Annotated in this window: 62 protein-coding genes (1 of these 62 cut by a window edge); 32 read left to right on the top strand and 30 right to left on the bottom strand. The window is 71.4% G+C overall.

The window, feature by feature from the left end; translation table 11 throughout:
• Window positions 1-646, bottom strand: partial view of a hypothetical protein gene (locus AB0C69_RS01830; RefSeq protein WP_360348461.1) — the 5' portion only. 389 nt of this gene lie to the left of the window's left edge; only the first 646 of its 1,035 coding nucleotides appear in the window; its start codon is at window positions 644-646; the stop codon falls past the left edge of the window.
• Between the two features lie 199 nt (window positions 647-845).
• Here AB0C69_RS01830 and AB0C69_RS01825 point away from each other — a divergent pair, with 199 nt between their 5' ends.
• The 3 genes from AB0C69_RS01825 to AB0C69_RS01815 all read left to right on the top strand — a co-directional run bounded on the left by AB0C69_RS01825 (window position 846) and on the right by AB0C69_RS01815 (window position 2,864).
• Complete coding sequence (locus tag AB0C69_RS01825; RefSeq protein WP_353832396.1) at window positions 846-1,193, top strand: hypothetical protein; 348 nt, start codon at window positions 846-848, stop codon at window positions 1,191-1,193.
• A 76-nt stretch (window positions 1,194-1,269) separates the two neighbouring features.
• Complete coding sequence (locus AB0C69_RS01820) at window positions 1,270-1,905, top strand: RNA polymerase sigma factor (RefSeq protein WP_360348458.1); 636 nt, start codon at window positions 1,270-1,272, stop codon at window positions 1,903-1,905.
• Entirely contained in the window at window positions 1,902-2,864 is a 963-nt protein-coding gene (locus tag AB0C69_RS01815) for a CU044_5270 family protein (RefSeq protein ID WP_360348455.1), read from the top strand. Before AB0C69_RS01820 ends, AB0C69_RS01815 begins: the two co-directional genes overlap by 4 nt.
• 71 nt (window positions 2,865-2,935) lie before the next feature.
• Here AB0C69_RS01815 and AB0C69_RS01810 read toward each other — a convergent pair whose 3' ends face one another.
• Entirely contained in the window at window positions 2,936-3,736 is an 801-nt protein-coding gene (locus AB0C69_RS01810; RefSeq protein WP_353832398.1) for a TIGR00730 family Rossman fold protein, read from the bottom strand.
• Complete coding sequence (gene dapE, locus AB0C69_RS01805) at window positions 3,733-4,809, bottom strand: succinyl-diaminopimelate desuccinylase (protein WP_345179979.1); 1,077 nt, start codon at window positions 4,807-4,809, stop codon at window positions 3,733-3,735. The genes AB0C69_RS01810 and dapE overlap by 4 nt, the downstream gene beginning before the upstream one ends.
• Before the next feature lie 33 nt (window positions 4,810-4,842).
• On the opposite strand from dapE, the gene AB0C69_RS01800 reads away from it, so the two are divergent.
• Window positions 4,843-5,526: a 4'-phosphopantetheinyl transferase superfamily protein gene (locus tag AB0C69_RS01800; RefSeq protein WP_360348485.1), complete on the top strand. Its 684-nt coding sequence runs from the start codon at window positions 4,843-4,845 to the stop codon at window positions 5,524-5,526.
• Here the strand turns inward: AB0C69_RS01800 and AB0C69_RS01795 are convergent.
• A complete protein-coding gene (locus AB0C69_RS01795; protein ID WP_345179977.1) occupies window positions 5,516-6,352 on the bottom strand; it encodes a 2,3,4,5-tetrahydropyridine-2,6-dicarboxylate N-succinyltransferase in 837 nt (278 codons plus the stop codon). The genes AB0C69_RS01800 and AB0C69_RS01795 overlap by 11 nt on opposite strands.
• Before the next feature lie 44 nt (window positions 6,353-6,396).
• Between AB0C69_RS01795 and AB0C69_RS01790 the strand changes: the two genes are divergently transcribed.
• Window positions 6,397-7,314: a hypothetical protein gene (locus tag AB0C69_RS01790; RefSeq protein ID WP_360348451.1), complete on the top strand. Its 918-nt coding sequence runs from the start codon at window positions 6,397-6,399 to the stop codon at window positions 7,312-7,314.
• Between the two features lie 11 nt (window positions 7,315-7,325).
• Here the strand turns inward: AB0C69_RS01790 and AB0C69_RS01785 are convergent, their stop codons facing one another.
• The gene (locus AB0C69_RS01785) at window positions 7,326-7,787 is read right to left on the bottom strand and encodes a pyridoxamine 5'-phosphate oxidase family protein (protein ID WP_360348448.1); all 462 of its coding nucleotides are present in this window, start codon (window positions 7,785-7,787) and stop codon (window positions 7,326-7,328) included.
• Window positions 7,788-8,016: 229 nt separating this feature from the next.
• Here AB0C69_RS01785 and AB0C69_RS01780 point away from each other — a divergent pair, with 229 nt between their 5' ends.
• The 3 genes from AB0C69_RS01780 to AB0C69_RS01770 all read left to right on the top strand — a co-directional run bounded on the left by AB0C69_RS01780 (window position 8,017) and on the right by AB0C69_RS01770 (window position 10,342).
• Window positions 8,017-9,180, top strand: coding sequence for a serine hydrolase domain-containing protein (locus tag AB0C69_RS01780; protein WP_360348445.1), 1,164 nt, complete (start codon window positions 8,017-8,019; stop codon window positions 9,178-9,180).
• A 7-nt stretch (window positions 9,181-9,187) separates the two neighbouring features.
• Window positions 9,188-9,847, top strand: coding sequence for a DUF3841 domain-containing protein (locus AB0C69_RS01775; RefSeq protein ID WP_360348442.1), 660 nt, complete (start codon window positions 9,188-9,190; stop codon window positions 9,845-9,847).
• A 99-nt stretch (window positions 9,848-9,946) separates the two neighbouring features.
• Window positions 9,947-10,342, top strand: a complete 396-nt coding sequence (locus AB0C69_RS01770; RefSeq protein WP_360348439.1) for a DUF3224 domain-containing protein — start codon at window positions 9,947-9,949, stop codon at window positions 10,340-10,342.
• 26 nt (window positions 10,343-10,368) lie between these two features.
• Here the strand turns inward: AB0C69_RS01770 and AB0C69_RS01765 are convergent, their stop codons facing one another.
• Window positions 10,369-10,719, bottom strand: coding sequence for a hypothetical protein (locus tag AB0C69_RS01765; protein ID WP_360348436.1), 351 nt, complete (start codon window positions 10,717-10,719; stop codon window positions 10,369-10,371).
• 47 nt (window positions 10,720-10,766) lie between these two features.
• Window positions 10,767-11,189 (bottom strand): helix-turn-helix domain-containing protein, encoded by a 423-nt coding sequence (locus AB0C69_RS01760; RefSeq protein ID WP_360348433.1) that lies wholly within the window; start codon window positions 11,187-11,189, stop codon window positions 10,767-10,769.
• An 87-nt stretch (window positions 11,190-11,276) separates the two neighbouring features.
• Between AB0C69_RS01760 and AB0C69_RS01755 the strand changes: the two genes are divergently transcribed.
• Window positions 11,277-12,098, top strand: a complete 822-nt coding sequence (locus tag AB0C69_RS01755; protein WP_360348430.1) for an NAD(P)H-binding protein — start codon at window positions 11,277-11,279, stop codon at window positions 12,096-12,098.
• A gap of 179 nt (window positions 12,099-12,277) precedes the next feature.
• Here AB0C69_RS01755 and AB0C69_RS01750 read toward each other — a convergent pair whose 3' ends face one another.
• Entirely contained in the window at window positions 12,278-12,535 is a 258-nt protein-coding gene (locus AB0C69_RS01750; RefSeq protein WP_360348427.1) for a DUF6406 domain-containing protein, read from the bottom strand.
• Between the two features lie 5 nt (window positions 12,536-12,540).
• Window positions 12,541-14,658, bottom strand: coding sequence for a C2 family cysteine protease (locus AB0C69_RS01745; RefSeq protein WP_360348424.1), 2,118 nt, complete (start codon window positions 14,656-14,658; stop codon window positions 12,541-12,543).
• 515 nt (window positions 14,659-15,173) lie between these two features.
• Here AB0C69_RS01745 and AB0C69_RS01740 point away from each other — a divergent pair.
• Window positions 15,174-16,349 carry a glycosyltransferase family 4 protein gene (locus tag AB0C69_RS01740; RefSeq protein ID WP_360348421.1) on the top strand — a complete coding sequence of 392 codons (1,176 nt, stop codon included), beginning with the start codon at window positions 15,174-15,176 and terminating at the stop codon, window positions 16,347-16,349.
• On the top strand, window positions 16,328-17,602 hold the full coding sequence (locus AB0C69_RS01735; protein ID WP_360348418.1) for an MFS transporter: 1,275 nt from the start codon (window positions 16,328-16,330) through the stop codon (window positions 17,600-17,602). The genes AB0C69_RS01740 and AB0C69_RS01735 overlap by 22 nt, the downstream gene beginning before the upstream one ends.
• On the opposite strand, the gene AB0C69_RS01730 is transcribed toward AB0C69_RS01735, so the two are convergent.
• Window positions 17,595-19,061: an MFS transporter gene (locus AB0C69_RS01730; RefSeq protein WP_360348415.1), complete on the bottom strand. Its 1,467-nt coding sequence runs from the start codon at window positions 19,059-19,061 to the stop codon at window positions 17,595-17,597. The genes AB0C69_RS01735 and AB0C69_RS01730 overlap by 8 nt on opposite strands.
• A 204-nt stretch (window positions 19,062-19,265) precedes the next feature.
• Here AB0C69_RS01730 and sigJ point away from each other — a divergent pair, with 204 nt between their 5' ends.
• Window positions 19,266-20,186, top strand: a complete 921-nt coding sequence (gene sigJ / locus AB0C69_RS01725) for an RNA polymerase sigma factor SigJ (protein ID WP_360348412.1) — start codon at window positions 19,266-19,268, stop codon at window positions 20,184-20,186.
• A gap of 173 nt (window positions 20,187-20,359) precedes the next feature.
• On the opposite strand, the gene AB0C69_RS01720 is transcribed toward sigJ, so the two are convergent.
• Together AB0C69_RS01720 and AB0C69_RS01715 are read right to left on the bottom strand one after the other, a co-directional pair.
• Window positions 20,360-20,839, bottom strand: a complete 480-nt coding sequence (locus AB0C69_RS01720; protein WP_360348409.1) for a carboxymuconolactone decarboxylase family protein — start codon at window positions 20,837-20,839, stop codon at window positions 20,360-20,362.
• A 25-nt stretch (window positions 20,840-20,864) separates the two neighbouring features.
• The gene (locus AB0C69_RS01715) at window positions 20,865-21,944 is read right to left on the bottom strand and encodes a dihydrodipicolinate reductase (RefSeq protein WP_345179946.1); all 1,080 of its coding nucleotides are present in this window, start codon (window positions 21,942-21,944) and stop codon (window positions 20,865-20,867) included.
• 211 nt (window positions 21,945-22,155) lie between these two features.
• Between AB0C69_RS01715 and AB0C69_RS01710 the strand changes: the two genes are divergently transcribed.
• Window positions 22,156-23,697 (top strand): GMC oxidoreductase, encoded by a 1,542-nt coding sequence (locus tag AB0C69_RS01710; protein ID WP_360348406.1) that lies wholly within the window; start codon window positions 22,156-22,158, stop codon window positions 23,695-23,697.
• A gap of 45 nt (window positions 23,698-23,742) precedes the next feature.
• Here AB0C69_RS01710 and AB0C69_RS01705 read toward each other — a convergent pair whose 3' ends face one another.
• Together AB0C69_RS01705 and AB0C69_RS01700 are read right to left on the bottom strand one after the other, a co-directional pair.
• Window positions 23,743-25,086, bottom strand: a complete 1,344-nt coding sequence (locus tag AB0C69_RS01705) for a hypothetical protein (protein ID WP_360348403.1) — start codon at window positions 25,084-25,086, stop codon at window positions 23,743-23,745.
• Window positions 25,087-25,223: 137 nt separating this feature from the next.
• Complete coding sequence (locus AB0C69_RS01700; RefSeq protein WP_360348400.1) at window positions 25,224-25,763, bottom strand: hypothetical protein; 540 nt, start codon at window positions 25,761-25,763, stop codon at window positions 25,224-25,226.
• 288 nt (window positions 25,764-26,051) lie between these two features.
• On the opposite strand from AB0C69_RS01700, the gene AB0C69_RS01695 reads away from it, so the two are divergent.
• The 3 genes from AB0C69_RS01695 (at window position 26,052) to AB0C69_RS01685 (ending at window position 27,740) form a co-directional block, all read left to right on the top strand.
• Window positions 26,052-26,324 carry a hypothetical protein gene (locus AB0C69_RS01695; protein WP_360348397.1) on the top strand — a complete coding sequence of 91 codons (273 nt, stop codon included), beginning with the start codon at window positions 26,052-26,054 and terminating at the stop codon, window positions 26,322-26,324.
• Between the two features lie 205 nt (window positions 26,325-26,529).
• Window positions 26,530-26,766, top strand: coding sequence for a hypothetical protein (locus tag AB0C69_RS01690; RefSeq protein WP_360348394.1), 237 nt, complete (start codon window positions 26,530-26,532; stop codon window positions 26,764-26,766).
• A 221-nt stretch (window positions 26,767-26,987) separates the two neighbouring features.
• Window positions 26,988-27,740: a hypothetical protein gene (locus AB0C69_RS01685; protein ID WP_360348391.1), complete on the top strand. Its 753-nt coding sequence runs from the start codon at window positions 26,988-26,990 to the stop codon at window positions 27,738-27,740.
• A gap of 98 nt (window positions 27,741-27,838) precedes the next feature.
• Here the strand turns inward: AB0C69_RS01685 and AB0C69_RS01680 are convergent, their stop codons facing one another.
• Window positions 27,839-28,033 carry a DUF397 domain-containing protein gene (locus tag AB0C69_RS01680; RefSeq protein WP_353832419.1) on the bottom strand — a complete coding sequence of 65 codons (195 nt, stop codon included), beginning with the start codon at window positions 28,031-28,033 and terminating at the stop codon, window positions 27,839-27,841.
• A complete protein-coding gene (locus AB0C69_RS01675; RefSeq protein WP_360348387.1) occupies window positions 28,030-28,842 on the bottom strand; it encodes a helix-turn-helix transcriptional regulator in 813 nt (270 codons plus the stop codon). Before AB0C69_RS01675 ends, AB0C69_RS01680 begins: the two co-directional genes overlap by 4 nt.
• Before the next feature lie 99 nt (window positions 28,843-28,941).
• On the opposite strand from AB0C69_RS01675, the gene AB0C69_RS01670 reads away from it, so the two are divergent.
• On the top strand, window positions 28,942-29,358 hold the full coding sequence (locus AB0C69_RS01670; protein ID WP_360348385.1) for an ATP-binding protein: 417 nt from the start codon (window positions 28,942-28,944) through the stop codon (window positions 29,356-29,358).
• 49 nt (window positions 29,359-29,407) lie between these two features.
• Here the strand turns inward: AB0C69_RS01670 and AB0C69_RS01665 are convergent, their stop codons facing one another.
• Complete coding sequence (locus AB0C69_RS01665; RefSeq protein WP_360348382.1) at window positions 29,408-30,274, bottom strand: NmrA/HSCARG family protein; 867 nt, start codon at window positions 30,272-30,274, stop codon at window positions 29,408-29,410.
• Between the two features lie 83 nt (window positions 30,275-30,357).
• Between AB0C69_RS01665 and AB0C69_RS01660 the strand changes: the two genes are divergently transcribed.
• On the top strand, window positions 30,358-30,996 hold the full coding sequence (locus tag AB0C69_RS01660) for a helix-turn-helix domain-containing protein (RefSeq protein ID WP_360348379.1): 639 nt from the start codon (window positions 30,358-30,360) through the stop codon (window positions 30,994-30,996).
• Window positions 30,997-31,245: 249 nt separating this feature from the next.
• Window positions 31,246-32,883 carry an ABC-F family ATP-binding cassette domain-containing protein gene (locus AB0C69_RS01655; RefSeq protein ID WP_360348482.1) on the top strand — a complete coding sequence of 546 codons (1,638 nt, stop codon included), beginning with the start codon at window positions 31,246-31,248 and terminating at the stop codon, window positions 32,881-32,883.
• A gap of 4 nt (window positions 32,884-32,887) precedes the next feature.
• Here the strand turns inward: AB0C69_RS01655 and AB0C69_RS01650 are convergent, their stop codons facing one another.
• The 5 genes from AB0C69_RS01650 to AB0C69_RS01630 form a co-directional block, all read right to left on the bottom strand.
• Window positions 32,888-34,222, bottom strand: a complete 1,335-nt coding sequence (locus AB0C69_RS01650; protein ID WP_360348376.1) for an FAD-dependent monooxygenase — start codon at window positions 34,220-34,222, stop codon at window positions 32,888-32,890.
• Window positions 34,219-34,893 (bottom strand): VC0807 family protein, encoded by a 675-nt coding sequence (locus AB0C69_RS01645; protein WP_345179924.1) that lies wholly within the window; start codon window positions 34,891-34,893, stop codon window positions 34,219-34,221. Before AB0C69_RS01645 ends, AB0C69_RS01650 begins: the two co-directional genes overlap by 4 nt.
• Window positions 34,890-35,480 carry a TetR family transcriptional regulator gene (locus tag AB0C69_RS01640; RefSeq protein WP_353832426.1) on the bottom strand — a complete coding sequence of 197 codons (591 nt, stop codon included), beginning with the start codon at window positions 35,478-35,480 and terminating at the stop codon, window positions 34,890-34,892. Before AB0C69_RS01640 ends, AB0C69_RS01645 begins: the two co-directional genes overlap by 4 nt.
• Before the next feature lie 83 nt (window positions 35,481-35,563).
• Complete coding sequence (locus tag AB0C69_RS01635; RefSeq protein WP_353832427.1) at window positions 35,564-36,382, bottom strand: TipAS antibiotic-recognition domain-containing protein; 819 nt, start codon at window positions 36,380-36,382, stop codon at window positions 35,564-35,566.
• Window positions 36,383-36,407: 25 nt separating this feature from the next.
• Entirely contained in the window at window positions 36,408-36,914 is a 507-nt protein-coding gene (locus AB0C69_RS01630; protein WP_360348371.1) for a VOC family protein, read from the bottom strand.
• Between the two features lie 91 nt (window positions 36,915-37,005).
• Between AB0C69_RS01630 and AB0C69_RS01625 the strand changes: the two genes are divergently transcribed.
• The 9 genes from AB0C69_RS01625 (at window position 37,006) to AB0C69_RS01585 (ending at window position 42,463) form a co-directional block, all read left to right on the top strand.
• Window positions 37,006-37,137, top strand: a complete 132-nt coding sequence (locus tag AB0C69_RS01625; protein WP_360348368.1) for a hypothetical protein — start codon at window positions 37,006-37,008, stop codon at window positions 37,135-37,137.
• 2 nt (window positions 37,138-37,139) lie between these two features.
• Window positions 37,140-37,796: a GNAT family N-acetyltransferase gene (locus AB0C69_RS01620; RefSeq protein ID WP_360348365.1), complete on the top strand. Its 657-nt coding sequence runs from the start codon at window positions 37,140-37,142 to the stop codon at window positions 37,794-37,796.
• Window positions 37,797-37,870: 74 nt separating this feature from the next.
• Complete coding sequence (locus AB0C69_RS01615; RefSeq protein ID WP_360348362.1) at window positions 37,871-38,236, top strand: VOC family protein; 366 nt, start codon at window positions 37,871-37,873, stop codon at window positions 38,234-38,236.
• Window positions 38,237-38,252: 16 nt separating this feature from the next.
• Window positions 38,253-38,522, top strand: a complete 270-nt coding sequence (locus tag AB0C69_RS01610) for a DUF1905 domain-containing protein (RefSeq protein ID WP_345179913.1) — start codon at window positions 38,253-38,255, stop codon at window positions 38,520-38,522.
• A gap of 76 nt (window positions 38,523-38,598) precedes the next feature.
• Complete coding sequence (locus AB0C69_RS01605) at window positions 38,599-38,898, top strand: VOC family protein (RefSeq protein ID WP_360348359.1); 300 nt, start codon at window positions 38,599-38,601, stop codon at window positions 38,896-38,898.
• Window positions 38,899-39,043: 145 nt separating this feature from the next.
• The gene (locus AB0C69_RS01600; RefSeq protein WP_360348356.1) at window positions 39,044-39,553 is read left to right on the top strand and encodes a GNAT family N-acetyltransferase; all 510 of its coding nucleotides are present in this window, start codon (window positions 39,044-39,046) and stop codon (window positions 39,551-39,553) included.
• Between the two features lie 46 nt (window positions 39,554-39,599).
• Window positions 39,600-40,604, top strand: a complete 1,005-nt coding sequence (locus AB0C69_RS01595; protein WP_360348353.1) for a metallophosphoesterase family protein — start codon at window positions 39,600-39,602, stop codon at window positions 40,602-40,604.
• Window positions 40,605-40,841: 237 nt separating this feature from the next.
• Window positions 40,842-41,930, top strand: coding sequence for a ribosome small subunit-dependent GTPase A (gene rsgA / locus AB0C69_RS01590; RefSeq protein WP_360348350.1), 1,089 nt, complete (start codon window positions 40,842-40,844; stop codon window positions 41,928-41,930).
• Between the two features lie 23 nt (window positions 41,931-41,953).
• Window positions 41,954-42,463 (top strand): N-acetyltransferase, encoded by a 510-nt coding sequence (locus AB0C69_RS01585; RefSeq protein ID WP_360348479.1) that lies wholly within the window; start codon window positions 41,954-41,956, stop codon window positions 42,461-42,463.
• A 69-nt stretch (window positions 42,464-42,532) separates the two neighbouring features.
• Here the strand turns inward: AB0C69_RS01585 and AB0C69_RS01580 are convergent, their stop codons facing one another.
• Complete coding sequence (locus AB0C69_RS01580; RefSeq protein ID WP_353832438.1) at window positions 42,533-43,675, bottom strand: acyl-CoA dehydrogenase family protein; 1,143 nt, start codon at window positions 43,673-43,675, stop codon at window positions 42,533-42,535.
• Between the two features lie 94 nt (window positions 43,676-43,769).
• Between AB0C69_RS01580 and AB0C69_RS01575 the strand changes: the two genes are divergently transcribed.
• A complete protein-coding gene (locus tag AB0C69_RS01575) occupies window positions 43,770-44,480 on the top strand; it encodes a MerR family transcriptional regulator (protein ID WP_360348347.1) in 711 nt (236 codons plus the stop codon).
• Window positions 44,481-44,496: 16 nt separating this feature from the next.
• On the opposite strand, the gene AB0C69_RS01570 is transcribed toward AB0C69_RS01575, so the two are convergent.
• From AB0C69_RS01570 to fdxA, 7 genes are all read right to left on the bottom strand, one after another.
• Complete coding sequence (locus AB0C69_RS01570; RefSeq protein WP_360348476.1) at window positions 44,497-46,038, bottom strand: polyamine aminopropyltransferase; 1,542 nt, start codon at window positions 46,036-46,038, stop codon at window positions 44,497-44,499.
• A gap of 86 nt (window positions 46,039-46,124) precedes the next feature.
• The gene (locus AB0C69_RS01565) at window positions 46,125-46,565 is read right to left on the bottom strand and encodes a DUF350 domain-containing protein (protein WP_345179896.1); all 441 of its coding nucleotides are present in this window, start codon (window positions 46,563-46,565) and stop codon (window positions 46,125-46,127) included.
• Between the two features lie 27 nt (window positions 46,566-46,592).
• Complete coding sequence (locus AB0C69_RS01560) at window positions 46,593-47,027, bottom strand: DUF4247 domain-containing protein (protein ID WP_345179895.1); 435 nt, start codon at window positions 47,025-47,027, stop codon at window positions 46,593-46,595.
• Window positions 47,024-47,530, bottom strand: coding sequence for a DUF2617 family protein (locus AB0C69_RS01555; RefSeq protein ID WP_345179892.1), 507 nt, complete (start codon window positions 47,528-47,530; stop codon window positions 47,024-47,026). Before AB0C69_RS01555 ends, AB0C69_RS01560 begins: the two co-directional genes overlap by 4 nt.
• A gap of 2 nt (window positions 47,531-47,532) precedes the next feature.
• Window positions 47,533-48,150, bottom strand: a complete 618-nt coding sequence (locus AB0C69_RS01550; protein WP_360348343.1) for a DUF4178 domain-containing protein — start codon at window positions 48,148-48,150, stop codon at window positions 47,533-47,535.
• 184 nt (window positions 48,151-48,334) lie between these two features.
• Window positions 48,335-49,420, bottom strand: a complete 1,086-nt coding sequence (gene dapC / locus AB0C69_RS01545) for a succinyldiaminopimelate transaminase (protein ID WP_360348340.1) — start codon at window positions 49,418-49,420, stop codon at window positions 48,335-48,337.
• Window positions 49,421-49,538: 118 nt separating this feature from the next.
• Complete coding sequence (fdxA, locus tag AB0C69_RS01540; RefSeq protein WP_131759039.1) at window positions 49,539-49,865, bottom strand: ferredoxin; 327 nt, start codon at window positions 49,863-49,865, stop codon at window positions 49,539-49,541.
• Window positions 49,866-49,977: 112 nt separating this feature from the next.
• On the opposite strand from fdxA, the gene AB0C69_RS01535 reads away from it, so the two are divergent.
• From AB0C69_RS01535 to AB0C69_RS01525, 3 genes are all read left to right on the top strand, one after another.
• Window positions 49,978-50,247 (top strand): hypothetical protein, encoded by a 270-nt coding sequence (locus AB0C69_RS01535; RefSeq protein WP_360348336.1) that lies wholly within the window; start codon window positions 49,978-49,980, stop codon window positions 50,245-50,247.
• Window positions 50,248-50,388: 141 nt separating this feature from the next.
• Complete coding sequence (locus tag AB0C69_RS01530) at window positions 50,389-51,216, top strand: ABC transporter ATP-binding protein (RefSeq protein WP_360348333.1); 828 nt, start codon at window positions 50,389-50,391, stop codon at window positions 51,214-51,216.
• On the top strand, window positions 51,213-53,818 hold a 2,606-nt coding region (locus tag AB0C69_RS01525; protein WP_360348330.1), incomplete at its 3' end, for an FtsX-like permease family protein. The genes AB0C69_RS01530 and AB0C69_RS01525, both read left to right, overlap by 4 nt.

The following is a 53,818-nucleotide window of genomic DNA, read 5'->3' as shown; positions in this document are numbered from 1 at the left end:
CGGCGGTGGCGACCGGGATGCCCGCGCAGGTGCCGCCGGCGTTCTCGGGGGCCGTCTCCCCGGTCGGCCTCGGCACGGGCGGCACCGGGCCGCCGGGTCTGGCGTCGCAGCCGTAGTGGCGGGCGGCCCGCACCGCGGTGGCGGTGACGAGCCGGGCGACTCGATGCGCCTTCGCGGGATCCGCGAGCGTCTCCTTTGAGGCCGCGGACACCAGGACGGACGCGGGCCGGTTGGCACAGGGCAGCACCACGGCGGTGTTGCGCAGATCGGTGTAGCCCTCCCAGCCGCCGCCCAGCGCCACCGGCAGTTCGCCGGAGCCGCGGTGCAGCCGGGTGAAGAACGCTCCGGGAGCGCCGGTGTTGTCCAGCGTGTCGGCGACGTCGCCGATGGTGAGGCTGAGGTCGGCGACCGTGCACCGCTCCCACCGCAGGGCGTCGTCCGCGATGTGCTCGTCGCGTCCGAGACCGCTCGCCTCGTGGCCGGTGAGGACGGCGGACTCGGCCTCGGGGACGAGCCCCTGGCAGAAGCCGGCGAGCGCGTCCCGGTAGCGCCAGTCCCTGCCGGTGTCGCTGAGCCGGTACCAGGCGAACACGGCGACGGCGATCGCCACCAGCGGCACCACTCCGAACAGTCCCGCTCGCCGCAACCCCGGCATCCCGCTCCGCGCCCCACTTCCGGTCGGCCGCAACACCCTCCGGCGCACGACACAAAGCCCTCTTCCTATCGGCGCCGCCACCCGCCGTCAACAGTCCGCTGAGCGCGGCGACCCCGCTGAGTACCCCACCGGACGGACCTGAGTAGCCGCACGGATCGATCAAGCGTCCGGGGGGCTGTTCACTGAAGTCGTGACCACAGAGAACACCGCTGCCGTCTCCCGGAAGCGCTCGGGCTGGCGCGTGGCCGCGGCGATCGCGCTCGCCCTGCTGCTCCCCGCCACCGCGCTCGCCTGGATCTGCGTGCTCGCGACCCCCGAGTACGGCCGGTGCCTCACCTACGGGGAGCAGTGCGATCCGGCCTCCGGCATCCTCATGCCCATCGCGTGGTGGTCCTTCTGGGCCAGCGCCGCCGCCGGCGTCACCGCCCTGATCCTCCGCTCCTCCTGGACGGCGACCCGGCGAATCCACCCGATCCTGGTCACGGGGCAGGTCGTGCTCGCGATCGTGACCCCGGCAGCCGTGATCGCCAGTGGATGAAGCCCGGACCGGCCGTGTCGTGTGACGCAGGTCACGGGAACCTGAACGTTCCGGTGAACAGTCCCCGCATGTGGAGATGAGTTTGCGTACCCGGGTTCACGCCGGGGATCCGGATGCGTTCAGAGAACTGTTCGACGAACAGGTGCGCTCGGTCTACAACCACGCCTTCCGCCTGACGGGGAACTGGGCGACGGCGGAGGACGTGGTGTCCCTGACCTTCCTGGAGTCATGGCGCCTTCGCGAGAGGGTCGACGTCGAGGCGGAGGGGTCGCTGCGTCCCTGGCTGCTGGGCATCGCCACCAACGTCGCCCGCAACGTGCGCCGCGCGGCCAGGCGGCACGACGGCGCGCTGGCGCGGCTTCCGAGGAGCGACACGGTCCCGGACTTCACCGACGAGGCCGCGGGCCGCATCGACGATCGCGAGCGGCTCGCCTTGATGCGCGCGGCGCTGGCGACGCTGCGCGAGCCCGAGCGCGAGGTGCTGGCGCTGTGCGTCTGGTCGGGGCTCGGCTACGCCGAGGCCGCCGAAGCGCTCGGCGTGCCGGTCGGCACGGTGCGCTCCCGGCTGTCGCGCGCCCGCAGGAAGCTCGACGGCCTCACCACCGGAGGCGCCCGGCCGCCCGCAGAAGACCGGGAACCGCCTTCCGGCCACGGACAGCAAGAGGGTGACCGCGAGATCGCGGTCCGGTCCGCTCAGGAGAAGACCCGATGAATTCCACACCGATCCAGCCGAACCCGGACGAGCGTGAGGAGCTGGCCCGGCTGCTGCCGGTGCCGGCGGAGCGGGATCTGCCGGGCGACCGCCGCCAACGACTCCAGGAGTTCGTGATGAGCGAGATCCAGCAGGACCTTCGATCGGCCGAGCAGGCTCCGCGCCGCCCCTCCAGGCGGCGCCCCCTCCTCCTCGCCGCGGCGGGCACCGCGATCGCCGCGGCGGCCGCCGCGGTGGCGATCGGCGCCGTCGGCGCCGGAGGGGCCCGGAAGCCGGACGAGGGCCCGGGGGCGTCGGCCCCGTCCGGCCGGCAGGTCCTGCTCGTGGCCGCCACCACCGCGGCGAAGACGCCGGCGGGAGGCGGCGCGTACTGGTACGTCCGGACGGTGTCCACCGCTCGCGAGGGCGGCGCCCGCACCTCGCTGGAGAGCTGGACCGGGCGCGACGGCCGGGTCTGGTGGAAGGGAGAGAAGACGGGCGGCAAGGTGGTCCCGCTGACCCGTCCCGCCCCGTTCCGGCTCGGCGGCCCCGGCGTCACCCTCGCCCAGCTCCAGAGCCTTCCGAGCTCTCCCGGCGCACTGAAGGCGCGGATCGCCGCCGGCGTGGAGCGCGGCGGCATCGAGACCAGTGCCGGCCGCCCCGACGCCGCCGCGCGGGAGCGCTCCGTCTTCGACGGGCTCCTCTCCCTCGTCTCCCAGCTCCCGGCCCCGCCGAAGGTCCGCGCCGCCGCCTTCCGCGCGATCGCCGCCTATCCGAACGTCCAGGACCTCGGTGCGGTCAAGGGCGGGCAGGGCCTGTCGATCTCCTTCGGCGGAGGAGGGGACGCGCACCTGGTCGTCGATCCGAAGACGTCCCGCATCACCGACACCGACTTCTTCGTCTCGGCGGACGGCGCGCGGGTCACCGTCCCCGGCGGCGCCGCGATCACGGCCGAGTGGACGGACCGGGCGCCCAGGTAGCGCCCCCCGCACGCGGAGACCGTCTGGACCTGCATGATCGGGGGATCATGCAGGTCCCACGGGACGGGGGGCTACTCCCCGGCGGTCTCCGCGGCCTCGGCGGCGGCGCGGGACTCGATGATCTCCTGCTCGGCCCGGGTGTGGCCCTCGATGATGATCCGGACGACCTCCTCGGGGTCGTCGGTGAGGTGGATCAGGTCGATGTCCTGCGGCGAGATCTTGCCGGAGGTCAGCATCGACTCCTTGACCCAGTCGAGCAGGCCGCCCCAGAACCTCGTGCCGACCAGCACGATCGGGAACCGGGTGATCTTCTTGGTCTGGACGAGGGTGATCGCCTCGAACAGCTCGTCCAGCGTCCCGAAGCCGCCCGGCAGGACGACGAAGGCCTGCGAGTACTTCACGAACATCGTCTTGCGGACGAAGAAGTACCGGAACTCCAGGCCGATGTCGAGGTGGTCGTTCAGCTTCTGCTCGAACGGCAGCTCGATGCCGAGGCCGACCGACAGGCCCCCGTTCTCGTCGCAGCCCTTGTTGGCCGCCTCCATGATCCCCGGCCCGCCGCCGGTGATCACGGCGTAGCCGGCCTCGTGCAGGCGGGCGCCGATGTCGACCGCGAGCTCGTACTCGGGCGAGTCCGGCTTGGTGCGGGCGCTGCCGAAGACGCTGACGGCCTTCGGCAGCTCGGCGAGGAGGCCGAAGCCCTCGACGAACTCCGCCTGGATCCGCAGCACCCGCCACGGGTCGGCGTGCACCCAGTCGACCGGGCCGCGGCCGTCCAGGAGCCGCTGGTCGGTCGTGGTCGGGGGGACGGCCTTCCCCCGCAGCATGGCCGGCCCCTGCCGGCGCGAGCGGGAATTCACTTCCGATGTCATGAGGCCACGGTAATGGGACCCTCCAGCCACGTGCGCATTCGTTGCTCGCACTCGGCGATGAGAGGGATCTCGACGTACTCGTCCCGCGTGTGCGCGAGGGTCGGCTCGCCGGGGCCGTAGTTGACGGCCGGGACGCCGAGCTCGGCGAAGCGGGCGACGTCCGTCCAGCCGAGCTTCGCGCGGACCTCCGCGCCGCTCGCCGCGGCGAACGCGGCGGCGGCCGGGTGGTGCAGGCCCGGGCGGGCGGCCGACGCGCCGTCGGTGACCGTCACCTGGAAGCCGGCGAAGGTTTCCCGCAGGTACGCCTCCGCGTCGGCGAGGGACTTGTCAGGCGCGAACCGATAATTCACGGTGACGACGCATTCGTCCGGGATGACGTTCCCGGCGACGCCTCCCGAGATGAACACCGCGTTCAGGCCCTCGTGGTACTCCAGCCCGTCCACGACCGGGCGGGACGGCTCGTAGGCGCGCAGGACGTCCAGGATCGCCCCCGCCGAGTGGATCGCGTTCGACCCCATCCAGGCGCGCGCGCTGTGCGCCCGCTCCCCCGTCGCGGTGACCTCGACGCGCATCGTGCCCTGGCAGCCGCCCTCGATCAGCCCGCCGGTCGGCTCCATCAGCACCGCGAAGTCGCCCGCGAGCAGCTCCGGCCGTGCCTGCGCGAGGTGCCGCAGCCCGTTGCGCGCGGCCTCGACCTCCTCGCAGTCGTAGAAGACGTAGGTGACGTCGCGGCTGGGCCGGGCGACGGTCGCGGCGAGCCGCAGCGCGACCGCGACGCCGCTCTTCATGTCGGTGGTGCCGCAGCCGTAGAGCCGGTCGCCCTCCACGCGGGACGGGAGGTTGCCGTTCAGCGGGACGGTGTCGAGGTGCCCGGCCAGCACGACCCGTTCGGCCCGTCCGAGATCGGTGCGCGCGACGACGTTGTTGCCGACGCGCTCCACCGCCAGGTGCGGCAGCGCGCGCAGCGCCTCCTCGACGGCCCCGGCCAGGGGTTCCTCCCCGCCGCTCACCGACTCGATGTCGACGACCGCCGCCGTCAGGTCCGCGACGTCCGAGTACAGATCAAGCCCCATGGTCGAAGGTTATCTATCATCGCGTCCGTGGAGATGCCCGTACTGGAGTGCGCCGTCCATTGGGCGCGTCCCGCCGACGACCCCCGGATGCGCGACCTCCTCGACGACGGGGAGCGCGCCCGCTACGACCGGTTCATGCGCGCCGAGGACAAGGCCCGGTTCGTCACCGGGCGGTTCCTCGCGCGCACGGTCCTCGCCGAGGCCACCGGCCGGGCCCCGCGCGACCTGCGCTTCACCACCGACTGCCGCCTGTGCGGCGACGCGCACGGCAAGCCGCGCCTGCCCGGCAGCGGCCTGGACTTCTCGCTCTCCCACTCGGGGGACCGCGTCCTGCTCGTCGTCGTCGAGGGCGCCGAGGTCGGGGCGGACGTGGAGCAGGAGAGCGACCGCGACATCGACGGCCTCTCCCGGATGGTCCTCACCACCGCCGAATCGGAGGCACTGAAGGCCATGACCGACCGGAAGCGCGGTTTTCACGTCTACTGGAGTCGGAAGGAGGCCCTTCTGAAGGCCACCGGCCACGGCCTGGCCGCGCCGATGACCGCCATTCACGTGTCCGGCCCGGACGAGCCCCCCGAGGTGCTGGGCTGGGAGGGCGAGGCGGCCGTCTCGCCCGTCCGCCTCGCCGACCTGGACGCGGGCCCCGGCTACGCCGCCTCGGCCGCCGTCCTCACCGACCGCCCCCTCGACGTCGCCGAGTTCCCGCTCAGGTGTTGATGCCGTGGTCGCGGAGGATGTCGTTGAGGGACGCCTTGTCGTGGCGCTGCCCCTCCTCCAGCCGCTTGAGGATCAGCACCGCCGGGAGCCCGAACGTGCCGCCCTTGAACTCCTTGTAGCGGGTGCCGCCGACCGCGACGCACCAGTCGGGGATGCGCCCGCGGCTGATCTCCTCGCCCGTCTCCACGTCGATGACCGGCATGGACGCCGACAGGTTCGTCCCCGACCCGACGACGGCGCCGCGCCCCACCCGCGCGCCCTCGACGATCATGGACCGGCTGCCGATCATCGCCTCGTCCTCGATGACCACCGGCTTGGCGTTCGGGGGCTCCAGCACGCCGCCGATGCCGACGCCGCCCGACAGGTGGACGTTCTTGCCGACCTGCGCGCACGACCCCACGGTGGCCCACGTGTCGACCATCGTCCCGGAGTCGACGTAGGCGCCGATGTTGGTGAACGACGGCATCAGCACCACGCCCGGCGCCAGGTGGGCCCCCCACCGCGCGATGGCGCCCGGCACGACGCGCACGCCGTCCAGCCGCGTCTTCAGCGGGATGCGGTCGTGGTACCGGAAGTCGCCCACCTGCGAGCGCGCCATGCCGAGGACCTTGAAGCTCAGCAGGATCGCCCGCTTGGCCCGCTCGTCGACGACGACCTCGTCGGTCGCGGGATCGATCCGGGCGACGCGGGCCTCCCCCGCGTCGAGCTGGTCGACGGCGGCCACGATGGCCGCTCGGGCCTCGGCGTCGTCCGGCGTCAGCTCGGCGCGCCGCTCCCACAACTCGTCGATGCCGCCGGAGATCGGGCTGGTGAACGTTTCGGTCATGCCTCCTGAGCTTACTGGTGGCCATCTCCCAGTACTGTCTTCGCGTGGCTGTTTGGGCGAGGTTGAAGGCGCGCCCCGATGAGGGGGCGAGCGGCGGGCGCCGCCGGCGCGGCGTCCGCTGGGCCGCGGTCCTGTGCGTCGTCGTGCTGCTGGCGGGCGTGGGCGGCTACGTGGCGTTCCAGCGGATGCGCCCGTACCTGCACGGGTCCGGCTGCGAGGTGCGCACGAGCCTCGGCAAGATGCCGCTCGACCTGGAGCAGGGCGCGAACGCCGCCACCATCGCCGCCGTCGCGTTCCGCAAGCAGCTCCCCGAACGCGCCGTGGTGATCGCCTACGCGACCGCGATCCAGGAGTCGCACATCCACAACCTGCCGAACGGCGACCGCGACTCGGTGGGCATGTTCCAGCAGCGCCCGTCCCAGGGCTGGGGCACGCCGGACAAGCTCCGCGACCCCGTCCAGGCCACCAGCAAGTTCTTCGACGCCCTCGTCAAGGTCAAGGACTACCTCGACCGCGACCTGCACGACGCGGCGCAGAAGGTGCAGCGCAGCGCCGACGGCCGCGCCTACGCCCAGCACGAGCCCGACGGCAAGCTCCTCGCGACCGCCTTCACCGGCCGCGAGCCCGCCACGGCCCGCTGCTGGTACCCGCCCGACAAGAAGGCGACGTCCCGCCGCCCCGAGGCGCTCCTGGAGATGCGCCGCGCCTTCGGCAGCCGCCTGAAGGTCGGCGGCCCCGGCCCCCTCAAGGCGGGCTCCCCGTCCGACCCGAAGTCGTGGAACTCGATCCAGGTCACGAACCCCCGCTCGGGCTGGGCCGTCGCGAGCTGGGCCGTCACCCACGCCCAGGCCTACGGCCTGACCGAGGTCCGCTACGCGGGCAAGCACTGGCAGTCCAAGGCCGGCCACGACGGCTGGACGGACGACAAGCAGGCCGCCCAGACCACCGTCATCGTCCAGTAGCTCGGGGGCCGCTATTCCAGCCAGGCCCCGTCGCGCATGATGACTCGGCCGCGCAGCTCCGGCTCGCCGCGCCAGGCGCGCACGACCTTCGGCACTACGCGCACATACAGATAGGGGTCCTTCTCCGCGCGCGGGTCCCATCCGAATTTGGCGGCGAAGGCCTCCGCCGCGTCTTCGGGCACGTCCCGGTCCGGGAAGCACTCTGCCTCGCCTTGGAGAAGCACCACGTCGAAGGTGTCCGGCAGCCCTAGCCGCACGCGGGGCTCCTCGCGGACGTTCCGAGCAGTCGCGGAACCGGCACCGGTGCACATCCACACCGCTTCGCCGTCCCACATGAACCACAGCGGCACCTGGTGCGGGCCATGATCAGGGTGTGCCGTCGAGACCCACACATCCCGCTCGCCGACGAGCCGCTCCAGGGTGTCGCGCCTACGTTCCGCCACCTGGCGGCCGACTATGCCCGTGGTCCGCATGAGCGCCGACCTTAGCCAGCAGACTCAAGGCGCGCATGAGGCGAGAGACCTACTCCCAGCGACCGAGAAACCCTCAGCCTCAGTCTTGTCGGCCTATCGCGGGCGTATCGAAAAGCGCATACGCCGCCGCAACAGTCCTTCGTCTTCGGTGGGGGCACGGACCACAGCGGTTCGTGCCGGGGGCCGTTCTCCCCGGCTTCGGAAGGCGAACACGAAAAGGAAACGCGTGGTGTCGCACAAGAACGTCCGCCCGCTGCTGAAGGCCGGTCTCGCCGCCGGTCTCGCCATGACGATGGCGGCACAGGCCGCGCCCGCCACCGCCGCCCCGGCGCAGGCCGGGAACGTGCAGAAGGCGATGGAGGAACTGGCCGGGACTCCCGGGGTCGTGGGGGCCGTCGGCGGGGCCTACCTCGACGGGAAGGCCGTCGGGCAGGGCAGCGGGGGCTCGCGCCTGCTGGACGGAGAGGGCGGACAGATTCCGGCGAACGCCCGCTTCCGGATCTGGTCGCAGACCAAGCAGATGGTGGCCACCGTAGTGCTGCAACTGGTCGAGGAGGGCCGGCTGGGCGTGGACGACAAGCTCGGCGACCTGCTGCCGGAGGTGGCGGAGAAGGATCTGGTGGAGCGGGCCGACGAGATCACGGTCCGGCAGATGATCCGGCACACCTCCGGCATCCCCGACTGGTACGCCGGAAAGCCGAAGCCGGACGGGAGCGAGGGCGACGACCCCGCGTTCGACGTGTTCGACTTCACGACCCCCTACCAGCCGCTCGATCTGGTGAGGTGGAGCCGCGCCCGGCCCCGGACCGGGGAACCGGGCGAGAAGTGGACCTACTCCAACACCAACTACACCGTCCTCGGCATGATCATCGAAAGGGCGACCGGCCACGACCTGGGCGCCGAGCTGCACGATCACCTGTTCGGCCCGCTCGGGATGACCAAGACCTACCTCATGGTCGCGCCGCCGGACGGCGTCGTGGGGCCGCACGGCCACGGCTACTACCCCGACGCCGAGGGGAGGTTGCGCGACGTGGACCGGTTCAACGCCGGCTACACCGGCGGGGCCGGAGGGGTGGTCTCCACCGCGCACGACGTCAGCGTCTTCCAACGGGCGTTCAACCAGGGCAGGCTGCTGCCGCCGGAACTCCAGCGAGTCCTGACCGACCGGCTGCCCGGCGACTCGCGCCTCCAGGGCAAGAGCCGCAGCAGTTGCGCCGACGATTTCTACATCGTGGGCGGGCTGGCCCCCGGCTCCATCGCCTTGACCTTCTACTCAGAAGACGGCCGCCGCCAGTTCGCGATGTCCCTCACCCTGAGCGCCAAGCCCAGCGCCGTGGAGTTCGACGCGGGCAAGGCCGTGGAGGCCGCCTTCTGCCCGTCGAAGCCGTCATGATGACCGCGTGGCCCCCTTCCCAGTTCGGAACGCCAAGCCTGAACAGGCCGTGCCAGCCGGTCGGATGGGCTACGACCTCGACGCGGAGCGGCTGCTGCTTCACACCGTCCAACCGGTCGAGGCGTTGGAGACCCTGCTCACAACGGGCACACTGAGGCCGGACCCGAAACTGGCTGAGGAAGCGTTCGCGGACGCCTACGCCTGGATCTACCGCATGATGGCGGCCCGCCTACCGACCAGCGGAGACGGCGCACTGTGGTTCTGGGCACGCACCCATCGCAAGCATCTGGTCGAAGCCTGTCGCCACTCGCGCGGCCAGGTGCTGCTCACCTGCCGGGTCCCGCGCGACCGGGTGCTCCTCTCCCACTTCGACGAGTGGCATCTGGTCCTGAACAAGGGCCTGGGGATGCCGAGGCGCCCTGGCGAGTCCGAGGACGACGCGTTCGCCCGCTGGGAGGAGACGTACGACGAGTTCGACGCCCGCCTCCGCGCGACAGGTATGCGCGACACCCCGATCCGGGAGTGGCCCACCGACCTGCGGAACGAGATCGAGAAGTCCTGGGAATGCATCCTCGACCGAGGCAACTACGGCCCGTTCGAATGCTGGCAGGGCACCGTCCACGCCCTGAACGCCGACGAAGTGCTGGAAGCCGTCCGAATCACCTGACCGCCCGAATCCGCCGAGCGGCAGCGAGACGACCCACGGGGCACACAAGGTCTCGGGGGTTGAAGGCGCTTCGAGAGGCGCAGGCTAGTCTTCGGCGCCATGACCGAGCAGCAGGAACAGCGCACCGTCGAGGCCAAGTTCGAGATCACCGACTTCGACGAGAGCGTGTACGAGAAGCCTTCCGAGGGGCCCAAGATGACCCGGGTCACGATCCGCAAGCGGTACCAGGGCGTGATCGACGGTACGGGCGTCGCGGAGGTGTTGACCGCCCAGGGAGAGGCGGGCGGCGGTTACGTGGCGTCCGAGCGGATCGAGGGGACGCTCGACGGGCGACAGGGCACGTTCGTCATCCAGCATTTCGGGCTCGCCGACGGGGACGAGCAAAGCAGCCACGGCAGCATCGTCCCCAACTCCGGAACCGGAGGCCTGGCCGGCATCTCTGGCCAGGCGATGGAACGTGAATTCCAGGTGCTCACCCTCGCTTACACCCTGTAATTTCGCGGCGCACTCCAACTGGCGTACTAGGTTCGCCGGGCGTGGTCGGGGCAGAGCGTCTTGATCCACGCCTGGCCCGTCTCGCTACCGGGCTCGCCGCAGACCTCGCAGGTGCGTCGGGACTCGTCCCGTGCGGCACTGAGGATCGCACTGACCCGAGTACCGAGTTCCCGGCTGATGCCGAACTCGCCGGTGACAGGGTCGACGTACCCGCCCAGGTTGACGTCCAGCATCCCGTACTTCTCCTTGACCTGGGCCACCTGGTAGTTCGGCAGCACAGCGAGGAGTTCGGCGTGGGTCCGCAACAGGATGTCGCGCCACCCGGGCCCGACAAAGTCGAGGTACTCGGGAATCTGCCGGTCGGCCACGTTCGTCATGGATCCGATTCTGCCCCTAGTGCACCGCCCGGCATCTGGGCTCCCCATTAACGGATGTCGTGGCCTGGGTTGGTCTCGTCGTACCGGTGCCGTGCCTCAGCGATGACGTCGCGATGAGTGAGGGACCAGTCGGCGAGTGCTTTGACCAGGTGGGTCAGGCTGGTCCCGGTCTCCGTCAGACGGTAGTCGACCTGGGCCGGGACGGTCGGGTACACGGTGCGGAGGACGAGTCCGTCGCGCTCCAGCCTGCGCACCGTGAGGGTGAGCATGCGCTGGGAGATGCCGTCGATCGCGCGCTGGAGTTCCCGGAAGCGCCGCGGCCCGCCCGCGAGTTCAACGACCACGAGTACCGACCACTTGTCCCCGATGCGGTCCAGGACTTCGCGGATCCCGCAGTCCGGGTGGTCCGCCCGCCCGCAGGGATCGAGGGCCGCCGATGGGGCGGTTACCCCGGTGTGCGTGGGTGACATGAGACTGCCTCCTTGTGGCCGACGCGCGAGCAAATCAAGATCAAGCGTAGTTACCGAAGAGAACCACTACGGAAGTCGGGGACTGACATGATCTTGGTGACCGGAGCGAGCGGGAACCTCGGCTCGGCGACGCTCGCGGCGCTGAACGCCCGCGGCGCGAGCGCGACAGGCGGCAGCCGCACGCCCAAAGACGGGATGCGGCGCCTCGATTTCGACGACCCCACCGGCTTGGACCTGGCGGGCGTATCGACCCTGGTGCTGATCTCCGCCGGCTATGCCGAGGACGACCAGGTCATCGGACGCCACAAGGCCGTCCTCGACGCCGCCGTCCGTGACGGCGTCCGGCACGTCATCTACACGAGCCTGACCGGCGCCGGCGACCACCTCGCCTTCGCACTGGCGCACCGCGCGACCGAAAGGCTCGTGCGCGCCTGCGGCCTGCCGTGGACGATCCTGCGCAACGGCCTGTATGCCGAACTCTTCGGCGGTCTGCTGATGTGGGCCGACGACGGGGTGGAGTCCGCGTTCGGCGACGGCGCTCTGGCCGCGGTCTCCCGCGCGGACCTCGCCGAGGCCGCGGCGATCGTCGCTGAGGATCCGGCACCGCACAGCGGGCGCACCTACGACCTGACCGGCACGCCGATCACGACAGCGCAGGTGGCCGAACAACTCGGAGTCCCCTACCGCGCCGTCGGCCTGGACGATTACCGGCGCCTACTCCTGAACGAGATGCTGGGCTTGCTGCCGTTCCAGCCGCCCATGATCGTCTCGATCGCGACAAGCATCCGGCACGGCTTCCTGGACGGCACCAGCCCCGACCTCGCCCACGTCCTCGGCCGCCCCATCCGAGACCCACTGGCCACAGCCGTCGCAGCCGCCTCCGCCACAAAACCGGCAGCACCCCAATAACACCCACCAGCACGGCAACGAGATGAGTCCTCCCAGCAATCACCCTGGGAGGACTCACACGCGTCATCCCCGCAGACCTCCACCAGAAGGCCACCCGGCCTGCCGTCCACCGATCGCTTTCGAGAAAAGATGACCACGGTGTGGCCGTCCGACCCGTGATGCGTCCCCACCTAGGGAATCTAGTCGATTCTCGAGAAAACGGCACCCAATCGATTATTTCCCACCTCTTCGATGCGATCAACCTTCCATGTCTGTTCACCGACCGGGAAGGTGTCATCGAGGCGTAGCGTGAACTCGTTCTCACCGCCATTTTTGACAAAAAGGATTACCTCTGACTGATCATCCCCCTCCCCCATGTTCACCTCGACGAGGCCCATTTTCACCCCATCCTCCAGATGAGCCTGGGTTCCCTCTCGAAGGGCGACATTCCTTCGCATCAAAGCTACTCCAAAGTTGTATAACGTGGCCGTATTTCGCGCTTGAATTCCTTGATTGTCAGCGGTTCAGGATGTTTTTCGCCCCACGGATTTCGCAGATGAACCCTTCGTTGTTCATCTACTCGAGTGACCTCGTAGACGTGATTGGCGCGAAGTTCTTTGGGGAGTCTTGATTCACCCTTGCGCTTATCGCGGGTTCCCACCAGCACGGGCTTGCCGCTGGAGAGCTGGTGGACGATTTCGTCATGCAGTTGGCGATCAGCACTGCGACCCTGGCCATCATAGCCACTCGGGAATTGGACCGCCTTTGCCGGAAGTCCCGTGAGCTGTGTGAGCAGTTCGGCCCGCTCTCCCGGAGAACTGCCCTGGTCCAGTCGTTCGTAGCCTCTTGGCGATTGCCCCGGGTTACCCCGCGCCTCCCAAAGTCGATTAGTCTTGTCCCAGCGTTTGGCGGTCCATATCCGATCCGATCCAGCGATCGCCTTCTCCAGTACCGGAGCCCAGGCTGTGTTCGCCGAGAACTGGGCGAACACGGGAACGCTGGGGTCAACGTCCTTTACTGGCAAATCGGGCGTGACTGTGAGCGTAATTGAATCGCCGGTCGGCTCGTAGCGCTGCTTGGCAGCCGAATATTTTGTCTCATGCAGGCGCACCAGATAGTTGCCGTCGTCGGTTTCGGATACACAAGCAGTAAGGGCTTCTGGGTGGTGCGCGGCGACCGCCCCCAAGGTGGCGATAATACCGCAATCACCGAGTTCACCCTGTTCCGCTTGCTCACGCTTGGGCATGCCATCGAAAAGCGGTACCCGTGTACCGTCGGCACGATCGAGTGGCGTCCCATACCGATCTGCACCGTAATCGAAATCTCCTTCGGAGGCCTGGAAGTCCGGTTGGTCGACCAACCCTTCCAACTCCCTGGGAGCCTCCCTTCGATCCAATTTGGCGGCCCACTGCTTCAAACGATCCGAAACCCCGCGTTCGAGAGCATCCTCATCGTAGGCCGCGATGCCCCCGCCATCGACAGGCGGACCGTCGAAGGGTGTTCCACTATCCAGATCGTCCGCCACGCCGTCTGAGGTACCGGAGGTTGCCGGACCGTCCGATTCACTAGTCGGCCCCTCACTGAGGCCGTTACCTGGCAGATCCCCCGGTTGACTCGGCAGCTTTTGAGCGACACCTTCCGCTATTACGTATGCGTTCTCGGCCCCCGGGTCCGTGGGGGGCGGGGCGTCATCGGTGCCCGGCTTCTGGTCTTGCTTATGGCTTGAGGTCTGCTCTTGCGCACGCTCGGTCTTAGCGGCGTCGTTCTCCGGTGGGGGCCAGGGAGGCTCGACGGCGGGCTCTGCAGGCGGCGGGCTGCTGGCGTCCGTGATCTGGCTCTTCTCGGACCTGCCCTCCTCCGGGACGGCTTCGCGGGCGCGGGCGAGGCTTTCTCGGCGGGACGGCTGGTCTGGGGAGCCCGGGTTGTCGGCTGGCAGGGTGTACGGCCGATTTGAGGCAGCGGGTTCGTCGTGCGTCTCGGCCTTCTCGCCAACTCTCTCGGTTTGCGCGTCAGTGGGCTTGCCGTCGCGCTCGCCCTGCGAGTCGTCGCTGCCCAGCCCCGCGTCAGGCTGCTCGCTTTCGGCGCCTTCCCCACCCCCGGTGCGCTCGTCGTCCCCTCTGCCCTCGTCCCGCTCGGCCTGCTCGTCTCGCTCGTCTCGCTCGTCTCGCTCGGGTTGCTCGGGTTGCTCGGGTTGCTCGGGTTGCTCGGGTTGCTCGGCCTGCTCGTCGTGCTCGGGTTGCTCGGGTTGTTCGGCGGGCTTGGAGCTGTCTGCTTCTACGTCCTGTTCGGCTGCATCGTCTTCCCGGTCAGGGGTCTCGGGGCCGGTCGGCTTGTCCTTCTCGTCACCGGTGGGGGCGAGCTTGTCGCGTGTTTCCGTCCCCCTGGCACCGCTGTCTTTGGCCGTTGCCCTCTCGCCCTCCTGCGGTGCGGGTTCGCGGGCGCGGGCGAGGCTTTCTCGGCGGGACGGGTAGCCGGGAGCGCCAGGGTTGTCCGGTGGGGGCCCGGGAGGCTTGTCGGACGGCTTGGGCCGGTCGGTGTCCTCGACCTTGGCATCTGTCCTGGTGGGATGCTCCAAGCCCACGCTGCGCCCCTTCCACAAGACGAACCCACACCGGCCCGCGTCGACCCCATGCGAGCCTGGGTGGCCGATGCCGAGCGGGGCCTTCGGCCGGTCACACCGTCGTCTATGAAAGCGTGAATGCTCAGGGATTGCACGCTTCGTTGATCAGTGAGTTGTTCTCCTGTTTCGATGCCGCGGTTCGGACACCCTCACCACCGCCTCATCGTCGACCTCGCGAGATCAACGCCGCCGGATGGACTCAGCGCACACCCGACAGCTCGCGGGCACGTGTCCAGCGAGGAGGGCGGTCTCGGGAGGCGCGGGCAAGCTGCTCCGGGTCTCCCCTGTGCGGGGCCGGCCGCTCTTCGTCGGCTTGTCATTCGTTTACCGTTGCATTTGTTCCATGTTCCTTGCACCATCCTTTCTTTTTGCTTTTGATGGGTCTGCCCTACTTGTGCTGGTGCTTTGGGAGGGACATATCGGCTCGTGGCCTGGTGGATTGGTTGGGGGGCGTCTGGGCGGGAAATCGTGGACGCATGGAGATACCGCGGACGTTGGTGCTGACCGGGCACTTTCCACCGGAGCCCGGCGGTGTGCAGACGTTCACGTGGGAGTTGGCTCGCCGGCTGCCCGAAGACCGGCTGCTCGTCGTGGCGCCCGCCTGGCCCGGGGCCGCGGAGTTCGACGCCGAGCTCGGGTTCCCCGTCGTCCGGCGGCGCGGGTACCTGCTGTTCCGGGGGCTGCGGCGGCTCGTGGTGCGGCACCGGGTCGAGGCGGGGTGGATCACGGCGGCGGCGCCGTTCGGGATGTACGCGCCGCTGGTGCGGGCGGCCGGGGTGCGGTGGCTGGTCGGGTCCGCGCACGGGCAGGAGCTGGGGTGGTTCCGGGCGCCGCCGACGCGGGCGGCGCTGCGGGCGGCGGCGCGGTCGTTCGACGTCCTCACCCATCTCAGCACGACGACGCTGCCGGAGCTGCGGGACGCCGTCGGCGACCGGACGCGGCTGGCGCGGCTCGCCGGGGCCGTGGACACCGTGCGGTTCCGGCCGGGGCTGGACGGGACGGCGGTCCGCCGCCGGCACGGCCTCGGCGGCGGGCCGGTGGTGCTCAGCGTCGCGCGGCTCGTCCGGCGCAAGGGGCACGACATGCTGGTCCGCGCGTGGGGGGACGTGGTGCGCCGGTGCCCCGACGCGCGGCTGGTGATCGTCGGGGACGGTCCGATGCGGCGCAGGCTCACCGAGATGGCGGACAGGGAGGCGCCCGGGACGGTCACGGTGGCCGGGCCCGTTCCCGCGGCGGAACTGCCGCGCTACTACGCGGCCGCCGACGTGTTCGCGCTGCCGTGCCGCGACGACCGGGCGGGGCTTCAGACCGAGGGGCTGGGCCTGTCGGTGCTGGAGGCGTCCGCGTCGGGGCTGCCCGTGGTGGTGGGCCGGTCGGGCGGCAGCCCCGAGTCCCTGATCGACGGCCGGACGGGGGTCTTGGTCGACGCCACCGGGCCGGACGAGATCGCCCTGGCCCTGCACCGCATGCTCGGCTCCCCCGCGCGCGCCGCCGCGATGGGGGCGGCCGGACGGCGGTGGACGTGCGAGCGGTGGAGCTGGGACGCCGCCGCGGGGCGGCTCGCCGCCCTGCTGAAGGGCTCCGTCCTCGACGCGCCGCCGAAGCACGACACACCGGGGATGGAGCCCGCATGGGACTCAGGGAGCAGCTGAACAAGCGCGACTTCCGGCGGCTCATCATCGGCCAGACGGTGTCCTCGTTCGGCGACTGGATGGGCACGCTGGCGCTGATGTACTTCGTGCTGGAGCTCAGCGACTCCACGACGGCGGTCGGCGGCGTCCTGGTGCTGCGGCTGCTCCCGTCCGCGCTGGGCGCGCCGGTGGCGGCGCGGGTGGTGACGCGCTGGCGGCGGCGGAGCGTGCTGATGTGGTCGACCCTGGTCCAGACGGGCATGGCGCTGGCGCTGCCGATCGTGCCGTGGCTGGCGTGGGTGTACTTCTGGGCCTTCATGATCGAGGTGGCGGGCCTGATCTTCCTGCCGGCCCGGGACGCGTCCATCCCGTTCCTCATCGAGGACGAGGAGAACCGGCACGACACCGGCACGCTGGAGATCGCCAACGGGATCACGATGGCGACCTCGTACGGGATGATCCCGGTGGGCGCGGGGGCGTTCGGGCTGATCCTCTACTTCTCGCAGCACATCGGCCTCGGCACCCATCTGCGCTACCTGGTGGTGTTCTGGCTGGACGCCCTGACGTACCTCGCCTGCTACCTCGCCATCCGCTCGATCCCCGATCTCGGTCCGGGGCCGGCCGAACGGCTGGAGGTGGAGCGGAGCGAGCAGGAGGCGTCGCCCCGCGGACTCCTCGCGGCCCTGCGGCTGCCCGTGGTGCGCGGCGTCCTGCCGGGGGTGGCGGTGGTGTCGCTCGGGCTGGGCGCGCTGTTCTCGCTGGGCGTGGTGTTCGTGCGGAACGTCCTGACCGCGGGGCCGCTGGAGTTCGGGACGCTGGTGGTGCTGTTCGGGGTGGGCGCGCTCGTCGGGCTGCTGATCATTCACCGCAAGGTGCGGAACCTGGAGGTGCAGATCCGGGTCGGCACGGCCGTGCAGGGCGTGGTGATCTTCATGATGGCGCTGCTGGGGACGGTGACGTGGGCGTTCATCGGGGCCGTGCTGTTCGGCGCGGCGGCGACCAGCGCCCTGGTCGGCGGGATCACCTACCTGCAGGAGGCGCTGAGCGGCGTCAACCGGAACCTCGCCCTCACCGCCTTCCACGCCGTCCTGCGGTTCGGCCTGGCGCTGGCCGCGCTGCTCGCCGGGGCCGCGTCCGACCTTCTGCGGAAGGCCGGCGTGTCGCCGCTCGGTCTGTCGCCGTCCCAGTTCGCCCTGGCCATGTCCGGCCTCATCGTCCTGTTCGGGGCGACACTGATCCGCGTCCCCGGCGCGAAGGACATCGCCTCTAGGTGACGGGGACGGGGCCGGCCTTCTTCTCCGGCTCCGCCGCGGACGCCTCCCCTCGGCTGTTGGCGGCGCGGAGGGCGACGACGGCCGCGGCGGCCAGGAAGAGGGAGCCGGCCAGCAGCGCCCGGGAGAACCCGCCGGTGAGCGCCTCGGGCACGGGCCTGCGGTCGGCCAGCAGGTCGTCGGTGCGGGCGGTGGCGACCGCGGAGAAGATCGCCAGGCCGAGGGCGCCGCCGATCTGCTGGGAGGCGTTGAGCAGCGCCGCCGCGAGCCCGGCCCGGTCCGGCGGGACGTTGGCGTTGGCCGCGGTGGTGACGGCCACGAACGTGAAGCCGAGCCCGAACGAGGTGACCATCAGGCCGGGCAGCAGGTCGGCGAGGTAGTGGCCGTCCACCGGGATGCGCGACAGCAGGTAGGTGCCGGCGGCCGCGAGCAGCAGCCCGGCGATCATCACCGGGCGGGTCCCGGCGCGTCCGATGAGCGGGGCGGACGCTCCCGCGGCGACCGCCACGCCCGCGCAGAGCGGCAGGTAGGCCGAGCCGGTCTCCAGCGGCGAGTAGCCGAGGACGTTCACCATGTACAGGCTGAGGAAGAAGAACATCGACAGGAACCCGGCGACCGCGACGAGCTGGGTGACGTCCGCGGCGGCCAGCCCCCGGATCCGGAAGATCGACAGTGGCAGCAGGGGGTCGCGGCTGCGCTGCTCGTTGAGCAGGAACGCCGCCAGGAGCGCGGCGGCTCCGGCGAGACCGCCGATCGTGCGGCCCGCGTCCCAGCCGACCTCCGGGGCCTTGACCAGGGTGAACACCAGAAGCAGCATGCCGCCGGTGACGAGGACGGTGCCGAGCGCGTCGAAGCCGGCGAGCCGGGCGGTGCGCCGGTCGCCCTCGACGAGCAGGAACAGCCCGGCGATGACGATCGCGCAGACCGGGACGTTCACGAGCATCACCCAGCGCCAGCCGGGCCCGTCGGTGAGCAGCCCCCCGAACAGGACCCCGGCCGCCGAGGCGCCGCCGCCGACGCCGCCCCACACGCCGAGCGCCTTCCCGCGGTCGCCGCCCTCCTTGAAGGTGGTCGTCAGGATCGACAGCGTGCCCGGCAGCATCAGCGCCGCGCCCGCGCCCTGGGCGAGCCGCGCCGCGATGAGCGTCCCGGACGTGGCGGCGAGCCCGCCCGCGACCGAGGACAGCGAGAACAGCGCGGTGCCCGCGACCACGATCCGGCGGCGTCCGAGCAGGTCGGCGAGCCGTCCGCCGAGCAGCATGAACCCGCCGTAGGTCAGCAGGTAGCCGGACGGCACCCACTGCAGGTCCTGGACGGAGAAGTCCAGGTCGGCGCGGATCGCGGGCAGCGCCACGTTGACGATCGAGGCGTCGATGAAGTCCAGGAACGCGATGGCGCACAGCAGGGTCAGGGTGAGCTTGCCGCGTCCCGTCGCGAGGAAGGACGGAGGGGATTCGGTCATGGGAGGTCTCCGGTCGGTGGGCCCGCGCCGGGCGCGGGGCGCCAGGGTCCCCTGGCTGATTCGTTCCGCGACCCATGAGCGGATCGGAGGGCGGGTGTGTGACGCGGCGGGACGCGAATGAGGTCCAGGTCACATTCCGGTCGCGGATGTCACGATCGGGGGTCCGGTCTCGCTCTGAGGGGGGAGCGCACAGGAGGTCGAGCCATGTCCGAAGGCATCGCGGACGACACCGCCACGCGGGTGTTCGCCGATCATCGGGAGCTGCTGTTCTCGGTGGTGTACAACATGCTCGGAAGCGTCGCCGACACCGAGGACGTCCTGCAGGACGCGTGGCTGGCGTGGGCGTCGCGCGGCGGCGCCGCGGGCGAGGTCGAGAATCCGCGCGCCTACCTCGTGCGGATCGCGGTCAACACGGCGCTGTCGCGGCAGGCCGCGATCAGCCGCCGGCGCGAGACGTACGTGGGGCCGTGGCTGCCCGAGCCGCTGGTGGCGCGCGCCGACGTGGACGACGCCGCCGAGCGCACCGAGGCGGTCTCGATGGCGCTGCTGGTCGTCCTGGAGACGCTCACGCCGCTGGAACGGGCGGTGTTCGTCCTGCACGAGGTCTTCGGCTACGCCCACACCGAGATAGCGCCGATCCTCGACCGCAGCCCGGCGGCGATCAGGCAGCTCGCGCACCGCGCCCGGGAGCACGTGCACGCCCGCCGCCCGCGCTACCAGGCCGACCCGAAGGTGCAGCGGCAGGCGACGGAGCGGTTCCTGCAGGCCGCCCTCGGCGCCGACCTGGAGGCGCTGATGGAGATCCTCGCGCCGGACGTGACGCTGTGGACGGACGGCGGCGGCAAGTCCAGGGCCACGGCGGCGCTGCGTCCCATCCAGGGGGCCGGCAAGGTGGCGCGCGCCATCGCCGGGACGGCCGCCCGGAGGCCCATGGATCTGGACGTCGTCTACCGCACCGTCAACGGCGACCCGTCCGCGGTGCTGTTCGACCAGGACGCGCCGTTCGCGGTCATGGTCCTCGACCTGGACGCGGACGGCCACCGCGTCCGCGGCGTCTACGCCGTCACCAACCCCGACAAGCTGACCCACATCGATGAGGACCAGCAGGGCGAGGGAGACGGCTGACGGGCGCGTTGTGAGACGGCGTCACGCGCCCTCACTGCAATACCTACTAAGACAGTCGGAATAGTTGACTTAACGCGTGGGGTCGTGGTTCGCTGATGCCTGGGTCCGAAGGGGTTCTGCGGTTGTCCCGCGTACCGGGCCCGGCGCGGGGTGGCGCCGGGCCCGCCTCCGCGTCAGGAGTGCGGCAGGACGCACATCGCGTCGAGGCCGAGGACGCGGTTGAGGCGGCCGAAGGCCAGCCACGAGCCGATGCACATGCTCAGCTCCACGATCTCCGCCTGGGTGTAGCAGGCGGACATCCGGGTCCAGAACTCCTCGTCCAGGCCGTGGTGGTCGAGGATGTAGCGCTCGGCGTACTCGGCGGCGAGGCGGGTGCGGTCGTCGAAGGCGTCCGTGGTGCGCCATTCGGTCACCGCGTCGGCGAACCCCTCCTCGACCTTCTCGCCGTCGCGCTCCGTCCGCCAGTCGAGGCAGAACAGGCAGCCGTTGAGCTGGGCGACGCGGAGCCGGGCGGCCTCGAACTCGCGGAGCCCGAGCGTGGTGTGCGCGTAGACGGCGAGGGAGAGATTCGAGGCGGCGGGGCCGATGCCCGGCACCATCTCGCCCCACACGTACTGGATCGGGTCCTTGCCCTCGGGGATCTCGATGTTCACGGGCCTGCCCTTCTGCTGACGCCTCTCATGGCGCCGTCCTGCCGAGTTTGCCCACGGCGGGACGGACGGGAACGTCGAGCGCGTCGTAGAGGCCCGGTTCGGCGTCCACGAGCCAGTCGATGGCGTTCACCAGGCGCCCGGCCGCCGTGGCGTTCCCTCCGGCGGCGCGGTTGCCGTGCTCGTCGGTGGCCTCGACCGTGACCTCGATGCGCGGGACGCCCTCGATGACCACGCGGTGCGCGCCGTCGCCGTCCGGGGGCATCGGCCAGTCCGGCGCGCACGACGGGTGGATGCGCGTGACGTGCTCGACGACGATGCGGGGCTCGCCCGCCACGATGCCCTGGACCTCGAAGCGCACCGCTCCCTGCGTCCCCTTCTCGAACTCGCCCATGGACGCGGTGGTGATCGTGGCGTCGAGCGGGCGGCGGTCCACGGTCTCGCGGATCTCGTCCAGCTCGGCGCCGAGCGCGCGGGCCATCAGCCGGACCTGGCCGCCCCACACCATGGTCGGGACGGTCGCGGCGAGCATCGGGGGCTCGTAGTCCATCGGCTGGCCCATGCCGACCAGGTACCGGACGGAGTCGGGCTGGTCGTAGGTCGAGTAGTCGAAGATCTCCTGGCAGCGGACCACGTCGATCGTGCCGCCGAGGCCGCTGACCAGCAGCGGCAGGACGTCGTTGCCCCACCCCGGGTCGACGCCGGAGGCGAACAGGGAGCCGCCGCCCTCGGCGATCGCGTCCAGCACCTCCGCGCGCGTCTCGGGCGGCGCCCCGCGCTGGTCGTAGAGGGCGTAGAGGGCGGGGGTGACGACGACCGCCCCCGCGCGGATCGCCCTGAGGACGTCGGCGAGCGCGTCGTCGGGCCGGACGTCGCCCGACGCGGCGTAGACGACGGCCTGCGGGCGGGCGGCGAGCACGGCCCCGGCGTCGGCGGTGGCCGCGACGCCGAGGTCGCGGCCGAGGCCGGCGAGGTCGCCCGCGTCCCGCCCCACCTTGGCGGGATCGTGGACGATCACGCCGGTCAGCCGGAGCGCCGGATGCGCCTCGACGGAGCGGACGGCCAGCCGTCCCATGTTGCCGGTACCCCAGACGACCACGGAGATCATGCGCGGAATGTACCAGCTGCCAAGCAAGCACTTGGTAGTCCACATGTGGACACGAGAAAGTTTCGGTCAGCTCGTGACGCGCCTCATCTTTCGATATAGAACACGTTCTAATCTCACGAGTGAGGGAGGTCACATGCGTGACTCCACCCCGTCCCTTAGCGTGTCCCGCCGCGGCTTCATCGTTGGAACTGGTTCTATCGTCGGGCTGGGTATGCTCGGCCGGACCGGCGCCTCGGCGGCCCCGGTCCCGGCGCCCATCCCCAACGGCGCCCGCGTCCCCGTCCTGGTCGTCGGCACCGGGTACGGCGGCTCGGTCGCCGCGCTGCGCCTCGCCCAGGCGGGCGTCGACGTCCACATGGTCGAGATGGGCATGACCTGGGACACCCCGGGCTCGGACGGCAAGATCTTCTCGGGCATGAGGTCTCCCGACTACCGCGCCTACTGGCTCCGGACGCGGACCAAGCAGCCGCTCAGCAACTTCCTCGGCTTCCCGATCGACAAGGACGTCCCGAAGTACACCGGGATCCTGGACGCCGAGGACTTCGGCGGCATCCTCGTCTACCAGGGCCGGGGCGTCGGCGGCGGCTCCCTCGTCAACGGCGGGATGGCGGTCACGCCGAAGCGGTCGCGGTTCAGCGCCATCCTGCCCTCCGTGAACGCCGACGAGATGTACAACGTCTACTACCCGCGCGCCAACTCCGGGCTGGGCGTCAACGAGATCGACCGGGCGTGGTTCGACACCACCGACTGCTACCAGTACGCGCGGGTCGGGCGGAAGCACGCCCAGCGCTCGGGGTTCGAGTTCGTCTACGTCCCGAACGTCTACGACTTCAACTACATGAAGCAGGAGGCCGCCGGCGCCGTGCCGCAGTCGGCGCTCAACGCCGAGATCCTCTACGGCAACAACTACGGCAAGAAGTCACTCCAGAAGACCTACCTGGCGCAGGCCAAGGCCACGGGCCGGGTCGCCATCTCGGCGCAGCACCGGGTGACGTCGGTGTCGCCCGCGTCCGGCGGCGGGTACACGGTCGCCATCGAGCAGATCGACACGAGCGGGAACGTCGTGGCGACCAAGACGGTGACAGCCGCGCGGGTGTTCTTCGCCGCCGGCAGCGTCGGCACCAGCAAGCTTCTGGTCAAGCTCAAGGCGACCGGCGCGCTGCCCAACCTGAACGGCGAGATCGGGAAGGGCTGGGGCGACAACGGCAACGTCATGGTCGGCCGCGCCAACCACCTGTGGGACCCGACCGGCAGCCTCCAGTCGGGCATGCCGACGGGCGGCATCGACAACTGGGACGCCGGCGGCGCGTTCGCCGAGGTCGCGCCCCTGCCGACCGGGATCGAGACGTACGCCTCGTTCTACCTGTCGATCACCAACACCCCGCACCGGGCCGAGTTCTCGTGGAACGGCTCCGCCGGACGGGTCGACCTCAACTGGCAGACCGCCTGGAAGCAGTCCAGCATCGACATGGCCAAGTCGATCTTCGACAAGATCAACAGCAAGGAGGGGACGATCTACCGGACCGACCTCTTCGGCACCTACAAGATCTGGGGCGACCACCTCACCTACCACCCGCTCGGCGGCGCCGTCCTGAACAAGGCCACCGACAACTACGGCCGGCTGCACGGCCACCCCGGCCTCTACGCGATCGACGGCTCGCTCATCCCGGGCAACACCAGCGTGAACCCCTTCGTCACCATCACCGCCCTCGCCGAGCGGAACATCGAGAAGATCATCGCCACCGACCTGTGATGATCCACCGGGATCCGGCCACGGGCGCGTGTGGCCGGACCCCCGCTACGGGCAGGCGGGGAACAGCCGCCGCGTCCCCGTCCCGGCCGCGTAGGCGGCGGGATCGCTGAACCGGCAGCCGTAGTCCGGACGCGCCACCGCCGAAGGCCGCGTGGTCACGTCGCCCGCGGGCCGCGCGCCCCCGCCGACCCAGCGGACGAGATCGTCCCAGGCCGCGCCGGCCTCCGCGTTCGAGAACTCGCAGTGCTGGCTCGTGCGGACGGCCCTCTGGACGAGCAGGCCCGACCGGTGGTTCCGCGCGACGTCCCTGGCGTAGATCTGCTCCATGGAGAACGGGACGAACAGGTCCCCCAGCCCATGCAGGCTCAGGACCGGGACGTCCGGACGCCCGCTGATGCGCGGAACCTGGGAGAGGCGGTTCGACAGCCGCGCCGGCAGGTTCTCGACGCGCACCCGCTGGACCGTCCCGTTCACGTCCACCGGCTCGTTCGGCTCGTACCGGGTGAACTGATTGGTCCCGACCTGACCTGGGTTCTCGGCGAGGGTGGCGTCCGGGTCGGAGGGCTCGGCCAGGGTGAACGGGAAGTCCTTCCAGAGCGCGAACGACGGCACGGCGCCGGGACGCGTCCCGCCCGTCCGGTCGATGACGATCGAGCGGAACTGCTTCCCGCGGTCGTTCGTGGTGTCCGGCCCGCCCGGCCGCAGCGCGGTCAGCCCGAGCGCCGCCTCGATCCTCGGCACGGTCGCCGTCAAGTACTGCGCGGTGACCGGGTACTCCCGGACCCCTGACAGGTCCTGCGCGACGAGGTTGTAGTCGAGCAAGTAGTCGAACAATTCCTGGTCGCCGAGGACTCCGCACATGGGAAGCGCGCCGTTGTAATACCCGGGGAACTGCTCCAGCGAGCGCCCGATGATGTGCCCGCCCATGGAGACACCGGTGATGAAGCGCTGCTTGGGACGTCCCACTTCACGGGCGAACAATTCGGCCACGTCGCGGGTGCTCAGCACGCCCGCGCGGACGTCGTACCCGTTGTCGTAATAGGACGACGCGGCCCACGCGTACCCCTGGTCGAGAAGGCGTTGCCGCAGGCCGTACTGCGGCGGCTCCACCGTCAGCACGTGGCCCTTGCCTGCGTAGCCATGGGCCCAGAGCACCAGCCTGCCGTTCCACTGCGGCGGCACTTCGATGTCATAGGCCGCGTGGCGGTGGACGCCCTGGAGCACCCGCGACGGTTTCCCGTGCACCTGGACGGGCGGGAGCGGCGGGTTGGCGATGGTGTAGCCGGGAAGCGGCTGGTCGCCGGGGACGCGATCGGCGCGGGCCGTCCCCGCCGGGGCGAGTGCCGCCAGCACGAGAGCGGAGAGAACGGCGAGGGGGCGGAGGCGCATGGTGCGCATTACATACCGCCCGGTCGGTCAGCGGAATGGCGCGACCGGATCCGGCCTCGCAGGCGGCCGCATGACCAGGGACGCGGCCCCTCCCGAAGGCCATCCGCTGGGGGCCGCGACGCGGGCGGGAGACCGGCTCATCGCCGCGCCGCGCCGTACAGCGATCCCGCGAGCAGCGTGACGCCCGACAGGGCACCGCTGACGAACGGGATCCAGTCCACGGACGACACCGCGGCCATGATCATTCCGGCCGCTCCGAGACCGGACAGCACGACCCCCGGCACCGCGATGGCGCCCCTCTTCCACACCCGTGCCAGCACGACGAAGTGCAGACCGACGATCAACGCGATCCAGGCGACGTTGATCTCCTGCGGCGCGTCCAGCGCCCTCAGCACCGCGATCCCGCCGAAGATCAACGCGAACTCCGCGACCACCACGAGCCCGAACCGCGGCCCGAACCACCCCGGCCGCCCGTCGCCGCGCCCCGCCCCTTCCCGGCCCGTCGCCCCGCGCCGGTCCCCGCGGAAGCCGACCACCACCACCGCGAGCAGGCAGACCACCGCCAGGATCCGCATCGCGATCCCGGCGCCCTCCGGCAAGGGATCTCCCGTGTTGGCGAGCACGAAAGCCGTACCGAACCCGGAACCGATCAGCAGACCAAGCAATTGCGGCGACACGCCGATGATCATACGCGGACGCGCCTGAACGGGCCTCTACCAGGAGGAACCCTGCACTTCGCCCTGGGCAGAGACACCCGACCGGAGAGGGGGAACGGACGCCCCGGCAGCAGTCCCATGGCCGACGCTCGACCATCCGGCAGGGAGGTCCGGTTCGAGCGCCGCCGAGGGACCTCCGACTCCGCGTGACCGCCATGCGGAACGCGTTGCGCTTCGCGGCGTGCTGCGAACGGTCCCTTCCGTAACACGCCTAGGGCACCAACCAGCGCAACGAAAAGGGAATTTCCCATGAAACGCACCTACTCACTCGCCTGCCTCTTCGCGGGCGTCCACGGCGGCCTCCTCAGCCACTTTCTCGGCGGCGTCGCCGGGATGCTCCTCGGCATGGTCGGCTGCGCCGTGCCCCCGCAAACCGCTCCCGGAGAGCCGGGTTCGGCGGAACGCCGAAAGAGCGCCCGCGTCCCGCGGGCCGACGCGAGCCTCATCCTCCTCGGCGATCGCCTCGCGCGGAGCGCGTCCCGACCCCCGCCCGCCCTCGTCCGATGGTGCGGCCGTTCGTAGATCTCGACCCGAACCCTTCACCCGGGAGTCCTCCATCGACGAGTCCAACCGCCCCAGCACCTGGCGCGACGAGGGGTATCGCCCCGACTCGGCGGAATGGCCCCGACTCTGGTCCCGGCTCCAGCTCGGGCAACCCCTGGTCGGGACCGTCGTCTGGGTCCCGCGACCGGGCGCGATCGGGATCGGCATCGACCTCGGCCTGCCCGTGGGCGGCTTCGTCGACGTCCTGCATCTGCCTCTGGACAGCGCGCGGTGGCCCGCCAAAGGCACCACCACCGACTTCACGATCTGGTGGATGGACGAGCGGCCCCAGATCAGGCTCATGCCCGCCGACCCCCGCTACCGCCGCGAAGACTTCGACGACTGGGTCCGGCAGCAGAACACCGTGGCGGCCAGAACCTTCCTCGCGGGCGGCGCCGATCCGGCAAGCGGCACATCTTAGATCTTGACCGGACAAAGGTGATTGGCCGTCACCTTGCTTTCGCCGAACCTCTCACTTGGGGGCTCTCCCTCAATCACCCCGGTCGTGGCCTTCCGTGCAGGTGACACGAACGCGCACACCGAAACAGAATGCCATTCGAATAATCCCCGCCTTGCGTGGGCCAGAGGGCTCCGGACGGTGTGTTGCGAGACCTGACAAAACGAAACGGCCAGGAGGCCACGATGAACAGCTTTGTCGAATTCAACAACGGGCTCGACGAGGTCCAGAACACGTTCGACCGCCTCGCCGCGGAACTCGACGGGCTCGGCGCAGAGGTCGACCCCTTCGACCGGATCAAGCTGCAGTTCGAGCTCAACAAGGCCCGGCTCGACGTCCTCAAGACGCGGCAGGAGACGACGAAGACCGAGGTCGGCGTCCTCACGACCGACTTCAACCAGATGAAGAGCGAGCAGCACAAGCGGATCGGCTACCGCGACACGCTGATCTACACCGCCTTCGCGGTGGTCGCCGGCGCGGCCTACGCCATCACGCAGGGAGCCTCCCTGCTCGTTCTGCTGGGTCTGATCCCGGCGGTTCTCTCGCTCGGGTGGATCTACCTGGCGAACGACACCAAGGTGGGCGAGATCGGCCAGTTCATCCGGTCCGAGCTCGCGCCGCGCATGAAGCTGCTGCTGCCCGCGGGGGCGACCCCCTTCGGGTGGGAGTCGTGGCACCGGGGCCTCCCCGGCCGCCTGACCGGCAAGATCGGTCACCTCGCGGTGACACTGACGATCTTCTGCGTCTTCCCGGTGACCGCCTTCACCATCGTCATCGGCAACCTCTCCACCCTTCCCTCCTGGGTCTTCCCGGTGGGGGGAGTGGAAGCCATCGCCACCCTGTGCATCGGGTGGCTGTTCCTCCGCGCGAACCTGGGGCGGAGGACGCCACAGACCGTCGCCGCGAACACCGGCGAGGGGGCACTCGCGTCCGACTGAGGCAGCACCTCGGCAGGAACGCACCACACCCGAAGGGCCCGGCACACCCGGGCCCTTCGAGCTACCCGGGCAAAGCGGCTGCCGCGCGAGAATCGCGGTCAGCGGTGGAGGTCGAGGTCGCTGCGCTTCGCGCGGGCCAGCAGCTCGGCGAACGCCTCACGCCCGAACGCCAGGCGCTCCCCGTCCGGATCCCTGGAGTCCCGCACCCACACCCGACCGCCCAGCTCCGCCAACTCCACGCAGGCATCGTCATTGCCGCCCCCGCTGTGGGAACTCTTACGCCAGCCGTTCATTCGTACTTCCTCAGCGTCTGGTCCATCAGCTCTCGCGAGCCTGGTCGAGGTAGGGCAAGTGCCCCGATCTGATCGAAACGTACTTCGAGAAGGGCGGACTCGTCACCGGCTTCGATCAGACGACCGGCGACCTGCGCGGCGGCGTAGGAGACATCGCGGCCATTGATCGTCATCACCTGGAAGTGCCCGTCATGCCCTGGGTGCCACCCCGAAGTACGTGGGACGACGCGGATGCAGACGCGGTCGGTGTCTGAGAGCTCGATGAGGTAGCGCAACTGCTCCGCCATGACGTCGCGACCGCCCACGACGTTGTCGAGTACTTCTTGGTCGATGAGAATCCAGAGGTAGGGCGGCTGCTTTCGCCTCAGTACCTCCTGGCGCTTCATTCGAGCTTTGGCCTCTGCTTCGACTTCGTCCACGCGACCGGCGGCTTTGAGGAGGGCCTCCGCATACGCCTTGGTCTGCGCCAGGGCCGGAACGGTCTTGCCGTGGTACATCTTGATCACATCGGCGGCCGCCTCGTACTGGAGGTACTGCTTGAACCAGTCCGGATCGTGTCCACCGCAAGCGAACATGTGCAGCCGTTCGAAGTGGCCACCCGTATTCCATGCCTGGTCAAGGCGCTTCAGGTATGTATCGCGCGGCCGGAGGCGTCCGGCTTCCCAGTTAGATACGGTCGCCCGGGTCACGTGGACGATCATGGCTGTCTGAGCCAGGGAGAGACCCCGCTGCGTGCGATAAAACCACAGGTCGAAAGCCAGCCAGGCCCACAGCGAGGACGCCGGGTCGATCGACTCTCGAACACTCATCACTCCCCCACAGGTGTATCGCGACCCCCGCTTATCACCTCAAGTTAGAACGTCGACACGAAGAGTGAGAGCACATTCCTCCAACTGGGGACGGCTCTCATGAACGATCTTGAATTCGTCACGTCGGCGCACGGGATTCCGGAGGTGCGCCTGACCGTGCTCGCCGTGCCGTCGAGCGTGGTGCTCGCTCGGGAGCTCGTCCGCTACACGCTGACGAACTGGGGTGTCGACCGTGAGGTGGTCGACGACGCGAGCCTCGTCATGAGCGAGATCGTGTCCAACGCCGTCGCGGCGGCGCACGGCCACCGGATCCGTCTCGGCTGCGCCCTCCGGGAGGGGGCGCCGCTGCTGGAGTGCTGGGACCCGTCCCCTGACCTGCCGGTCCGGTGCCCACCGTCGCTCACAGCCGAGAACGGCCGCGGGCTCGCCATCGTCTCCGCCCTCGCCAAGGAGACCGGCACCCGCCCTTCCGCCACCGGCGAAGGAAAAGTCGTCTGGGCCCTCATGCACGCCTGAAGCCGGTCGTCCAGCGGCAGGCAGGCGCGGCGGCCTTCGGATCGTGGGTTCAGCCGGTCGATGCCGGAGTGGCTTCTGGAGTGGTCAGGGGCGGGGCGAGTCGCTGGGTAAGGAACCGCTCGAAGGTCAGCAAACCGGGATGCTGCTGGCGCAGAGCCGGGATGTCGGCCTGGTATCCGGCTTCGGCGAACCACTGGAACATGCGCTCTTCGATCGGGAGCGGCTCGAACCGGGTCGGGGTGCCGGTGACGCGCTCGTAGATCCGGGCGACCTCGGAGAAGGTGAGCTCGTCGCCGGCGAGTTCGATCTGGCGGCCGATGGACCGCGCGGGGTCGTCGAAGGCGTCGGCGGCGAAGACGCCGATGTCGTCGGTGGCGATGAACTGCATGGGTTTGTCGGGCCTGACCGGCAGTGACAGCACCCGCTCGTCCCGAGCGTCGGCGTAGTGCAGCAAGTTGTTCATGAAGAACACCGGGCGCAGGATGGTGGCGGGCAGTCCGAGCGCCAGGATGTACCGCTCGATCTCGGCCTTGCTTTCGAAGTGGTCAATGCCGGTGTTCCGTTCGGCGCCGCCCACGGAGCTGTAGACCAGGTGCGCCACGCCGGACTCCCCGGCGATGTCGGCCACCGTCTTGCCCTGACGCACCTCGGCGGCCAGCGTGCGCGGTTCATGGGCCAGTGCCTGGACGCTGAAGACCGCGCGCACGCCGTTCATCGCCTTGCGCAGCGAGTCGGCGTCGTCGAGATCGCCCCGGACGAGCACCGCGCCCTCGTCCCGCAGCCGGCGGGCGGCGGGGCTGCCCGGATCGCGCACCAGCGCGTGGATCCGCCGGCCGCGCGCCAGCAGCTGACGGGCGGTGGCGCCGCCCTGATTGCCGGTCGCGCCGATGACGAGGACGGCGTCGGAGGAAGACATGAGGGAATCCTTCTTATTCGGAGTGTTTCGCTCCGAGTAACTTAACTCGGAGCGAACCGCTCCGCAATGGGTATCCTTGGCCCATGGCCGAAGCCACCGCACCGCGCAGGCGGGGACCCCAGGCCCGCGCGGCCCGCAACGATCGCGCGTTGGTCGAGGCGGCCCGCGAGGTCTTCCTCAGCCAGGGGTTCGACGCGCCGGTGTCCGCCATCGCCGAGCGGGCCGGGGTGGGGATGGGCAGCCTGTACCGCCGCTACCGCACCAAGGAGGAACTGCTCCAGCGCCTGTGCGCCGACTCCATGGAGCACCTCGCGGAGGCGGCGAAGGCCGGGCTGGCGATCGACGACCCGTGGCAGGGTCTGGCCTCCTACGTCCAGCGGTGCGCACGATCCGGGTTCGGCGCTCTGTCTCCCTTGGCCGGGACCGTGGAGGTCACCTCCGAGATGCGGCAGGCCGGCGAACAGGCCCAGCGCCTGGCCGACCAACTGGTCACCCGGGCCCGCGACGCCGGAGTGATCCGCGCCGGCGTGACCTCCATGGACGTCTTCCTGCTCATCAGGCAGTTCGGCCGCCCGGCCGCGGGCCCGTCGCCCCACGGCGAGGAAGAGGTGCGGTCCCGCTTGCTGGCGATCGCGCTGGACGGCCTCAAAGCCCACAACACCGAGCCGCTACCGGGAGAACCGCCCGACCCCCAGCACTACCAGGCGCTCTGGAACACCTGATGAACGTCGGTGGGAGGCGTGGTCGTCGGTGCTTTATTCGCTGGAAGCCGTGAGGCGGGGCCGGTAGCGTGAGCGGCATGGCACGAGGCATCTGGTCGCAGAAGGTTCGCAGCGCCCGCTGACGGCGGCGCCTTTCCTTCTCTGAATCCGCGTTCGCCGTCCCGGTCCTGCCGGGCGGTCGTCTGATTCTGCCCGGCTCCATGGCGAGCTGCGGAGCACCCTTTGAGCCTCACCCCCTTTTCCGAGAGCATGTCCCTGCCCGTCCCGGCGGGCGGCAGCGCGCACGTCCGCGTCCAGGACGTCGCGGTCACCCGCGGGTCGCGGCGGATCCTGCACGACGTGTCGGTCACCGTCTCGGCCCGGTCCCGGATCGCCGTCGTCGGCGAGAACGGGCGGGGGAAGACGACGCTGCTGCACGTCCTCGCCGGGCTGATCCCGCCCGACGAGGGCACCGTGCACCGCGCCGGCACGATCGGCCTCGTCCGCCAGGAGCTGGCGGCGCGCGACGGTGAGACCGTCGGCACGCTGACGTCCGCGGCGCTGGCCGCCCCGCTCGCGGCCCTCGCGGCGCTGGACGAGGCGACCGCGGCCGTGGCCGCCGGTGATCCGGCCGCCGGCGACCGCTACGCCACGGCGCTGGAGGCCGCCACCCGGCTCGACGCGTGGGACGCCGAGCGCCGCGTCGACGTCGCCCTCGACGCGCTCGGCGCGTGCACCGACCGCGACCGCCGGTTGTCGACGCTGTCGGTCGGGCAGCGGTACCGGGTCCGGCTGGCGTGCCTGCTCGCCGCCCGGCACGACGTGCTGCTGCTCGACGAGCCGACCAACCACCTCGACGCAGGCGGGCTGGACTTCCTGACCCGGCGGCTGCGCGAGCACGACGGCGGGCTCGCCGTCGTCAGCCACGACCGGGCGCTGCTGCGCGACGTCGCCGACCGGTTCCTCGACCTCGACCCGAGCCGCGACGGGAGGCCGCGGCTGTACGCGGGCGGCTACGACGCCTGGCAGGACGCACGGCGCGGCGAGCGCGAGCGCTGGGAACAGGACTTCGAGGAGCAGCGGGCCGAGCACCAGCGGCTGCAGGACGAGGTGTCCAAGGCCCGCGACAGGCTGTCCACCGGCTGGCGGCCGGACAAGGGCACCGGCAAGCACCAGCGCCAGTCCCGCGCGCCGGGCGTCGTGCAGGCCCTGAACCGGCGGCAGGACGCCCTTGAGGCGCACCGCATCGATGTGCCGGAGCCGCCGCCGGTCCTGCGATGGCCTGACCTGGGCGTCCGGTCGCGGGTGCCGCAGCTCCGGGCCCACGGCGTCACCGTCGACGGGCGGCTGCCCGGGCCGGTCGACCTCGCCCTGGACGGCGGCGACCGGCTGCTCGTCACCGGACCCAACGGCGCCGGGAAGTCCACGTTGCTGGCGGTGCTGGCCGGTTCGCTCCAGCCCGCGGACGGACGCGTCTGGAGAGCGAACGGCACCCGGGCCGCCCTGATCGCGCAGGAGACCACCGAGCACGACCCCGACCTCACGGCCCGCGAGGTGTATGACCGTCATGTGGGGCGGCTGGTGGCCCGCGCAGAGCTGCGCGACGCCGACGTCGTCCCGCTCGGGGCGCTCGGGCTCCTGGACTCCGCCGCGATGCGGACGCCGACCGCGCGGATGTCGCAGGGCCAGCAGCGGCGCCTCGACCTGGCCCTCGCCCTGGCCGGGCGCCCCGGCCTGATCCTGCTCGACGAGCCGACCAACCACCTGTCGTCGACGCTGGTCGACGAACTGACCAGCGCGATCCGCACCACCAGCGCCACCGTCGTCGTCGCCACCCACGACCGGCAACTCCTGAGAGACCTCGCCGACTGGCCGCGCCTCGACGTCGGACGGCCGATGAAGATGTAGCCGGTCAGGTCCAGCGGGCCAGGGCCGCTTCCAGGGGTTCGTAGCCGTCGTCCGCCCAGGCGATGTGGCCGTCGGGGCGGACGAGGACGGCGTCCACGTCCACGTCTCCGCGCGGGTGCGGGACGCCGCCGTGGCGTGGCCGGTCGCCCAGTTCCAGGACGGCGTGCCGCCCCGAGCGCAGGACGGCAGGGTCGAGCCCCGGCATCGTGCGGCCGATGAGCGGATGCCGTCCGGGGAGCTCGTAGCGGACGTCGAGACCGGAGACCAGCCCGGCGAGGTGGCGGTTGGCCTCGGGGATCTTCAGGAGTTCGGCCAGGATGCCGCGCAGGGCGGCGACGTCCTCGTCAGGGATCAGCAGGACTCCCTGCGCGCGCGTGTTCGCCAGGACGGCGGCCCCGACCGGATGCCGTTCGGCGTGGTAGGTGTCCAGCACCTTAGGGTTGCCGCGCAGGTCGGCGGCCAGTTTCCAGCCGAGGTTGAAGGCGTCCTGGAGGCCGAGGTTGAGTCCCTGCCCGCCGGTCGGCGAGTGGACGTGGGCCGCGTCGCCCGCGAACAGCACGCGCCCGTGCCGGTAGCGCTCGACCTGCCGCGAGGCGTCGGTGAAGCGCGAGGCCCACCGGATCTCCCGCACGTCGGGGACGGCGCGGCGCACCTCGTCCAGGCTGACGGGCGTGCCGCGGTCGGCGGTCTGCTGCTCGGGTCCGGCGATCAGGGCCCGGTACAGGCCGTCCCCCAGCGGCAGGACGTTCGCGACGCCGTCCTCGGGACGGTCGAACGAGGGCAGCCGCCACCGGCCGGGCCGCTCCCGCGTGAGCGTGACGTCGGCGACGACGGCGGACACGCGGCCGTCGCGGCCCGGGAACGGCACGTCCAGCAGCGTCCGGACCGTGCTGCGACCGCCGTCGCACGCGACCAGGTACCGGCCGCGGAACTCCCGCCCGGCGCGGACGGTGACCCCGGCCTCGTCCTGCTCGACCCAGGTCACCTCGTGCCCGCGCAGGACCGGGACGTCCCGCTCGGCGAGGCGTCCTTCGAGATGCTCCTCGACCCGCGCCTGGGGGATGCCGATCTGCCGTTCGCCCCACGGCCCGTAGTCGAGCGGCAGACCGGCGAAGTGCCCGGCGGGGAGCGTGTCGGCGGCGCGCTCCAGCAGCGGTTCCAGCATGCCGCGCGAGTCGAGGATCTGCGCGGAGCGGGGCTGGAGGTTGAGCGCCCGGGACTGCCCGGTGCGTTCGGGCCGCCGCTCCAGCACCGCGACGCTCACCCCGGCCAGCGCCAGTTCGCAGGCCAGCATCAGCCCGGTCGGGCCCGCGCCCGCCACGATCACGTCGACGATCACGCCCGCAGGTCCTTCCGCTTGGTGTAGACGAGGTGGAACGCGAACAGCGGCACGGCGATCACCGGCCACACGAGGTTGAGCGCGAACGGAGCGACGTCCAGCGGCAGGACGAAGGCGCCGATCACGTGCAGCACCGCGTTCAGGACCGTGGCCGCGCCCCACACCGCGGTCAGCGTCCGCAGGCCCTGCCGGAACCCGGCGTCGTGGTCCCAGCGGGCCTCCCACTCCCGCAGTCCCTCGGGCCCCACCTTCGTCAGGACGAACGAGCGGAACACGACCATCAGCGCGGGACGCCCGTAGACCACCGAGGCCAGGAGCCACACCCCGGCCACGCCCACGAGCATCCAGATCCAGGAGTCGCGGACGAGCAGGGTGCGCGGGTTCCCGGTCAGCAGGGACAGGACGATCCCGAACACCATCAGGACCATCACGAACAGCGCCGGGTAGTCGACCACGCGCTTCCGGACGAACCGGACCGCCACCACGATCACCGGCACGACCGACGAGGCGACCAGCGCCTGCCACAGGCTCGCGCCCGCCGCGCGCAGCCCGTACAGCACGGCCATCGGCACGACGAGATCGACCGCGATCGGGAGCAGCGGGGCCAGCCGTCCGGGGTCCTTCCGCGCGGCGGGGGCGCCGGCGGGCCGCGCGTGCGCCGCGGGGCTCACGACGCCTCCGCGCGGGTCGCCCGGTCGAACAGCTCCACGAGCTCGCGGGCGTACGCGGCGTGGTCGACGTCCGGCATGGTGGCGACGGCGTCGATCGCGGCGCGCAGGCTGACGGCCATCACGTGCGGATCGAACGCGCGGAACTCGCCCTCGGCCTGGCCCGCCCGGAAGAACTCCCGCGCCATCGCCGCGGGGGTGTCCGAGAACGCGACGCCCTCGCCCCCGCGCGTCCCGCCGATGATCTCGACGAGCGCGCGGATGTGCGCGGGGCGGTCGCGCATGAACGCCAGGTTCGCCTCGATGTAGGCGGCCAGGGTGTCACGGCGGGTCGCCGCCGCGTCCAGCCGCGGCCGCATGAACGCTGCCGCGTCGCCCAGCGCCGTGTCGACCACGGCCTGGATCAGCTCGCTCTTGCCCTTGAAGTGGTACGAGATCAGCCGGGTGCTGCTGAGCCCGGCGTGCTCGGCGATCCGCCCGAACGAGGCCTGGCCGTACCCCGCCTCGGCGATGACCTCGATGGCCGCGGCCACGATCTGCGCTCGCCGCGCGACGGCGGCCGGGGAACGCGCCCCCTCATTTACTTGCATGAGTAAGAGATTACTCAGCCAAGTAAATCTGTCAACGGCAGGCAGAGGCCGCCGCTCTCACGGCGGTCGGCCGGGGCGGCGCGTCAGGTCCAGGTCGCCGTGTCCGGGTCGATGCCTCTGGCGCGGGCGTTGGCGTCGATGATGTCGCGGAGCCAGGCGGTCATGCCTGGTTCGATCGCGTCGTAGTAGGCCGCGAAGCCGGGGTCGGCGGCGTATCTCCTCCCCAGGCAGACCTGCATCGAATGGGTGCAGTCGAAGTACTCGCCGATCGAGGCCCTGTGCCGTTCGGCCAGAGCGTCGGCTTCGGCGCTGCCCGGCCTGACGCCGGCGCGCTTGGCCGCCGCCAGGTCGTTCTCGAGCGTCGCGACGTCGCCGGCGATCTGCTGCCAGTCCTCTGAGGTCCTGCCCGCGGCGCGCTCGGCGGACTGCGCCCACTGAGCCGTGTCGCCCCACCGGTCGCGTGCGGCCGCGAGCCATGACGGCTGCCACCGCCGCCCGAAGATCGCGACTTGTTCCTCCGCGGAGAGCAGGATGCCGGCGCTCGCGGCCTCGATCAGGCGATCGACCGCGTCGACCATCGCCTGCAGCCGGGAGATCCGGTCGAGGAGTTGGGCGCGCTGCCGCCTCAGCGGCACGGTCATGTCGGCGGCCGGAGCCGCGAGAAGACCACCGATGTCGTCGAGGGACAGACCCAGTTCGCGGTAGATGAGAACCCGGTGGATGCGTGCGACGTCCGCCGCCGAGTAGAGCCGGTAACCGCCGGCGGTCCGTCCCGACGGGCGGACGAGCCCGATCGCGTCCCAATGGTGGAGGGTGCGGACGGTGACCCCCGCGTGCGATGCCACGGCCCCGACGGCCAGCCCGCCGGCGCCCGCGGCATCGTCCCCTGCGTCGTCGGTCACGCCGCCGAGTCTGACATGCGAGGTCTCACCCCTGGGGAAGGGGGATTCCGACCGCTTCGAGGTCGCGCGCCTCGGGGCTGTCAGGGTCGAGGGCACGGGCCGCGGTGATGATCACACGGGCGTTCTCCGGTGTGATGACCTCCAGATCCACGGTGTTCCAGGGGGTCTTCCGCGGTCCCGCCGTGCATCCGGGCACCAGCGCGGTGCACGCCTGCGCGATCTCGTCGATCTGGCTCAGCACGCAGGAGAAGGTGACGCTCACCGCCGGAGGGGCCGGCGGGGCGCCGGTCGGGACGAGCAGGACGTCCTGGAACCTCCACCGGCGAAGGTGCGTGACCTGGCCGGGGATCGTGAACAGGTCGATGAAACCGAACCCGCGCACCCAGAAGTCCGCGGACGCGGCCAGGTCCGACGTCGGCACGTTGACGAACATCGGCATGCCGTAGATACCCCGGTAGATCTCGGGAGGCGTCGCGTCAGGCCCGGGCGGAGGAACGGGGCTGACCTCGAACGCTTCGAAGTAGTCGCTCATGCGTTCAGCGTGGAGCCTGACGCAACGTCAGGGTCAAGCCCGGACAGGACGCCTCGGAATGGGGCATCGCGCTGGGAGCGTTGTAAAGGAAATGACTACGGTGGAGGAGCGGTCGACCGCGGACCGCGTCGGCACGCTGGAGCCCATGGCGTCGCCGACCGGCGTCCGGGCGGGCCTGGCCGAGCCGCCCGCCACCCGCACCCTCGTCGCCTGTGCGGGCTGATCATGATCAAGGTGCGCTCCTTCAGGGAGACCGACCGCGCGGAGCTGCGCAGGCTGTTCCGGCGCGCGGGTGAAGCGTCCCCGAGCGCCGGCCGGTGGGGCCACGAGGATTCCGAAGCGGCCATCTACCTGGACCCGTACATGGACCTGGCACCGGACTCGCTCTTCGTCGCCGTGCTCGACGGAGCCCTCGTCGGTTACCTGACGGGGTGCCTCGACAGCGCGAAGTTCCCCAGTGAGAGCGAGCGCGTCGGTCGGGCCATCCGGAAGTATCGACTGGTCTTCCGTCCCAGGACCGCCCCCTTCTTCGCGCGTGCGGCCTTCGACGCGGCGTCGGTCGCGCTGCGGCGGGAGCCCACCGCGTGGGGGTTCCGCGACCCCCGCAGGCCCGCGCACCTGCACATCAACCTCGCACCGGAGGCACGGGGCACCGGTGCCGCCGACGCGCTGCTGAACCGCTGGTTCGACCGGCTCCGGGAGACCGGCTCGCCCGGCTGCCACTTGCAGACCCTGGTCGAGAACACCCGCGCCGTACGGTTCTTCCGGCGCATGGGCTTCGTCGAACACGGCCCGACCCCGCTCGTCCCCGGCTTCCGGTACGACGGCAGGCGGATGCACCAGCAGACGATGATCTGGCCCCCTCGACCAGACGGGCCCTGAGGCGATCGCCCCGCGATGAGTTTTCCGTTCGGCCCTGGTCGTACTTGGTGACCCCAAGAGAGCGGAGGCATGGGATGAGCGAGACCACCCGGATCACCCAGCTCGCCACGGTCGGAATCCGCGTCACCGACCAGCAGAAGGCGACCGAGTTCTACGTCGATGAGCTCGGTTTCGAAATACGGCGGGACGTGCCCTTCGGGCCCGGTCGCTGGATCGAGGTGGCACCACCGGGAGCGACGACGACCATCGCGCTCGTTCCAGGAGAGATTCCGGCCGGTATCCGCCTGACGACCACGGACGCCGACGCCGACCACACGGCCCTGCGCGCACGAGGCGTCGACGTGGATGCGGAGGTCATGCGAATGGGACCGGGAGTGCCGCCGATGTTCTCCGTCCGCGACCCGGACGGCAACAGCCTCATTCTCATCCAGGACTCCTGAACGAACGGTGACGGCGATGGACAAGCAGTTCACTGCGCATATGCAGAAGAGCCCGAGCAAAGGCGGCTGGACCTATGTCGTATGGCCCGAGTCGGCCGAGTTCTTCGGCACCCGTGGACGGGTGAGCGTACGGGGCACGATCGATGGCCATCCGTTCCAGAGTTCGTTCATGGCCCTGGGGGACGGCACCCACAAACTGCCGGTGAAGGCGGACGTGCGCAAGGCGATCGGCAAGCAGGAAGGAGACACCGTGACCGTCCGTCTCCAGGAGTGGTCGAAACCCTAGGCGGTACGGCCGGCGGCCGGTACGCGGCCCCGCCCCCTCCGCCACCGCGCCGGAGGGGGCGGGATATAACGACAGCATGGACTTCAAGTTGGAGCTGGTCGCGGTGCCCGTTTCGGACGTGGACCGCGCGCTGGCCTTCTATACCGACAAGGCCGGGTTCGTCCTGGACCACGACCACCGGGTGAGCGACGAGATCCGGTTCGTTCAGCTGACGCCGCCGGGGTCGGCGTGCTCGATCGCCTTCGGCGAGGGGGTCGTCGAGACGGCGCCCGGCTCCCTCCAGGGCCTGCAACTGGTGGTCTCGGACGCCGACGCCGCCCGAGCGGAGCTTGCCGGACGGGGTGTCGAGGTCAGCGAGGTGCAGGAGTTCCCCTAGGGCCGTTTCGTCTTCTTCGAGGACCCGGACGGCAACGGCTGGAGCGTCCAGCAACTCGTGGCACGAAGCTAGAGCCGCCGAGCCCGGCTCGCGCCGGAACCGTCGGGCGGGTGCGGACGCCCGGCGTCCGGCGGATACTTCGATCATGGTTGTGCTGGAGACGGAGCGGCTCGTCATGCGGCCGCTGACGGGTGACGACTTCGCCGATTACGCCGCGATGCTCGCCGATCCGCAGGTCGCGGGAAGGCTGGCGGAGAGCGTCGGCACTTCGCCTGCTGATGCTTGGCGGAGTCTCGCCTTGTTCATCGGGCACCGGGAGATGCGCGGTTACTCGCACTGGGCGCTGGTGGAGAAGGCCACGGGCCGGTTCGTCGGGCGCGCCGGGCCCTGGCAGCCGCACGGGTTCCCGGGGCTGGGCGTCGGCTGGTGCCTGGCGCGAGAGCACTGGGGGAAGGGGTACGCCACGGAGGCGGCCCGCGCTTCTGTGGATTACTGCTTCAGGGAGCTGGAGGCAGAGGAAGTGGTCTCCGTCATTCTGCCGGGCAACTCCCCCTCGATCGCCGTCGCAGAGCGGATCGGTCACCACTACCTGCGCGATATCCAGTACCGCGGCCAGACCGTCCACGTCTACGGCCAGCGTCCGAGTTCGACCTGAGATATTGCTTTGCGGGTGAGAGGGGCGCCTGCCTAGGCTCCGGCGGGTGGGACGCACCGTCATCGTGGGCGACGTTCACGGCTGCTTCGACGAGCTGATCGATCTGCTGGAGAAGGTGGAACTTCAGCCGGACGACCTCCTCGTCAGCGTGGGCGATCTGGTCGACCGGGGTCCGGCGCCCGGGAAGGTCGTCGGGTTCTTCCGCGATCGTCCGAACTCGGTCGTGGTCATGGGCAACCACGAGCGCAAGCACGTGCGCGGGATCTTCTCCTACGCGCAGGAGATCACGCGCCTGCAACTGGGCGACGAGTACGCCGAGACGGTCGAGTGGATGCGGACGCTCCCGTACTTCTTCGAGAGCGGGGACGTCCGGGTCGTGCATGCGGCGCTGGTCCCCGGTGCGCCTCTCGCCGTCCAGCGGGAGGAGATCCTCTGCGGTTCGACCAGCGGCGAACGGGAACTCGCCGCGCTGTTCCCGGACGGCCACTGGCACGACCGCTACACCGACGACAAGCCGGTCGTGTTCGGGCACCACGTCACCGGCCGGGAGCCGTTGATCCGCGACGGGAGGGTCTTCGGGCTCGACACCGGCGCCTGCCACGGCTGGAACCTCACCGCGTTGTGCGTTCCGGGGTTCACGGTCCACTCGGTGGCTGCACGCGCCGATCACTGGTCGGCCGTCAAGCGGGAGTGGCAGTTGCCGGTCCTGAAGGCCAAGCCGTGGCGTGACTTCGCCTGGTCGGAGCTGAGCGAGAAGGCGGCCCGGTTCTCCGGCACGTCCGATGCGGCGTCGCGGGAATGGCTCCGGGCGGTCGAGGAGTGGGCCGCTCGGCTGCGCGCCCTGGCTCCCGTTCTGGTCGATGCGGCGCACCGCGTCTCCATGGAGCTCACCCCGGACGAGATGCGGCGGCATCCGGTTGCGCCGGTGCTGTTCCAGGCCCGCGGCGGGCGGCTCGACCAGACCGCGTTGGCCAGGCGGTGCGCGACACCGCGCAGGACGCTGGAGGTGGCGGCCGCCCTGGGAGTCGTCGCTCCCGACCTGCCCGGCTGAAGCGTCGCTGCGTGGTAGCGTTGCGATCGCATAGACGACGTGTCGGCTACGGGACGAGAAACGGGAGGTGAGGTTGATGAGCGCCGCGAAGGCCGCTGCCGTGTGCAGCGCCCGCCGGACCATCCTCACGTCCCGGGCCCTGGTCTGACCTGACGTCCACAACCCCCTCGAAGCCCTAGCGGTTTTCGGGCGGTTGCGCTCTGTGCCGATCGGGGCCCTCGTTCAAGGGTCTTCACGTTGTCTCATTCTTTCTCCACCCAGCCGCGCCCTCTGGCGCGGTACGGCTGGGACGATGCGTACGAGCACGCCTTCACGCCTCATCACGCCGCCGGGCTGGTCCCGGCCCGGATCGTGCGGGCCGAACGCGGCCTGTGCGAGGCGGTCACCGATGCGGGGATCGTCCGTGCGGAGATCCCCGCCGCCCGGCAGGGTGATCCGCTCGCTGCGCCGTGCACCGGCGACTGGGCGGCGCTCCGTCCCGCGACCGCCGACCATGCCGCGATGCTGCACGAAGTTCTGGAGCGGCGCACCGCCCTGGTGCGTTCCAGCGCGTCGCGCACCTCGCACGGGCAGGTCCTCGCCGCCAACGTCGACACGGTCGCGGTGACCGTGTCTTTGGCCGCCCCGCTCAAACACGACCGCACCGAGCGGATGCTCGCCCTGGCCTGGGAGAGCGGCGCGCAGCCGGTCGTGGTGCTCACCAAGGCCGACGCGGGCGCCGACCCGGTCTCGGCCCAGGCCGAGGTGTCAGCGGTGGCGCCCGGCGTGGACGTGCTGGTCACCAGCGCCGCGACCGGGGAGGGCGTGGACGTCCTGACCGCCGTCCTGACCGGCACGGTCGTGCTGCTCGGCCCCTCGGGGGCGGGCAAGTCCACTCTGGGCAACGCCCTGCTGGGCGAGCCCCTTCTGGCCACCGGCGCCGTACGCGCCACGGACGGCAAGGGCCGGCACACCACCGCGTGGAGGGAACTGCTGCCGCTGCCCGGCGGCGGCGTCCTGCTGGACACCCCGGGCCTGCGCTCGATCGGCCTGCACGATGCCCAGGACGGGCTGGAGCAGACCTTCGCCGATATCCAGCGGCTCGCTGAGGACTGCCGGTTCACCGACTGCGCGCACATGAGCGAGCCGGGCTGCGCGGTCCTGGCGGCCGTGGAGGCCGGGACGGTGCCGGAGCGGCGGCTGGAGAGCTATCACCGGCTCCTGCGGGAGAACGCCTACGCCGCCTCGCGCACCGACGCGCGGCTGCGGGCCGACCGCGAGGCCGCCAGGAAGAACATCACGCAGCACCTGCGCGCCACCTACCGCTTCAGGGAGCGCCAGCAGTGACCTCCATCGAGAACAGGACCGCCATGCCCGCCTGGATCACCCGCTCCGAGACCGCCGAAGACGTGCCCGCCATCCGCGAGATCGTCCTGGCCGCCTTCCCCACCGCCGAGGAGGCCCGCATCGTCGACACCCTGCGCGCCGACCCCGAGGCGTGGATCGACGGCCTGTCCATGATCAGCACGACCCCCGACGGCACCCCGGCCGGGTACGCGCTGCTGACCCGCTGCCACGTCGACGGCGAGCCCGCGCTCGCCCTGGCTCCGTGCGCCGTACTGCCGTCGTTCCAGCGGACCGGCGCCGGCTCGGCCGCCATCCGCGCCGGTCTGGACGCCGCGCGGGCCATGGGAGAGAACCTCGTCCTGGTCCTCGGCCACGCCGGCTACTACCCGCGGTTCGGCTTCGTCCCGGCCTCCCGCTTCGGCGTCCGCGCGCCCTTCGAGGTCCCGGACGAGGCCATGATGGCCCTGGCCCTGGACGACGCCCGCCCGGTCCCGACCGGCACCATCCACTACCCCGCCGCATTCGGAGTCTGACCCCACCCGGTGGTGCCCCACCCCTCGGGGCACCACCGCCCCGGGCGGGGCGTTCCGCGGGCGGTGGGGTCAGATTCCGAGGCCGCGGCCGATGATCTCTTTCATGATCTCGGTGGTGCCGCCGAAGATGGTCTGGATGCGGACGTCCTGGTAGGCCTTGGCGATCGGGTACTCGGTCATGTAGCCGTAGCCGCCGTGCAGCTGGACGCAGCGGTCCACGACCCGCTTGAGCAGCTCGGTGTTCCACCACTTGAGCATCGCGGCCTCGTCGGGGGTCAGCTCGCCCCGGCCCTCCTTGACGATGCACTCGTCGGTGAAGGACCGCGAGACGGTCAGCTCGGTCTTCATCTCGGCGAGCGTGAACCGGTTGTGCTGGAACTTGCCGATGGGACGGCCGAACGCCTCGCGGGTCTTGCAGTACTCCAGGGTCTGCTCGAAGGCGGTCTCGGCGGCGGCCTGCGCGGTGGCGCCGATGGACAGCCGCTCGCGGGCGAGGTTCTGCATGAGGTAGATGAAGCCCATGCCCTCCTCGCCGAGGAGGTTCTCCTTCGGGACGCGGACGTTGTCGAAGAACAGCTCGGCGGTGTCCTGGGCGTGCATGCCGACCTTGTCGAGGTTGCGGCCGCGCTCGAAGCCCTCCATGCCGCGCTCGACGGCGAGGAGGCTGACGCCCTTGGCCCCGGCGGACGGGTCGGTCTTGGCGACGACGATGACGAGGTCGGCGAGGATGCCGTTGGAGATGAACGTCTTCGAGCCGTTGAGGACGTAGTGGTCGCCGTCCTTCAGCGCCGTGGTCCTGATGCCCTGGAGGTCGGACCCGGCGGCGGGCTCGGTCATCGCGATCGCGGTGATGATCTCTCCGGAGCAGTAGCCGGGGAACCAGCGCCTCTGCTGCTCGGGGCTGCACAGCTGCCGCAGGTAGCCGCCGTTGATGTCGTTGTGGACGGCGAAGCCGGGCCCGTGCACGCCGGCCTTCGCCAGCTCCTCGTTGAAGATCACGTAGTAGCGGTAGTCGGGGTCGCCGCCGCCGCCGAACTCCTCCGGCATGTCGATGCCGAGCAGGCCCGCGCGCCCGGCCGCCAGCCAGACCTCGCGCGAGACGATCCCGTCCTTCTCCCACTGCTCGTGGTGGGGCGCGATCTCCTTGGCGATGAAGGAGCGCACCATGTCGCGGAAGGCCTCGTGCTCCTCGGTGTAGATGTCGCGTCCCATCCGCCGGTCTCCCTACTGAGTGCGTGCCGACAAGTAAGTGCGTGCTGATACACGATTAATGTAACACTGGTGCTGTCACATACAGGGAGGCGGCATGGAGCTGACCGTCGACGAGCTGGCCTCGCGCGCCGGGGTCACCGTCCGGACCGTGCGGTTCTACGCCGGGCGCGGCCTGCTGCCCCCGCCGAGGCTGCGCGGCAGGACGGGCCTCTACGGCGCCGACCACCTCGCGCGGCTCGAACTCGTCCGGGAGCTCCAGTCGCTCGGGCTCACGCTCGCCTCGATCGAGAAGCACCTCCAGCGGATCCCGCTGGACGCGCCGGCCGAGGACCTCGCCCTCCAGCGCGCCCTGCTGTCCCCCTGGGCGCCCGAGCGCCCGGAGGACCTCGACCGGCACGAGCTGGACCGTCGCGCCGGACGCCACCTCGACGACGAGACGATCGCACGCCTGGAGGCCCTCGGCGTCGTCGAGCGGCTCCCCGACGGCCCGGCGGGCGAGGTGCGGGTCGTCAGCCCCGCGCTGCTCGGCGTCAGCGCCGAACTGGCCGCGCTCCCGCTGCCGCTGGACACGCTGGTCGCCTCGTACGAGGCCGTGGACCGGCACACGACCGCGCTGGCCGACGAGCTCCAGCAGGTCTTCCGGGACACCGTCGTCCGCCCCTACCGGGCGGGCGGCCGGGAACCGCGGGAGCGCGAGCGGCTCATGGAGATGGCCGGGAAGCTCAAGCCGCTGATGATCCAGTCGCTGGTCACGTCGTTCCAGCGGGCGGTCGACCGGGCGCTCCGCCGGTCGGTGCCCGACTAGGCCGGGCGGTCGGCGGCTAGGAGTTCTTCCATTCCTGGCCCTCGTACTCGACCAGGCGCGGGTGGACGAGGGTGTTGACGTCCACGTCGCGGGTCCGGCGGTCCTTGGGGAACACCGCCGCCGCCTGGAGCACCGGCCCGTCGAGGAAGCGCAGGCCGGGGACGTCCCGGGGCAGCTCCAGCGCGGGGGGACGCTTCCCGGGGGACGCCAGGACGAACCCCCAGTCGCCGAAGCTCGGCACGTCCACGTGGTAGGGGGTGGTCGCGAGGCCGGCGGCGGCGACGGACTTCTGGATGCTCCAGAACGACTTGGGCGCGAAGTAGGGCGACCCGGACTGCACGACGATCCGCCCGCCGGGCGCCAGGGCCCGCTTCACCATCCCGTAGAACTCGACCGAGTACAGCTTGGCGGTGGACACGTCGTCGGGGTCGGGCATGTCCACGATGACCGCGTCGAACTGCCGGTCCAGGCCGCGCAGCCAGGAGAACGCGTCCGCGTTGACGGTCTGGGCGCGCGGGTCCTCGAAGGAGCGGCGGTTGAGGGACTCCAGCGGTCCGTACGTCCGGGCCAGGTGGATCATCTCGGGGTCCAGCTCGACCAGCGTCGCGCTCTGGACGTCCCGGTAGCGCAGCACCTCGCGCAGCGCGAGGCCGTCCCCGCCGCCGAGGATCAGCACCCGCCCGTGCGGGCCCGACATCAGCGGATGGACGAGCGACTCGTGGTAGCGGTACTCGTCCAGCGAGGAGAACTGGAGGTCGCCGTTCAGGAAGAGCCGCAGGTCCGAGGGGCCGACCCCGGCCCGCCGGGTGATGACGATCTCCTGGTAGGGGGTGCGCTTCGCCACCGCGATCGGGGCGTCGTACAGCGCCTGCCGCGCCGACACCTCGAACCCGTCCGCGAGCGTGTACGTCACGCCGAGGGCGGCGAGGACGGCCACCATGCCGGCGGCGAGCGCGATCCGGGCGGCGCGTCCGACCTCGCGGCGGAACAGCCACATCACCACGGCCATCCCGGCGACGGCGTTCACCACGCCGACGAGCAGCGCGCCCTTGATGTGCCCGAACGTGGGCAGCAGCAGGAACGGGAACGCCAGGCCGCCGATCAGCGCGCCGACGTAGTCGGCCGCGAACAGGTCGGCCACCGCCGACCCGGCGTCCTGCCTGCGGATCCGCTGGAGCAGCGTCATCAGCAGCGGGATCTCAGCGCCGATCAGCGCCCCGACCGCGAACGCCACCACCACCAGCGCCGGGACGTACAGGTCGAGCCAGGCGAACGCCGCGTACAGCACGAGGACCGACACGCCGCCGATCAGCGCGAGCACGCCCTCCACGACCGCGAACGCCACCACGGCGCGGCCCTGCAGCGGCTTGGCGGCCAGCGAGCCGACGCCCATCGCGAACACCATCACCGACAGGACGATCGACGCCTGCGTGACGGAGTTCCCGACGAGGTAGCTGCCGAGCGCGACCAGGGCCAGCTCGTACACCAGGCCGCACGCCGCGCACGCGAACACGGCCGCGAGGACCAGCGCCCGCGCCGCCCGCGCCGGGACGCGCAGTCTCCCCGGGCCGTCCCCCTCGGGACGGGACGGCTCCGGGGAGGGGTCGCCGGACGGCCGGACGGCCTGGTCCAGATCGCGGGACGTCAGGAGACCGCCCCGGCCACGATCGCCGCGACCCCGAGGTCGGCGGCGGCGACGACCCAGCCCGCCGGGTGGATCGCGCCGGCCGTCCCGCCCCCGTCCACGAGCGTCGCGCCGAGCTTGCCGGGGGTGAGCACGTCCAGCAGGAAGAACGCGACGATCATCAGCACGATGCCGATCCCGCCGAACACGGCGGTGTCCACCAGCCCCTCGGAAAGGTCGCTGTCGCTGGTGACGATCGCGGTGGTGACGATCAAGGAGACGCCGAGGAGCTTGGCGGCCAGCAGGAGCGCGGCGCCGCGGTTGCCCTCGGTCCAGATCTGCTTGCCGAGCTTGCCGGGCGTCGTCACCTCCACGACCAGGTAGCCGAGCGCCATCAGGGCGATGCCGACCGCGCCGTAGGCGAAGGTCGCGCCGATCTCGTGAAGGATGTCGTCGTTCATGTGTCGCTCCTCATCTGCCCGACCGCGTCATTTGCCCGACCCGGGTCCGCCGCCGCGGAAGGACGCGGCGCCCCTGCTCGTCCATCCGTTGCTGCCCGGACTGCTCCAGCGCCCGCTCACGTGCGAGTAGTGGCGGCTGTAGCCGCCGCGCGGGTTGTCGACCGTGATCCGGCTGCCCGTCCCGTTCGGCAGGACGCCGACGACGAGCTTCGGGTAGCGCATGAAGATGCCGCCGTTGGCGCCCATGGTGGCCAGGTCGTCCACCCGGTCGATCGGCTTGAACTTGCGGCCGATCTCCGAGGCGACCGTCTGGGGGGCCTTCGGCGACCGGTAGGTGTCGTATCCGACCTTGGTGTACTTGTCGGCGATCCAGGACGACTGCGACTTCCCGCAGCCGCCGAGCGCCGTGGCGGTCAGGGCGGCGGCGGCCACCGCGCCCGCCACCCGGTATCTGCTGTTCATGAGGGTCTCACCAGCCGGCTCCGCGTCATCACGATCTCCCGGGTCTGCGGGTAGGCGTGCCAGGTGCGCCATCCGAGCGCTGCCTCCTGCCCCGCCGTGTCCTCCAAGGCAAGGACGGTGACGGCGTGCGGGGATCCGGGGAAGGCCCCGGTCAGCGCGTCACCGCGGTCCGCGAGCCGGGCGCACACGGCCTCGACGGCGCGGGCGAACGCCGTCCCGTCGCTGTGCGCCGCGGTCGTCGCGGCGAAGTCGTACGCCCAGCCGGGCACGCTCGCCGCCGCGTGGCCGGGCAGCGGGTCGGCGCGTCCGGGCAGGCACGCCACCGTCTCGCTCAGCGGCCCGGCGATGACCTGGTGGGACGCGCCGAGCAGTCGCAGCTCCACGGTCAGGCCCGCGCGCTCCACCGGCAGGACGGCGAGCGCGTCCATCGGCGGCAGGCCGAGCGCGAACGAGAGCCCGTCGGCGCGGGCGTCCGCGTAGGGGGTGTCGAGGGTGGCCTGCAAGGTCAGCTACCGCCCGGGTAGATCGTCATCGATCCCGCCGGGACGCGCTCGCCGAGGCCCGCCTCCCACTGGCCGCCCCCGTACTGCTCGAACGACAGGTACCTGCCGCGCGGGCCCTCGTAGTCGACGTACTCGACGCGGCCCTGCACGCCGACGCCCGTCGTGCCCTCGCTGGTGTAGTCGGCGGTGCCGTGCTCGTCGCGCCGGTACTCGACGCCGTCCACGACGATGCTCTTCTCCCCCGGCCGCAGGTCGCCGATCTCGTACTCGTTCCACCAGACGACTTCGAGGTCGGGGTCCTCCTCGACGGAGATCCACACCTTGGCGCCCTCGATCGTGTCGGCGTCCAGGAGGTGCTCGCTCCAGGTGAAGCCGCCCTCCTTCAGCCGCAGCGAGCCGCGGACGAAGTAGCGGGTGCCGAGGTACTCCACCATGTCGCCGGCCTTGAGCGTGCGCGGGTCGCCGGCCACCTGGTCCTCGGCGGCGAACGGGTCGCGCGGGACGGCCGGGGCGGGCGCCGGCGCCGGAGCGCCCGAGCGGCGCCGCAGCAGGACGACGATGAGCACGACCAAGGCGATCAAGATCAGTGCCAGCAGGACCACTATCGCCGCTTTGCCCACGGCACCTCCATCGTTTCGTCCGTTCAAGGGGGACAGACCTGCGGATCCTACCGACTGTGGCCTGTCCGGCCCATACCGCGATCAGACGTATCAAAAGGAGATGCGGTTTCGCCCGGCAACTCCCGAATCACCGCGCGGGACGCCCGGACCGGAACCGGCCGAGGCCGAGGGCGGGCGCGGCGGGTCAGAGGCGGGCGACGGCGGCGGCGACGCGGGCGTCGGTGGCGGTGAAGGCGATGCGGACGTGCCGGGCGCCGCCGGGGCCGTAGAACTCGCCGGGACCGACCAGGATGCCGAGGGACGCCAGGTGGGCGACGGTGTCCCAGCAGGGCTCGTCCCGCGTGGCCCACAGGTACAGGGACGCCTCGGAGTGCTCGATGCGGAAGCCGTGCCGCTCGAACGCCTCGCGCAGCGCGGCGCGGCGGCGCGCGTACCGGGCCCGCTGCTCGTCGACGTGGGCGTCGTCGCCGTAGGCCACGGTCATCGCGGCCTGCACCGGAGCCGGGACGATCATGCCGGCGTGCTTGCGGACCTCCAGCAGCCGCTTCACCAGCGCGAGGTCGCCGGTGAGGAACCCGGCGCGGTAGCCCGCCATGTTGGAGCGCTTGGACAGCGAGTTCAGCGCGAGCAGCCCCTCGTGGGAGCCCTCGCAGACGTCCGGGTGCAGGATCGAGATCGGCGGGTTGTCCCCGTCCCAGCCGAACTCCAGGTAGCACTCGTCGCTGACGACGACCGCGCCGCGGCCGCGCGCCCACGCCACGACCTTGCGCAGGTGCTCGGCGGGCAGCACCTTGCCGGTCGGGTTGGACGGCGAGTTCACCCACACGATCTTCGGGGAGACCGGGCCGAGCGCGAGCGTGCCGTCGGTCGCGACGGGGTCGGCCCCGGCGAGCCGGACCCCCACGTCGTAGGTCGGGTAGGCCAGCGCGGGGAAGACGACCTTGTCGCCGGGGCCGGCGCCGAGCAGCGTCGGCAGCCAGGCGACGAGCTCCTTGGTGCCGATGACGGGGAGCACGGCGTCGGGGTCGGCGGCCGTCACGCCGGCGCGGCGCCGCAGCCATCCCGCGACCGCCTCGCGCAGCTCCGGGGTCCCGTAGGTCTGCGGGTAGCCGGGCGCGTCGGACGCGGCGGCGAGGGCCTGGCGGACGAACTCGGGCGTGGGGTCCACGGGCGTTCCGACAGAAAGGTCGACGATGCCGTCCGCGTGCGCCAGCGCCCGCTCCTTGTACGGCGCGAGCCGATCCCACGGAAAGTCCGGCAGCGTGAACAACGCCCATACCTCCTTGGAGAAACCCGCCGGGCCGCGGTCGTCCCCGACCACGGCCCGGTTCCCGGCGAAGGCGGGCCCCGGAACGCTCCCGTGCGGAGCGCTCCAGACCCGCCCGAGATCAGTCGTCCTGGCTCTGCGGGGGCAGCGCGGCGACGATCGGGTGGTCCTTGTCGATCTTCCCGACCTTGGACGCGCCGCCGGGCGAGCCGAGGTCGTCGAAGAACTCCACGTTGACCTTGTAGAAGTCCTTCCACTGCTCGGGGACGTCGTCCTCGTAGTAGATGGCTTCGACAGGGCAGACCGGCTCGCACGCACCGCAGTCGACGCACTCGTCCGGGTGGATGTAGAGCTGACGCTTCCCCTCGTAGATGCAGTCGACCGGGCACTCCTCGATGCATGCCTTGTCGAGCAGGTCCACGCAGGGCTGCGCAATGACGTAGGTCACGTCAGTGACTCCTCTCGGATTTCCGGCCCCGCCGCACGTCACGGCTCACCGCAAGCTCGCTGTGAATAGTATGGCCACCCCGCCGCCGTCGATTCGACATGGGGGTCCCTACATGTCCGGCCGCTTCGCCGCACGCCTGGTGGTGGCCATCAATGGCGCCGACGTGGGCCAGCGGATCTCGCTGCGCCGCCGTCTGCCTACGGGAGAGTACAGCGACGTCGTGGGCGTACTCGAATCATGGTCCGGAGGGACGCTCGCGGTGCGCCGCCGCGACGGCGAGCTCGTCGAGGTGCCGGAGGCGACCATGGTCGCGGCGAAGGTCGTCCCGCCGCAGCCCCCGCCCCGGCGGCGCCCCCGCCGCGAGGAGCCCGGCGAGGGCTAGCGCCCGCGCCGAAGATCGTCGGCGTGTCGCCGGGACGCCTCGTCCCGGGAGGTTCCGGGCGCCCGTCCACCGATCGGTGGACAACGGGTTCAACCGGTCGAGGCTGTCGGCGCCACCATGCCCGCGACCAGCATTGACGGCATGACGGAAGTTGCTGAGCGGGCGAGCGGGAATCCGGTGACCGGGCCGGAGGAGGTCGTGCGGCTGGAGGCCGTGCGCAAGGTGTACGGCGGTTCCAGGCGCGGTGTGGCGGCCCTGGACGGGGTGACGCTCCGGCTGGCCCGGAAGTCGTTCACCGCCGTGATGGGCCCGTCGGGGTCGGGCAAGAGCACGCTGCTGCACTGCGCGGCGGGGCTGGAGCGGCCGACGTCGGGAGCGGTGCGGCTGGCCGGGGCGGACCTGACGGCGATGGGCGAACGGGCGCTGACCCGGTTGCGTCGCGAGCGGATCGGGTTCGTGTTCCAGGCGTTCAACCTGCTGCCCGAGTTGACGGTGGTGGACAACGTGACGCTGCCGCTGCGGCTGGCCGGCCGCAGGCCCGGCCGGGGCACGGTGGAGGAGGTGCTGGAGCGGGTCGGGCTCGGCGACCGGCGCCGGCACCGTCCCGCGGAGCTGTCGGGTGGCCAGCAGCAGCGGGTGGCGATCGCCCGGGCGCTGATCACGGACCCGGCGGTGATCTTCGGGGACGAGCCGACCGGCGCGCTGGACACCGGGAACGCCAGGGCGGTGCTGGAACTGCTGCGCGAGGTCGTCCGCGAGGCGGGGCGGACGGTGGTGATGGTGACCCACGATCCGGTGGCCGCCGCGTACGCCGACCGGGTGGTGTTCCTGTCCGACGGCCGGATCGCGGGCGCGCTGAACCGGCCGACGCCCGAGCGGGTCGCCGAGTGGATGGCCCGGCTGCGGAGCGAGCCCGCGGCGGCGGGCGCCGAGGACGGCGGGGCCGAGACCGTGCGGGAGCTGTGGTGATCGGGATCGCGCTGCGCACGCTGCGCTTCCACCGGGGCGGGTTCGTCGCCTCGTTCGTCGGGATGTTCCTGGGCGCGGCGATCGTGATCGGCTGCGGCGGGCTGCTGGAGTCGGGGATCCACCGGGCGGCGCCGCCGCTGCGGATGGACGCCGCGCCGATCGTGGTGAGCGGCGACCAGCGCTACCACGGCACGGCCAAGGACGAGGTGTTCGCCGAGCGGGTTCCGCTGGACGCGGGGCTCGCGGGCGAACTGGCCGCGGTGCCGGGCGTGGCCGGCGTGGCGGCGGACGTGTCGTTCCCCGTCACGCTGACGCGCGACGGCCGCCGGCTGACCGGGCACGGCTGGTCGTCGACCCGGCTGGCCCCGTACAGGCTGGTGGAAGGCTCGGCGCCGTCCGGCAAGGGACGGATCGTGCTGTCCGACCGGCTCGGGGTGCGGGTCGGCGAGACGGTCGAGGCGCTGGTGCGCGGCCGTGCCGAGCGGTACCGGGTGTCCGGGCTCGTCGGCGGCGCCGGGAACGGCGCCTTCCTGCCGGACGCCGAGGCCGGGCAGGCCGCCGGCCGTCCGGGCGAGGTCGACTCGATCGGGCTGTTCACCGCCCCCGGAGCCGACGTCGCGAAGGTGCGGCGGGACGTCGAGAGGGCGGTGGACGGCCGCCAGGCGTCGGTCCTGACCGGCGACGAGCGGGGCCTGGCCGAGAACCCGGACGTCATGTCCGAGGGCGAGGACCTGATCCCGCTGGCCGCGGCGTTCGGCGGCCTGTCGGCCATGGTGACGGTGTTCGTGGTGGCCGCCACGCTCGGGCTGTCGATCCGGCGGCGGCGGCCGCAGACGGCGCTGCTGCGGGCGGTCGGCGCCACTCCGGGCCAGATCCGCCGCCTGATCGTCGGCGAGACGATGCTGCTGGCGGTGGTCGCCACGGGGCTGGCCTGCCTGCCCGGCCCGCACGTCGGGCGGTGGCTGCTCGCCGCGTTCGCCGAGGCCGGGGTGGTGCCGGACACGCTCGCCTACCGCGCCGGGATCGTCCCGGTCGTCGCCGGTGCCTGCACCGCGCTGCTCACCGCGCTCGGCGCCGCCGTCGTCGCCGCCCACGGCGCGGCCCGCACCCGGCCTGTCGAGGCGCTCGCCGAGGCGTCCCGGGAGACGCGCCGGTTCAGCCGGGTCCGCCTCGCGCTGGGGCTGGCGTTCCTCGCCGGCGGCGCCGCGCTCGCCTGGGGCACCGCCGGCTCGGACGGCCCCGACGCGGCCGGAGTCGCCACCCCCGCCGCCATGGTGTGGACGGCCGGGTTCGCGCTGCTGGGCCCCGTCCTGGCCGCGGCCGTCACGGCGGCGCTGCGCCGGCCGCTGCGCGCCGCGACCGGCTGCGCCGGGTACCTGGCCACCGAGAACGCCCGGGCCGGGACCTCGCGGCTGACCGGCGCGATCCTGCCGGTCATGCTGGCTACCGGGCTGGCGCTCGCGCTGACCTACATGCAGACCACCCAGACCGAAGGGGCGCGCGCGGTGTTCCAGGAGAACCTCCGCGCCGACCTGGCGGTCACCTCCCCGGCGGGCGGCCTGCCACTGGACACCGTCGACTGGATCGCCCGGCGGCCCGGCGTCGCGGCCGCCTCGGCCCAGGTGACCAGCACCGGCTACATCGAGCCCGCCGAACTGGCGGGGCCGCTGGTCCACAAGGGCGACGCGGGCGAGGGCGCCCCGCAGCCTCCGGCGATGGCGCTGCTGGGGGTCACCGCCGCCGGCGTGACCCGGACGACCGCGTACCGCGCCACCGGCGGTAGCCTCGACGCCCTCGCCGGCGCGTCCGTCGCGCTGCCGGAGCGCTTCGCCGCCCCCTACCGGATCGGCGACACGGTCCCGATGCGGCTGGGCGACGGCAGCCGGGCCGCCCTCAGGCTCGTGGCCACCGTCCGCACGCGGCCCGGATACGAGACCGCGCTGCTGCCCGCCGCGACCCTCCTGCCGCACACCGGCGGCGGGCTCGTCCCGCAGATCATGGTGTCCGTCCGGCCGGGCGCCGACCGCGACCGGCTCGCCCGCACGCTCGCCCAGGGGCGCCCCGGCCTCCGCGTGGTCGACCGGGCGGCGCTGTCCGCGCTGCGCGCCGAGCAGGATCGCACGCAGGCGTGGATGTCCTGGCTGGTGCTGGCCGTGGTCGTCGGCTACGCCGCGATCGCGCTGGTCAACGCCCAGATCCTCGCCGTCGGCGAGCGGCGCCGCCAGTTCCGGCTGCTGCGCCTGGTCGGCGCGGCCCGCCGGCAGGTCCTGCGGATGATGGCGGTGGAGGCCGTCCTGGTCACCGCGGCCGGGCTCGCCGCGGGGGCGCTCGTCGCCGCGGCGACGCTGATCCCGCTGAGCCTGAGCGTCCTGGACGCGCCCGTCCCGCACGGCTCCCCGTGGATCCTCGCCACGGTGATCGCCGCCGCGCTCGCCCTGACCCTGGCCGCCACGCTCCTGCCGACCCTGTCGCTGCTGCGCGCCCGTCCAGGCGGCGCCGTCGCGGGCGGCCGCGGCCCCCACCAGGCCGTGCGGGTCGAGGATGTACTTGCGCGCCGCGCCCCGGTCGAACTCGGCGTAGCCCTGCGGCGCCTGCTCGAGCG

This window comes from Actinomadura sp. NPDC048032 (genome assembly GCF_040653175.1).
Taxonomy (GTDB): Bacteria; Actinomycetota; Actinomycetes; order Streptosporangiales; family Streptosporangiaceae; genus Spirillospora; species Spirillospora verrucosospora.
Note: the sequence above shows the minus strand (reverse complement) of the source record. Positions and strands in the feature narration are given on the sequence as shown.

Bases quoted from the DNA above. Each gene is read 5' to 3' on its own strand.
- AB0C69_RS01820 (WP_360348458.1), top strand. From the start codon at position 1,270: ATGAGTTTGCGTACCCGGGTTCACGCCGGGGATCCGGATGCGTTCAGA.
- AB0C69_RS01815 (WP_360348455.1), top strand. From the start codon at position 1,902: ATGAATTCCACACCGATCCAGCCGAACCCGGACGAGCGTGAGGAGCTG.
- AB0C69_RS01810 (WP_353832398.1), bottom strand. From the start codon at position 3,736: ATGACATCGGAAGTGAATTCCCGCTCGCGCCGGCAGGGGCCGGCCATG.
- dapE (WP_345179979.1), bottom strand. From the start codon at position 4,809: ATGGGGCTTGATCTGTACTCGGACGTCGCGGACCTGACGGCGGCGGTC.
- AB0C69_RS01800 (WP_360348485.1), top strand. From the start codon at position 4,843: ATGCCCGTACTGGAGTGCGCCGTCCATTGGGCGCGTCCCGCCGACGAC.
- AB0C69_RS01795 (WP_345179977.1), bottom strand. From the start codon at position 6,352: ATGACCGAAACGTTCACCAGCCCGATCTCCGGCGGCATCGACGAGTTG.
- AB0C69_RS01785 (WP_360348448.1), bottom strand. From the start codon at position 7,787: ATGCGGACCACGGGCATAGTCGGCCGCCAGGTGGCGGAACGTAGGCGC.
- AB0C69_RS01770 (WP_360348439.1), top strand. From the start codon at position 9,947: ATGACCGAGCAGCAGGAACAGCGCACCGTCGAGGCCAAGTTCGAGATC.
- AB0C69_RS01765 (WP_360348436.1), bottom strand. From the start codon at position 10,719: ATGACGAACGTGGCCGACCGGCAGATTCCCGAGTACCTCGACTTTGTC.
- AB0C69_RS01760 (WP_360348433.1), bottom strand. From the start codon at position 11,189: ATGTCACCCACGCACACCGGGGTAACCGCCCCATCGGCGGCCCTCGAT.
- AB0C69_RS01755 (WP_360348430.1), top strand. From the start codon at position 11,277: ATGATCTTGGTGACCGGAGCGAGCGGGAACCTCGGCTCGGCGACGCTC.
- AB0C69_RS01750 (WP_360348427.1), bottom strand. From the start codon at position 12,535: ATGCGAAGGAATGTCGCCCTTCGAGAGGGAACCCAGGCTCATCTGGAG.
- AB0C69_RS01740 (WP_360348421.1), top strand. From the start codon at position 15,174: ATGGAGATACCGCGGACGTTGGTGCTGACCGGGCACTTTCCACCGGAG.
- AB0C69_RS01735 (WP_360348418.1), top strand. From the start codon at position 16,328: ATGGGACTCAGGGAGCAGCTGAACAAGCGCGACTTCCGGCGGCTCATC.
- AB0C69_RS01730 (WP_360348415.1), bottom strand. From the start codon at position 19,061: ATGACCGAATCCCCTCCGTCCTTCCTCGCGACGGGACGCGGCAAGCTC.
- sigJ (WP_360348412.1), top strand. From the start codon at position 19,266: ATGTCCGAAGGCATCGCGGACGACACCGCCACGCGGGTGTTCGCCGAT.
- AB0C69_RS01715 (WP_345179946.1), bottom strand. From the start codon at position 21,944: ATGATCTCCGTGGTCGTCTGGGGTACCGGCAACATGGGACGGCTGGCC.
- AB0C69_RS01710 (WP_360348406.1), top strand. From the start codon at position 22,156: ATGCTCGGCCGGACCGGCGCCTCGGCGGCCCCGGTCCCGGCGCCCATC.
- AB0C69_RS01705 (WP_360348403.1), bottom strand. From the start codon at position 25,086: ATGCGCCTCCGCCCCCTCGCCGTTCTCTCCGCTCTCGTGCTGGCGGCA.
- AB0C69_RS01695 (WP_360348397.1), top strand. From the start codon at position 26,052: ATGAAACGCACCTACTCACTCGCCTGCCTCTTCGCGGGCGTCCACGGC.
- AB0C69_RS01685 (WP_360348391.1), top strand. From the start codon at position 26,988: ATGAACAGCTTTGTCGAATTCAACAACGGGCTCGACGAGGTCCAGAAC.
- AB0C69_RS01680 (WP_353832419.1), bottom strand. From the start codon at position 28,033: ATGAACGGCTGGCGTAAGAGTTCCCACAGCGGGGGCGGCAATGACGAT.
- AB0C69_RS01675 (WP_360348387.1), bottom strand. From the start codon at position 28,842: ATGAGTGTTCGAGAGTCGATCGACCCGGCGTCCTCGCTGTGGGCCTGG.
- AB0C69_RS01670 (WP_360348385.1), top strand. From the start codon at position 28,942: ATGAACGATCTTGAATTCGTCACGTCGGCGCACGGGATTCCGGAGGTG.
- AB0C69_RS01665 (WP_360348382.1), bottom strand. From the start codon at position 30,274: ATGTCTTCCTCCGACGCCGTCCTCGTCATCGGCGCGACCGGCAATCAG.
- AB0C69_RS01660 (WP_360348379.1), top strand. From the start codon at position 30,358: ATGGCCGAAGCCACCGCACCGCGCAGGCGGGGACCCCAGGCCCGCGCG.
- AB0C69_RS01655 (WP_360348482.1), top strand. From the start codon at position 31,246: ATGTCCCTGCCCGTCCCGGCGGGCGGCAGCGCGCACGTCCGCGTCCAG.
- AB0C69_RS01640 (WP_353832426.1), bottom strand. From the start codon at position 35,480: ATGCAAGTAAATGAGGGGGCGCGTTCCCCGGCCGCCGTCGCGCGGCGA.
- AB0C69_RS01630 (WP_360348371.1), bottom strand. From the start codon at position 36,914: ATGAGCGACTACTTCGAAGCGTTCGAGGTCAGCCCCGTTCCTCCGCCC.
- AB0C69_RS01625 (WP_360348368.1), top strand. From the start codon at position 37,006: ATGACTACGGTGGAGGAGCGGTCGACCGCGGACCGCGTCGGCACGCTG.
- AB0C69_RS01620 (WP_360348365.1), top strand. From the start codon at position 37,140: ATGATCAAGGTGCGCTCCTTCAGGGAGACCGACCGCGCGGAGCTGCGC.
- AB0C69_RS01615 (WP_360348362.1), top strand. From the start codon at position 37,871: ATGAGCGAGACCACCCGGATCACCCAGCTCGCCACGGTCGGAATCCGC.
- AB0C69_RS01610 (WP_345179913.1), top strand. From the start codon at position 38,253: ATGGACAAGCAGTTCACTGCGCATATGCAGAAGAGCCCGAGCAAAGGC.
- AB0C69_RS01605 (WP_360348359.1), top strand. From the start codon at position 38,599: ATGGACTTCAAGTTGGAGCTGGTCGCGGTGCCCGTTTCGGACGTGGAC.
- AB0C69_RS01600 (WP_360348356.1), top strand. From the start codon at position 39,044: ATGGTTGTGCTGGAGACGGAGCGGCTCGTCATGCGGCCGCTGACGGGT.
- AB0C69_RS01585 (WP_360348479.1), top strand. From the start codon at position 41,954: ATGCCCGCCTGGATCACCCGCTCCGAGACCGCCGAAGACGTGCCCGCC.
- AB0C69_RS01580 (WP_353832438.1), bottom strand. From the start codon at position 43,675: ATGGGACGCGACATCTACACCGAGGAGCACGAGGCCTTCCGCGACATG.
- AB0C69_RS01575 (WP_360348347.1), top strand. From the start codon at position 43,770: ATGGAGCTGACCGTCGACGAGCTGGCCTCGCGCGCCGGGGTCACCGTC.
- AB0C69_RS01565 (WP_345179896.1), bottom strand. From the start codon at position 46,565: ATGAACGACGACATCCTTCACGAGATCGGCGCGACCTTCGCCTACGGC.
- AB0C69_RS01560 (WP_345179895.1), bottom strand. From the start codon at position 47,027: ATGAACAGCAGATACCGGGTGGCGGGCGCGGTGGCCGCCGCCGCCCTG.
- AB0C69_RS01535 (WP_360348336.1), top strand. From the start codon at position 49,978: ATGTCCGGCCGCTTCGCCGCACGCCTGGTGGTGGCCATCAATGGCGCC.
- AB0C69_RS01530 (WP_360348333.1), top strand. From the start codon at position 50,389: ATGACGGAAGTTGCTGAGCGGGCGAGCGGGAATCCGGTGACCGGGCCG.